The organism is Planococcus sp. CP5-4_YE, from assembly GCF_019042655.1.
Classification (GTDB): Bacteria; Bacillota; Bacilli; order Bacillales_A; family Planococcaceae; genus Planococcus.
Genome location: NZ_JAHPZO010000007.1, coordinates 57,672 through 115,342, shown reverse-complemented (window position 1 = coordinate 115,342; position 57,671 = coordinate 57,672). Strand labels below are relative to the sequence as shown.

At 47.2% G+C, this 57,671-nt stretch carries 47 protein-coding genes (1 of these 47 only partly in view); 33 read left to right on the top strand and 14 right to left on the bottom strand.

Annotation, left to right across the window (positions count from 1 at the left end; genetic code table 11):
* Positions 1–898, bottom strand: partial view of a calcium/sodium antiporter gene (locus tag KTG14_RS10495; RefSeq protein WP_216970899.1) — the 5' portion only. The gene continues 59 nt to the left of window position 1, outside the view; only the first 898 of its 957 coding nucleotides appear in the window; its start codon is at positions 896–898; the stop codon falls past the left edge of the window.
* A gap of 325 nt (positions 899–1,223) precedes the next feature.
* Here KTG14_RS10495 and KTG14_RS10490 point away from each other — a divergent pair, with 325 nt between their 5' ends.
* Positions 1,224–1,679 (top strand): hypothetical protein, encoded by a 456-nt coding sequence (locus KTG14_RS10490; protein ID WP_216970898.1) that lies wholly within the window; start codon positions 1,224–1,226, stop codon positions 1,677–1,679.
* A gap of 234 nt (positions 1,680–1,913) precedes the next feature.
* On the opposite strand, the gene KTG14_RS10485 is transcribed toward KTG14_RS10490, so the two are convergent.
* The 3 genes from KTG14_RS10485 to KTG14_RS10475 all read right to left on the bottom strand — a co-directional run bounded on the left by KTG14_RS10485 (position 1,914) and on the right by KTG14_RS10475 (position 4,087).
* Positions 1,914–2,507, bottom strand: a complete 594-nt coding sequence (locus tag KTG14_RS10485) for a hypothetical protein (protein WP_216970897.1) — start codon at positions 2,505–2,507, stop codon at positions 1,914–1,916.
* Between the two features lie 176 nt (positions 2,508–2,683).
* Positions 2,684–3,205, bottom strand: coding sequence for a hypothetical protein (locus KTG14_RS10480; protein ID WP_216970896.1), 522 nt, complete (start codon positions 3,203–3,205; stop codon positions 2,684–2,686).
* A 171-nt stretch (positions 3,206–3,376) separates the two neighbouring features.
* Positions 3,377–4,087 (bottom strand): hypothetical protein, encoded by a 711-nt coding sequence (locus KTG14_RS10475; RefSeq protein WP_216970895.1) that lies wholly within the window; start codon positions 4,085–4,087, stop codon positions 3,377–3,379.
* Positions 4,088–4,834: 747 nt separating this feature from the next.
* On the opposite strand from KTG14_RS10475, the gene KTG14_RS10470 reads away from it, so the two are divergent.
* From KTG14_RS10470 to KTG14_RS10460, 3 genes are all read left to right on the top strand, one after another.
* Entirely contained in the window at positions 4,835–6,874 is a 2,040-nt protein-coding gene (locus KTG14_RS10470) for a glycosyltransferase family 4 protein (RefSeq protein WP_216970894.1), read from the top strand.
* Positions 6,864–8,165: a glycosyltransferase gene (locus tag KTG14_RS10465; RefSeq protein WP_216970893.1), complete on the top strand. Its 1,302-nt coding sequence runs from the start codon at positions 6,864–6,866 to the stop codon at positions 8,163–8,165. The genes KTG14_RS10470 and KTG14_RS10465 overlap by 11 nt, the downstream gene beginning before the upstream one ends.
* Before the next feature lie 168 nt (positions 8,166–8,333).
* A complete protein-coding gene (locus KTG14_RS10460; protein ID WP_216970892.1) occupies positions 8,334–9,671 on the top strand; it encodes a uracil-xanthine permease family protein in 1,338 nt (445 codons plus the stop codon).
* A gap of 227 nt (positions 9,672–9,898) precedes the next feature.
* On the opposite strand, the gene KTG14_RS10455 is transcribed toward KTG14_RS10460, so the two are convergent.
* Entirely contained in the window at positions 9,899–10,168 is a 270-nt protein-coding gene (locus KTG14_RS10455; protein WP_216970891.1) for a LapA family protein, read from the bottom strand.
* 481 nt (positions 10,169–10,649) lie between these two features.
* Here KTG14_RS10455 and KTG14_RS10450 point away from each other — a divergent pair, with 481 nt between their 5' ends.
* The 6 genes from KTG14_RS10450 to KTG14_RS10425 all read left to right on the top strand — a co-directional run bounded on the left by KTG14_RS10450 (position 10,650) and on the right by KTG14_RS10425 (position 17,554).
* On the top strand, positions 10,650–11,903 hold the full coding sequence (locus KTG14_RS10450; protein ID WP_216970890.1) for a DUF1572 domain-containing protein: 1,254 nt from the start codon (positions 10,650–10,652) through the stop codon (positions 11,901–11,903).
* 533 nt (positions 11,904–12,436) lie between these two features.
* On the top strand, positions 12,437–12,685 hold the full coding sequence (locus KTG14_RS10445; RefSeq protein ID WP_216970889.1) for an acyl carrier protein: 249 nt from the start codon (positions 12,437–12,439) through the stop codon (positions 12,683–12,685).
* Positions 12,678–14,069: an AMP-binding protein gene (locus KTG14_RS10440; RefSeq protein ID WP_216970888.1), complete on the top strand. Its 1,392-nt coding sequence runs from the start codon at positions 12,678–12,680 to the stop codon at positions 14,067–14,069. The genes KTG14_RS10445 and KTG14_RS10440 overlap by 8 nt, the downstream gene beginning before the upstream one ends.
* A gap of 125 nt (positions 14,070–14,194) precedes the next feature.
* On the top strand, positions 14,195–15,646 hold the full coding sequence (locus KTG14_RS10435) for an MBOAT family O-acyltransferase (RefSeq protein WP_254178103.1): 1,452 nt from the start codon (positions 14,195–14,197) through the stop codon (positions 15,644–15,646).
* Positions 15,647–16,014: 368 nt separating this feature from the next.
* The gene (locus KTG14_RS10430) at positions 16,015–16,920 is read left to right on the top strand and encodes a hypothetical protein (protein ID WP_216970887.1); all 906 of its coding nucleotides are present in this window, start codon (positions 16,015–16,017) and stop codon (positions 16,918–16,920) included.
* 160 nt (positions 16,921–17,080) lie between these two features.
* A complete protein-coding gene (locus tag KTG14_RS10425) occupies positions 17,081–17,554 on the top strand; it encodes a DinB family protein (protein WP_216970886.1) in 474 nt (157 codons plus the stop codon).
* Between the two features lie 192 nt (positions 17,555–17,746).
* Here the strand turns inward: KTG14_RS10425 and KTG14_RS10420 are convergent, their stop codons facing one another.
* Entirely contained in the window at positions 17,747–19,204 is a 1,458-nt protein-coding gene (locus tag KTG14_RS10420; protein ID WP_216970885.1) for an amidase family protein, read from the bottom strand.
* Between the two features lie 307 nt (positions 19,205–19,511).
* Between KTG14_RS10420 and KTG14_RS10415 the strand changes: the two genes are divergently transcribed.
* The 3 genes from KTG14_RS10415 to KTG14_RS10405 all read left to right on the top strand — a co-directional run bounded on the left by KTG14_RS10415 (position 19,512) and on the right by KTG14_RS10405 (position 23,331).
* Positions 19,512–20,321, top strand: coding sequence for a hypothetical protein (locus KTG14_RS10415; protein ID WP_216970884.1), 810 nt, complete (start codon positions 19,512–19,514; stop codon positions 20,319–20,321).
* Positions 20,306–22,264 carry a M14 family metallopeptidase gene (locus tag KTG14_RS10410; protein WP_216970883.1) on the top strand — a complete coding sequence of 653 codons (1,959 nt, stop codon included), beginning with the start codon at positions 20,306–20,308 and terminating at the stop codon, positions 22,262–22,264. The genes KTG14_RS10415 and KTG14_RS10410 overlap by 16 nt, the downstream gene beginning before the upstream one ends.
* A gap of 224 nt (positions 22,265–22,488) precedes the next feature.
* Positions 22,489–23,331 carry an aldo/keto reductase gene (locus tag KTG14_RS10405; protein ID WP_216970882.1) on the top strand — a complete coding sequence of 281 codons (843 nt, stop codon included), beginning with the start codon at positions 22,489–22,491 and terminating at the stop codon, positions 23,329–23,331.
* Positions 23,332–23,463: 132 nt separating this feature from the next.
* Here the strand turns inward: KTG14_RS10405 and KTG14_RS10400 are convergent, their stop codons facing one another.
* Both KTG14_RS10400 and KTG14_RS10395 read right to left on the bottom strand, forming a co-directional pair.
* The gene (locus KTG14_RS10400; protein ID WP_216970881.1) at positions 23,464–24,651 is read right to left on the bottom strand and encodes an MFS transporter; all 1,188 of its coding nucleotides are present in this window, start codon (positions 24,649–24,651) and stop codon (positions 23,464–23,466) included.
* Positions 24,652–24,798: 147 nt separating this feature from the next.
* A complete protein-coding gene (locus KTG14_RS10395) occupies positions 24,799–25,317 on the bottom strand; it encodes a TetR/AcrR family transcriptional regulator (RefSeq protein WP_216970880.1) in 519 nt (172 codons plus the stop codon).
* Between the two features lie 266 nt (positions 25,318–25,583).
* Between KTG14_RS10395 and KTG14_RS10390 the strand changes: the two genes are divergently transcribed.
* Entirely contained in the window at positions 25,584–26,258 is a 675-nt protein-coding gene (locus KTG14_RS10390) for a metallophosphoesterase family protein (RefSeq protein ID WP_216970879.1), read from the top strand.
* 108 nt (positions 26,259–26,366) lie between these two features.
* Here KTG14_RS10390 and KTG14_RS10385 read toward each other — a convergent pair whose 3' ends face one another.
* Entirely contained in the window at positions 26,367–27,176 is an 810-nt protein-coding gene (locus KTG14_RS10385; RefSeq protein ID WP_216970878.1) for a CPBP family intramembrane glutamic endopeptidase, read from the bottom strand.
* A gap of 228 nt (positions 27,177–27,404) precedes the next feature.
* Here KTG14_RS10385 and KTG14_RS10380 point away from each other — a divergent pair, with 228 nt between their 5' ends.
* From KTG14_RS10380 to KTG14_RS10365, 4 genes are all read left to right on the top strand, one after another.
* Positions 27,405–28,883, top strand: a complete 1,479-nt coding sequence (locus KTG14_RS10380) for a flavin-containing monooxygenase (protein ID WP_216970877.1) — start codon at positions 27,405–27,407, stop codon at positions 28,881–28,883.
* A gap of 149 nt (positions 28,884–29,032) precedes the next feature.
* Positions 29,033–29,548, top strand: a complete 516-nt coding sequence (locus tag KTG14_RS10375; RefSeq protein WP_216970876.1) for a YfiT family bacillithiol transferase — start codon at positions 29,033–29,035, stop codon at positions 29,546–29,548.
* 287 nt (positions 29,549–29,835) lie between these two features.
* Positions 29,836–31,062 carry a DUF819 family protein gene (locus KTG14_RS10370; RefSeq protein ID WP_216970875.1) on the top strand — a complete coding sequence of 409 codons (1,227 nt, stop codon included), beginning with the start codon at positions 29,836–29,838 and terminating at the stop codon, positions 31,060–31,062.
* Between the two features lie 88 nt (positions 31,063–31,150).
* Positions 31,151–31,468 carry a toxin-antitoxin system YwqK family antitoxin gene (locus tag KTG14_RS10365; protein WP_367948937.1) on the top strand — a complete coding sequence of 106 codons (318 nt, stop codon included), beginning with the start codon at positions 31,151–31,153 and terminating at the stop codon, positions 31,466–31,468.
* A gap of 136 nt (positions 31,469–31,604) precedes the next feature.
* Here the strand turns inward: KTG14_RS10365 and KTG14_RS10360 are convergent, their stop codons facing one another.
* The gene (locus KTG14_RS10360; protein ID WP_216970916.1) at positions 31,605–32,654 is read right to left on the bottom strand and encodes an aromatic acid exporter family protein; all 1,050 of its coding nucleotides are present in this window, start codon (positions 32,652–32,654) and stop codon (positions 31,605–31,607) included.
* 238 nt (positions 32,655–32,892) lie between these two features.
* Here KTG14_RS10360 and KTG14_RS10355 point away from each other — a divergent pair, with 238 nt between their 5' ends.
* The 13 genes from KTG14_RS10355 (at position 32,893) to KTG14_RS10295 (ending at position 49,171) form a co-directional block, all read left to right on the top strand.
* Positions 32,893–33,693, top strand: coding sequence for an ABC transporter ATP-binding protein (locus tag KTG14_RS10355; protein ID WP_216970874.1), 801 nt, complete (start codon positions 32,893–32,895; stop codon positions 33,691–33,693).
* Entirely contained in the window at positions 33,686–35,326 is a 1,641-nt protein-coding gene (locus tag KTG14_RS10350; RefSeq protein ID WP_216970873.1) for a hypothetical protein, read from the top strand. The genes KTG14_RS10355 and KTG14_RS10350 overlap by 8 nt, the downstream gene beginning before the upstream one ends.
* A 256-nt stretch (positions 35,327–35,582) precedes the next feature.
* The gene (locus tag KTG14_RS10345; protein ID WP_216970872.1) at positions 35,583–37,853 is read left to right on the top strand and encodes an excinuclease ABC subunit UvrA; all 2,271 of its coding nucleotides are present in this window, start codon (positions 35,583–35,585) and stop codon (positions 37,851–37,853) included.
* Positions 37,854–38,063: 210 nt separating this feature from the next.
* Positions 38,064–38,876, top strand: coding sequence for a TspO/MBR family protein (locus KTG14_RS10340; RefSeq protein WP_216970871.1), 813 nt, complete (start codon positions 38,064–38,066; stop codon positions 38,874–38,876).
* 108 nt (positions 38,877–38,984) lie between these two features.
* Positions 38,985–39,653: a type 1 glutamine amidotransferase domain-containing protein gene (locus KTG14_RS10335; RefSeq protein ID WP_216970870.1), complete on the top strand. Its 669-nt coding sequence runs from the start codon at positions 38,985–38,987 to the stop codon at positions 39,651–39,653.
* Positions 39,654–40,048: 395 nt separating this feature from the next.
* Complete coding sequence (locus KTG14_RS10330; RefSeq protein ID WP_216970869.1) at positions 40,049–40,888, top strand: MIP/aquaporin family protein; 840 nt, start codon at positions 40,049–40,051, stop codon at positions 40,886–40,888.
* Between the two features lie 36 nt (positions 40,889–40,924).
* Positions 40,925–42,421, top strand: a complete 1,497-nt coding sequence (glpK, locus tag KTG14_RS10325; RefSeq protein ID WP_216970868.1) for a glycerol kinase GlpK — start codon at positions 40,925–40,927, stop codon at positions 42,419–42,421.
* A gap of 144 nt (positions 42,422–42,565) precedes the next feature.
* Positions 42,566–44,236: a glycerol-3-phosphate dehydrogenase/oxidase gene (locus KTG14_RS10320; protein ID WP_216970867.1), complete on the top strand. Its 1,671-nt coding sequence runs from the start codon at positions 42,566–42,568 to the stop codon at positions 44,234–44,236.
* Positions 44,237–44,587: 351 nt separating this feature from the next.
* Positions 44,588–45,871: a GntP family permease gene (locus KTG14_RS10315; protein ID WP_216970866.1), complete on the top strand. Its 1,284-nt coding sequence runs from the start codon at positions 44,588–44,590 to the stop codon at positions 45,869–45,871.
* 39 nt (positions 45,872–45,910) lie between these two features.
* Positions 45,911–46,687, top strand: a complete 777-nt coding sequence (locus KTG14_RS10310; protein WP_068460688.1) for a 3-hydroxybutyrate dehydrogenase — start codon at positions 45,911–45,913, stop codon at positions 46,685–46,687.
* A gap of 212 nt (positions 46,688–46,899) precedes the next feature.
* On the top strand, positions 46,900–47,886 hold the full coding sequence (locus tag KTG14_RS10305; RefSeq protein WP_216970865.1) for a macro domain-containing protein: 987 nt from the start codon (positions 46,900–46,902) through the stop codon (positions 47,884–47,886).
* 82 nt (positions 47,887–47,968) lie between these two features.
* Positions 47,969–48,625: a vWA domain-containing protein gene (locus KTG14_RS10300; RefSeq protein WP_216970864.1), complete on the top strand. Its 657-nt coding sequence runs from the start codon at positions 47,969–47,971 to the stop codon at positions 48,623–48,625.
* A gap of 36 nt (positions 48,626–48,661) precedes the next feature.
* A complete protein-coding gene (locus KTG14_RS10295) occupies positions 48,662–49,171 on the top strand; it encodes an Ltp family lipoprotein (protein WP_216970863.1) in 510 nt (169 codons plus the stop codon).
* Positions 49,172–49,220: 49 nt separating this feature from the next.
* Here KTG14_RS10295 and KTG14_RS10290 read toward each other — a convergent pair whose 3' ends face one another.
* Positions 49,221–50,657: a carbon starvation CstA family protein gene (locus KTG14_RS10290; protein ID WP_216970862.1), complete on the bottom strand. Its 1,437-nt coding sequence runs from the start codon at positions 50,655–50,657 to the stop codon at positions 49,221–49,223.
* 349 nt (positions 50,658–51,006) lie between these two features.
* On the opposite strand from KTG14_RS10290, the gene KTG14_RS10285 reads away from it, so the two are divergent.
* Positions 51,007–51,945 (top strand): Gfo/Idh/MocA family protein, encoded by a 939-nt coding sequence (locus KTG14_RS10285; RefSeq protein WP_216970861.1) that lies wholly within the window; start codon positions 51,007–51,009, stop codon positions 51,943–51,945.
* 204 nt (positions 51,946–52,149) lie between these two features.
* Here the strand turns inward: KTG14_RS10285 and KTG14_RS10280 are convergent, their stop codons facing one another.
* The 3 genes from KTG14_RS10280 to glcT all read right to left on the bottom strand — a co-directional run bounded on the left by KTG14_RS10280 (position 52,150) and on the right by glcT (position 56,130).
* On the bottom strand, positions 52,150–52,941 hold the full coding sequence (locus tag KTG14_RS10280; RefSeq protein WP_216970860.1) for an endonuclease/exonuclease/phosphatase family protein: 792 nt from the start codon (positions 52,939–52,941) through the stop codon (positions 52,150–52,152).
* A 99-nt stretch (positions 52,942–53,040) separates the two neighbouring features.
* Positions 53,041–55,101 (bottom strand): glucose-specific PTS transporter subunit IIBC, encoded by a 2,061-nt coding sequence (gene ptsG, locus KTG14_RS10275; protein ID WP_216970859.1) that lies wholly within the window; start codon positions 55,099–55,101, stop codon positions 53,041–53,043.
* Between the two features lie 186 nt (positions 55,102–55,287).
* Entirely contained in the window at positions 55,288–56,130 is an 843-nt protein-coding gene (gene glcT / locus KTG14_RS10270) for a glucose PTS transporter transcription antiterminator GlcT (RefSeq protein ID WP_216970858.1), read from the bottom strand.
* 521 nt (positions 56,131–56,651) lie between these two features.
* Here glcT and KTG14_RS10265 point away from each other — a divergent pair.
* Positions 56,652–57,389 carry a plasmid pRiA4b ORF-3 family protein gene (locus KTG14_RS10265; RefSeq protein ID WP_216970857.1) on the top strand — a complete coding sequence of 246 codons (738 nt, stop codon included), beginning with the start codon at positions 56,652–56,654 and terminating at the stop codon, positions 57,387–57,389.
* Positions 57,390–57,671: the final 282 nt, after the last annotated feature.

Here is a 57,671-nt window from a genome sequence, read left to right as displayed (position 1 = left end):
CTTCGATTCTCGAAACCGTGTACTTGGTTCTGGAGAGAACCATCAGCAAAATGGTCACGGCGATCATCAGAAAGATGTCCGTAAAGATTTTCGAGTCGACGGTTAACGGGTGAATCACGGCCGAAGTGCCCAATACAAAGAAGATGTTGAAGATATTGCTGCCGATGATATTCCCTAAAGCGATGTCGACTTGTTTTTTCAAAGCGGCCGTTATGGAAGTGACCAGCTCGGGAAGGGACGTGCCGACCGCTACGATCATCAAGCCTACCAAGGTTTCGCTCATCCCGAGTGAAAGGGCGATCTGGACACTATTTTCGACCACGAGGCTACCGCCGAAAATGATGCCGGCAAGCCCGCCAATCGTTAACAGCGAATTTTTCAGCCAGTTTTTGTTCGCGGTGTCAGCGTGCGTGTCTTCGCTATTCCGGCGGTCTTTACGTGCCACTTCGAAGATATAATAAAGAAAGATGGCAAAGAACAGCAACAGCACAATGCCTTCAGTTCTCGTGATGAGGTTGCTGTCCAAGGATTGGAGCTGCTGGTCGCTGATCAAGACGAGCAATGCCACGGCGCTGAGCAAGGCGAACGGGATCTCTTTACGAATCGTGTCGCTCTGGACCATCAACGGGAAAACGAGCGCAGTGACTCCTAAGATGAGCGTGATGTTGAAGATATTGCTGCCGACGACGTTCCCAATCGCGACTTCACTGCTTCCTTCAAAGGCCGCAATAAAGCTGACGGAAGCTTCCGGCGCGCTTGTGCCGAAAGCGACGACGGTCAAGCCGATCAATAACGGCGAGACTCTCAAACTTTGCGCTATTTTTGACGCTCCTTCTACAAAAAAGTCGGCGCCTTTGATTAACAGCGCGAAGCCGACCAATAATAAAACGTAAGTCATCAGGCATCACTTCCTTCCTGTTTTTCTGTTTCTATGACTTGATCCTTTCTATGACCATACCCTTTAAACGAGTTTAAAACCAATGAAAGTCGACACCTTTTAGCGGGATGATGTTGGAAATAAAGGATCCAATACGCTGTCTTTTATTAGTTTAAATGGATGGGAGGATTGAGCCGTTCCGGAGAAATAAAATTTAAACAAGGAGCAAGCAGAACTGCGTGATAGAATAACAGGTAGTGGAACAGCAAAATAAACGGAGTTGCCTTGTCTAATCGGAAGTGCAGCATTCATAAATGATAGATGAGTTGAAAGGATGGATAGCAAAATGAACAAAATGGTCGAACAGAAAATGAACGAAATGACAGAGGTCTTTAACAGCCTGCCGAATTGCCGGGTTGAAACGAGTGAGGACGGACGGATATTGATCTTGAGCGATAACCCGGTTCCTTGGAGTGACGTGATTGAGAAGAGGGACGCGCACTCGGAATATAAAATCGGATCCATCACGCCTCATAAAGCGGCGCTCGGCCTCTATATCGATTTCCCGCATAATCTATTGGATATCGACCGAGTGGAAGACATCGTCGATCCCGAGATCACTTTGACGTATTATGAGCCAGGCACCAAGACTTCAACTGCGAAAAGCTGGTGGCGGTTCCGATCGGACGAGAAATTCGACAGCCTCCATATGGTTTTGAGAAAGACCGAGCTGGAGTTATATGATTTCACGAGGGACGACTGGGTTGGCTTGATGGAGGAGATTACGGCTATTCATGAGTGATTGATAGCTTAGCTGAATGGCAAAAAAATTCGTAACAAAAGCGAAACTAGCATCCTGAGCAAAAAACAGTTTTAAACGATTTTCTTAATTGGAATCAATTGAACATATAAGAACACCAATCCCAAGTATGCAACGTTCTTGGAATCGGTGTTCTTTTTTATACAGAAGGCGGAAGTATCCCAAGTTTTGCCACTCCATGGGAACATGTTCATAACACGTTTATAAAGGAAACGCCTATACAAAGTCTCTTTCAATGGATTGTATAGATTTCCCTGTGTTCTTTGAGACAAACTTATGAATTTCCTTTAAGTTATCTTCCTTAATTAACTTTTTGTACGCATTAAGTTTTCGGTCATAGCCCTCAAAATAGTTGCTGATAGTAGTGGGGCTATTAAATAGAAGTAGATACTCTTGATAATCCATTATTTTTATTTTATCTTCGATTTGAAGCAATATCTTTTCCCAATCGTCTCTCCGTTTAGAATGGAGCGGTTTTTTGAGTACTAGTTCTTCTTTTTCTTCATTTTCAATTTGTGTAATGAAAGACTCGATTTCATTTTTATAGTTACTCAGTTGTAGTCTGTTTTGGTCGGATAACGTAGCTAGTATACTATTTTTAAATTCAGAATATCTTTTTTTCCTATAATGCTCTTTTTCAGCTGGATTATTCTTTCCATTATCGTAAGCTATCTTTATTTTTGCTGCGGCTGCGCCAACAAGAGGGGCAAATTTTATAATATTATCTTTGTTCTCTTTTACAAATTCAACTGCTTTAGGACCATGTTTTTTAGCGCCATTAACTATTAGCTTACCTGGTATTTTAGCCATTCCATACACCCGCTTCATTCTAGTTTTTTCTTGTAAACTGATGTTTCATTGTAAAACGAATTTCGAAAGATCCTGCCGAGATATTAGGAAGCATTCCGGAACTAACTTCAAAGTAATATTCTATAATAAATTCATGTAGTTATTAATATGATAAATGGAAAAAGGGAAACCATTTCTTATTCTGAAGAAACTGTAATATCCCCATATTTAAAGACTTCGTTTTCTTCCACATCTAATTTACTGGTCCATCTTAAACCTGATACTTCAGGAAGTAATGCCCTGTAATGACCCCAATTTAAGACATGTATATCTTGTATCTCTTTATCAGGAAAAGATGCAATGCTCTTGGAATTATACGCAGGCTTATGAGTGTAAATAAGCAGTCGCTCAGCTAAGTCGATATAAGTAGACCATATATCTTCAGTTAAAGGTTGAGTTCCATGGAGTCTTCCTATGTAAATTTTGTGATTATTTGAATCATTAGTATAAAGCCAATCTTCTTGTGATATTCTTTTGCCTAAAGTTTGATAATCTGCTTTACCTATATATAGCAGAACATCGTTTCCGTAAACAGGATGTCTTCCGTATACCTGATAGATCCCGTAATCTATATCTTCGTTCATAAGCTTAGAGAGCTCTGATAGTTTATATGAACCTTCCCACTGGATTTGTATTAATATCACTGGATTGATGGTCATTGAAAAGACTCCTTTGTGCGAAAGTTTATTTTTCTCGAAATTAATTTATTAGATCTATATATAGAAGTAACTAAATGAATTTGCGACTTTCTTCAATTTGCGTGCACTCCATTACTGAAGATGTGAAATAGTGGATTTGTTCGAGTATATTGATGGATATAGTTCGCTCTTTCAATTATTATTCAAAAATTCTTTAGTCTTTTGTTGTTCGCTTAAATAAATGTGCATTAAAGAATCAATAGCTACGAAGGTAACAAAAACTTCTTTAATAACATTCATCATTTGAGTAGGGAATAAAGTAAAGTTAACATTGGAAAAAGAAAGGAAATTATAGGAAATATAAATAAATATCATAAAAATATAAGTAAGTATCCTTGTGAAGTCTTTATTTGTATATTTGATTAGAGAGTTCTTAAATAATTTTGTCTCAAAAGTCAAAATGATGAACTTCATTATATTATTGCTTTTATATGCGAAGAAAAGAACCGATAATAAGCTTAGAATATAAACAATTCCTTGACTATACTGCATGAAAATAGGGTGAGCTTCTTTAAAACTGAGAAACAAGACAGAGGGTATAAGGTATATACCTAGAAACATTAGAATTGTTAATATAGGTGCACTAATATAATGAAAATAAATAAAACCAATAGCAGGGATAGATAAAATTTTTGTGTATATAAATGCAGCTACTTTGTTTCGTTCAAATATTTCATTAAGAAGAAAACCAGCTCCAATAAAGGTTAAAAAATAACCTATCCATATCTCTATAATAAAAATAAGTAGGATGTCATCAGCTATTATTGAATGATTAAAAAATAAATAACCCATAGCTATGAAAAAAAATCCGACAATCTTTCCAACTACTTTATTGAAAATCAACATATCACTTCCTAAAAAACTTAATGAAAAACATTATTCAACATACAAGACTAGCCGTTCCAAGCCAGCACCTTAAAATGTCTTGTTGTCGTTTTTTATAAATATCACTTCTACAGGAGCAGCTTTAAAAATTCATTTACTTTCCAGTTCATTTCTTTATCGCTTCAGTCAAAATATCTGGCTCTCATTCCGAACGGTATCTTTACATGTATTATATAAAATATACGGACAAAAAAGGTTTTGGTTTCAGCTATCGTAGCTCAAGATGGCAGTTCCAGAAACACTAATATATGGTTTTGAGAAAAACCGAGCTGGAGCTGTATGATTTCAAGAGAGACGACTGGGTCGGGTTAATGGAAGAGATCACGGCCGTTCATAATTGATGAGCAAGCCAGTCATATGACGGAACTGCAATAGCTTTTCTTCAAACACATAATAGATTTTCACACTTGCTGAATCAATCCGGCAGGTGTTTTTTTATAGTCCCGCACTCAACAAACGGCCTGAAAGAGTGAGGGAAAGTATGCTGTATCCTTTACGTCTAATGGGTTAGTTAACTAGGCAGTAAAAAGAAATTTTGTATAGGGAATGAAGTATATTTGCCCCTAATTGCTTCAATATTTTTGGCATTAATTGGCATCGATCGTTTTATTAAAAAGAATGAAGACGCGTCTGAGTATATAGTATCACCTCCTGTGGTATAGAATAGGAAGAAACTAATCTACTGAAAGCATCGGGGGATGAAAAATGAACAAGTTTATTGAGTTCAGAAATCGTGTTTATGACAATGAAAGTAATTATAATTATCCTCTCCAATTTTTAGATGAGTACTTAAATAACAGCAAAGCGATAAACTCCGATGAACAAAGAGTGGTCGAGCAAATTCGAACGATCAAGCAACTGGAGCTGAACAAGCAGCTAGGTGAAAAGGAAATAGATGCATTATTCTCGTTTTTGGGAGAGCATCTAACGACAGACCGCTTTATCGTAGATGTGGTTTTACATTTATTCAATGATGACAACAAGCAACTAGTGGAGAGAAAAATAAAAGACGTACTGGCAGACCAACAATCCGATAGCCAAAAGCTTTATCATGTTTTGGACCTTTGCATTGAATGTGATTTGGATATGTTAAGTGATAACGACATCTTAGTGATGCTCGAGAAATACGAAGTGGATTTAGAGATCGTTTCTATCGTACTGGACTATATCGATCGTTTTAACAAACAGGGATTTAAAGATGCTATCTACAAATTATTGGCCTCGGATTACCCGGAGAGCATAAAGATACAGGGAATCAATGTATTAATGAATTTGTATCCAACAGAAGCTGTTGATCAATCCTTTGTGAAGAACAGTATAAGAACTGAGAATAATAAAGTGTTTGTGGATAGCTATATGGATTTTCTCAAAACAGATTTTAATTTCGACAAGCAAGGCGTTTCCATTTTGCAGTCGATGTTTTATGGGGATTTTGAAGATAGCGGGAAAGGGAACAATGGAGGCTTAGCCGTCTTATTAAAATCTTTGGGTGAAGAGGTATCGAAAGATGATCGGATCTCTTATGTGTTTACGATTACAATCACTCAAGAATCAACTAAGCCCTTTATTAGCTTCCATGGCGATAAACACGTATTTATCCGGTTGCCGATCTATTTGGATCAATCTCGATCAGACAAGTTCATCAAAAGAGAGTTGTTTATCAAACGGCAGATAGCCAATTATTTAAAACGCTCAAACATACAGCCCGATGTCTTCCATATCCGTTTTTTGGACAACGCGTCTAAAGCGGTTGCCCATCTATCTAAAGAATTAAATAGCAAACTGGTCTTTACCCTAACGCCAGACCCGCACCGCAACATGTTTGAAGGATCGGGGCAGATAAAAGAACTTGAGTTTAACGAGCTTATTGAAAAACTGAACAAGATCAAAATAGGGGACGAATTAATCCACACAAGCGATGGAATCGTCGGCATCGGGAATGGAGACGTGAAAACGGAACTTGCGGTCTATTTCCCCCAATTTAAAGATGACGATGTAAACGGGAAAATCAAAATGATCGGCGAAGGCATCCAAACAGGCCAGCCAATTGATGTAGAAGACGTCGCTGCCCATTCAAATCGCCAAATTGAATGGAGTGAAGCAAATGAAGGTTTCTTTGAAAAACCTGTTATCTTAAACGTCGGGAGATTGGCCGTGTTAAAAGGGCAGATGGAACTGTTAAAAGCGTGGGCAAACTCCAAGCTTTCGGACACCCATAATCTGCTCATCATCGGTGGAGACTTAGAGCGGCCGAGTAAAGAAGAAGAAATGGTGATGGAGTTTTTCGAGGATTTCTTACAACAGCATCCCGAGTTCAAAGGCAGGTTCATCCATAAAGGGGCCATGTCAAATTTGGATATACGATCGCTTGAACGGAAGATCATTAAGAAAGACTTTGACTATCCCCATATCTATCTGTGCTCCAGTGTCAAAGAAGAGTTTGGCATCGCTATTTTAGAAGCGATGTCGATCGGATTCCTAACCCTGGGCCCGATCAAAGGCGGAGTGAAAAGTTATATGAAGAACGGCGAAAATGGATTTTTGATCGACACGAGCAACTGGGAAACGATTGCGAAAGAAACGGAAAGCCATCTGTATGATTCTGCGGTCGATCAAGAGGCAGTTCGAAAAATCCAAGCTGCAGGAAAAAAAACAGTAGAAGAAAACTTTTCGATTCAAAACATCTCCAATGAGTTTGCATCATTTTACGTGTCTGTAAAAGGAGAAAATGAAAATGAAGTATAAAAAAATCTTTGTGATCAGCCCACCTTTTTATTCGCATTTTAACCCGTTACTCGTGTTAGCCAAAAGTTTTCAAGATCATGGTGCAGAAGTGACAGTTGGCTGCAGTATCGAATTTAAGGACAAAATCTTGAAGGAGAATTTGAACTTTTACGAAATAGATATTAATTCAAATAAAAATACAGGGAAAGGTGAACACGCATTACAACCGGATACGGAGAGACTAAGATTGGAAGAATTTTTTGAATCGACCAAAAAAGGGGCAGCCGAAACACTGATCACACAGTCCCGCCACCGAAAGGCCGATATGCTTTATAATCCGCAAGAGCTGATCGACAAGATCAAGTTCATAGATGATTCCATGGATGTCGATCTCTATGTGGTCGATATATTGTCGTACTCGGTTACGCTTAGCTTGTATTCTTTAGGGTTGCCTTTTGTGACATTTTGTCCGCCTCATCCGAATACCATTCCAAGAGATGGACGGTATTTTAATGTGCCGAAAAGCTGGCCTGAGGCGATCACGGTCGAGGAAGAAGATTTGAGGATGTTAAAGCAAGTTTCCACCCAAACACAACGGGAATTTACGGAAGTCTTCAACAACATTATCAGTGAAAATAAGTCGGTTAAAAAAATCAGCAATGCGTTTAGCTTAGTTTCTGAAATCGCGGTGATCTACAACTATTTTGATTTCAACAACATTGAAGAAACTGACGAGAACCCAAAGGAATTATTCATAGGGAATTCATTCGAGGCGGTTGCCTTAGATGAAGAGTGGATGAAACGAATAGCAACCAACGAAAAGAAAATCATGATCAGTTTAGGGACTTTTTTATCGAACAGAAAAGACGTGCTGGAAAAACTCATCCTGTCGGCCAGAGAAAGTCATCCTGACGCGCTGTTGATCGTTTCGGCAGGCAGCCATGCGGAGGAACTTAAAAAATATAGCTCGCACAATACAATCATCGAAGGTTTTATTCCTCAAGTAGCGCTTATGCAATATGTAGACACCGTCCTCTTTCACGGTGGATGCAATACCTTGACAGAAGCGATGTACCACGGGAAAGAGATGGTCATCCTGCCATTCTCCAGCGATCAGTTTAATATTGCTTATGATATTGAAAAGCATAATTTAGGACGCGTGCTGGATCCGAATAATTTCAGCCAAGTAGAATTAGCAAAAGCATTGACTGAGCTAGAAGAGACCTCCAAAGACAATTTACGCTATTGGCGAAACGTCTCAAGAGAAAGAGGCGCAGATTATGCAGTGAAGAAAATATTGGAGATCGAATAACATACAAATATATAGGCTGACTAGTGAGTCGACATTCCGCAAAACAGCTGCGCTTTCCGCGGGTTCAGCGCTTCGTCCGCGGAAAGCGTTCGCATGGAGCGCAGAGTCCTATTTATCGAAGATGATAAGGTGGATTAATAACTGAATAAAATTGAAAAGAGGTGTTTTATGAAGGAAACAGTTGAAGCAGACACAAAGGTGAAGAATACGAGTAAATACGATGTGGATGGGGTCCCGCCATTAAAAGAAGCAATTCCTTTAGGGCTGCAGCATATCTTTGCGATGTTTTTAGGAAACGTGGCGGTCCCGATTATCATTGCGGGTGCGGTCGGCATCACCGGAGCGGATTTAACGATCTTAATTCAAAGTGCCATGGTGATGGCTGGGATTGCGACGATCATCCAATGTTACCCAATATGGATGGTCGGGGCACGGCTGCCGGTCGTGATGGGGACAAGTTTCGGATTTCTGCCGACCAATCTCGTCATCGCCAGTTCCTACGGCATAGGCGGATTATTGGGCGCCAGCTTGATCGGCGGTTTGTTTGGCGGCGCTTTAGGATTCTTCATCAAGAAAGTAAGGCGATTCTTTCCGAAAATCGTCACCGGTACAGTTGTTCTGACGATCGGTTTGTCTTTGTTGCCGACAGGTATTGTCTCGATGGCTGGAGGCAGTGGGTCCGAAAGTTTTGGCTCAGCTAAAAACTGGCTAGTGGCTTTACTGGTATTGGCCATTGTGCTGTTTCTCAATCGATATGCAACGGGAATGGCGAAAACTTCCTCTATTTTAATTGGCATTATTATTGGATATTTGGTGGCTTTGCCACTGGGGATGGTCGAATTTACGGCCATGAGAGAAGCGAGCTGGTTTTCCGTTCCGCAACCGTTTTATTTTCCAATAGAATTTTACTGGGGAGCCATCCTCCCTATGATGATTATGTTTATCGTGACATCTGTTGAGACTGTTGGAGATGTGACCGCCATGACGACTGGGGGAGCCGGGAGAGAACCGACAGAAAAGGAGCTTTCCGGTTCCGTTATAGCTAATGGTTTTACGTCTTCTCTGGGAGCGATTTTCAACTCGCTGCCCAACACGTCTTTTAGCCAAAATGTAGGGATGATCGCATTTACCAAAGTCATGAGCCGTTATGTCGTAGCTGTTGGCGCCGGGTTCTTAATCTTGGCTGGACTCATTCCTAAGGTTGGCGCATTGATTTCGACCATGCCGCCAGCCGTCATTGGCGGGGCCACGGTCATTATCTTTTCTCAAATTACCTTAACGGGTATCGCGATATTGACTTCCGAGCCTTTAAATGAAAGAGCCAAGATTATCATTGGCTTGTCTTTGGTCTTTGGGATCGGCTTAAGTCAAGTACCCGATGCGATGAATGGGTTTCCGGAAGTTATCAAGTTATTATTCGGTGGGTCCGGCATCACCATCGCCTGTTTTGTGGCGATCGCATTGAACTTGATCATTCCAGAGGAGTCAACGAAAGAAACCGCATAGACGAAATCACGCTCAGCAACAATAACGCAAAGAAAAGGCCGTATCCGGCAAGCTAAATGCTTAGCGGATACGGTTTTTGTCTGTTCAATTTGGTGTTATTGCTAAAAAAAACAGTCCTCCTTCAAAAAGGAGGGCTGTGCCTAGTGTGATCGGCCTGTTCCAAATGCCTATCTCTTTTGCCTCGGTTCAGAATTTTTTAAAGGATCCTATTGGCCAGCGATAAAAAATTAAGAAGCAGAGGCATTTTTCTTCGGTTTAACGGGCTTGCCTTTTTGTGCAGCTTTTTTGTCCTTCTGCAAAGAGTAGATTTTGGCAAGCGCTACCGACCCGCTTAACAGGAATCCCATCAAAGCAGAAACCAGGATGACCAGGATAAGTGGCCAATCCGCAGTGCCGAAAACGAAATTGACAGGCACGGTGTCCACATTGACCACTGCGAAAATGGTAATCAAGACGGCGAACACAAACGCGAGCAACACGAGCGACTGAAGTTTCATATGCGTACCCTCCTTTTAAAATTAATGTGGTGAAAAGGAACAGGATTTCGTAGGTTATGTAATGTTCCGCACTTCGTGGGTGGCGGAAAAGGTGTTCAGCGCATATGAAACTGGTTGGCTCGCTGTTATGAGGAGGTGCTGCGACAGGATTGTTCTACTAAAATATAGCTGTATTGTACACCTTTATTTCTATTAAATCATCAAAAAGGTACTATTTTTTAATGATATAAAAGGTGTTGCTTACTTGATGATTCCACAGGCTCTTTTTGAAATTCACCAAAAAGAATTCAGCAGAATCAGTCTGCAGAAACGAAATGGATGGATTCTGTCTTTTCACATGGAGTTAACTATTCATCATGTAAACAGCCATAACTTTATTTCAGCTGGTGAACAGTCTTAAGGAGACTCGAAAGCTTCTTTCTATCCTTTATGGCAATTTCTTTAGTAAAATATGAAATACCAAAGAAATGAGGCATAGTTAATGGAATATATTTATCTCTTGATTGCGGCAATCGTAGTGATATTAGTGGGCGTCTTTATTTATTTCAGGAAAAATAAAGAAGTACCTGTTCAAATAGAAGAAACACCTAGTGAAAGTGTGGAAGAAGAGATAGAAGTTGAGGAACCCGAGCCGGAAGACGACGACAGCCATTTGAACCCGGTCGTGACGGAAGTGGAAGACGCGGAACTCGTTAAGAGCGGCTACAGGCAGATCGAGATCCCTGCTAATATGATTCCTGTTATCGCGGAGGCCTTGAAAGACGGAGCGATGATTTTCCATCAAAGCCGGACGTTTCGCGTGCAGTTCAGCCCGGAAGTGGTGAAAGGCTTGAAGGATAAGAGCATGACGCTCATTGAGAGGGTCAACGGAAAGGGCTATATGCCGGCGGTGAAAAAAGATGGCGTGAAAGGGATATACGAGCAAGCGGTCTTGGTGAGACGAGTGAACCCTGGGCTCTTGGCCCATGCCAGCATGAGCCTGTTGACGACGGTGGTCGGCCAGCAGCAACTCATGGAAATCCAAAGTTCCTTAAAGAGCATGGAGAAAAAACTCGAGACGCTCATCCAACACCGCGAACACGATTTTGCAGGGAAGATTGACGCGCGCTTCGGCTATTTCAAGGAAGTCATCGAACGCTTCCGGAGAAACGGTGTCACACTCGGCGGCGTGGAAGACGCGGAAATCGAAGGCTTTTACACGGCGACGCTGCAGGATTTGAAAGTGCTGACGAAAGATTTGAAAGCAATCGTCGCGAGTGTCGAAGGTTTGAAAGAGCACGAAACGTTGCGGAAATGGGGAGAAGGCCCGGTGAAAAAGGAGTACGAGCAACTCATCAGGCGCTTTAACGCCAAGCAGGAATTACTGTTGTTGAATGTGCAGTTTATCCAGGAATGCTACGAGCCGTATCTGCGGACCATCCGGAATTACGGGGAAGCCGACGTGAAATCGCAAACTTTGGCCGAGATCGTAGCGGAGAATCATGCATTGATCCAAAGCATTGAAGAGAAAGTGAAAAGCATCGAAGAAAACTATAAAGTGAAGATTAACTTCGGCCTGAAATCCTTAAAGTACCGCAACTTGGAAAGCTTGAAAGAACTGGCGCCTGTGAAGATTAATGAGCAACAAGCTTCGGAGCAAGAGGTACCTTCTGAAGTGTTGGTTGAAGTGACAGAAGATGATAAGGCGTATGCGTATGTGCCGCGGTCCCTGTGCACCACACAATTCTGCGGATAAGAACCTTGCTGTAGAGGATTTTGTGTAACGTGATGCCCCTGTGCAAGACACAATTCAGGAGAAATGAATAGTACCGAAAACCACCCTCTACCGGAGTAACGGCAAATGCCGCTCGCTCGGTAGAGGATATTTTTTATACATCAAATCCAGTGAGATTCTAAATTTGGTGTGTTACGTTTTCGAGTGGCTTGCTTATAGGAATGCAGGAATTCGATTGTGTGTACTTCACGGAATGACTGCCCATGTGACCTCTAATTTTTCACATAATGAGGCCTCGATTTCGTGCGTAAAAAAGTGGGATTCCGACCCTCTCCGAATCTTTAACTCAGATTTTCCATTGACATTTCTCCTTGCATATTTATAATTGACTGTGATAATCATTTTCAATTAGAGGTTTGTAGTGTATTTTCAGGAAGAGCGAAAGACAGTAGCTGTATATGCAAGTCGCCATTGCGATGTCGAGGGTATACCTAAAAACAAACAAAAGCTTCCTGCATAGGCAAGTGATACTAACGAGTGAAAGGAAGTAAACAATGAAAAATATCGAAAAATATAGAAATGCATTTATAGAAGCGTTGGAATTGGACGAAAATGAGACCTTGGAAGAGTTAGCGTTGGGCGAGTCAAGCGAATGGGATTCACTTGGCCATATGATTCTGATTTCTACGTTGGAAGAGGCTTTTGATGTTTCAATAGATGCGGATGTGATGACTGAATTCGATTCTTATCAAACCGGAATCGATTTATTGACCCGCTTAGGAGTAGACTTCGCCAATGAATAGCTTCAAAAAAATCGAGCAGTTCGGGAACCGTTCAGCTATATATGCGGAACGGGAATATTCTTATGCCGAAATGGCGGAAATTGCTGATGCGATCTGCGCTCAAGTAGGGGAAAGAACGCTCGTTTTTTGTTTGTGTTCAAATAATAAAGAGTCTTTATTTGGCTACGTGGGCTTTATTCGAGGCGGTGTTGTGCCGGTCCTGTTGGATGCCTCTATCCAGGCCGAGCGGCTGCAAAGGCTGATTGCCCTTTATAAGCCTGCATACATATGGGCGGAGAGTGAAAACCAGCACCTCTCCAACGCAATGGATCATTCGTTTGTGTATGGGGATTATGCTTTATTCAAAAATCCGGAAAGTTTCCAACAGGAGCTTGATGAACATCTTGCGCTGCTTTTGACTACTTCCGGAAGTACCGGCAGCCCCAAATTTGTCCGTTTGAGTTATGGAAATATTTTCAACAACGCTGAATCGATAGCGGAGTATCTTGACATCGAGCCAGACGATAAACCGATCACCACGCTGCCGATGAATTATTCTTACGGCCTGTCGATCATCAATAGCCATTTCATCAGAGGGGCGACGGTCATTGCAACGGATGCCTCCATCTTGAAAAAAGAATTCTGGGATTTGTGCAAAGAGCAACTCGCCACCACTTTTGGGGGCGTTCCGTTCGTCTACGAGATGCTTGATCGGCTGAAGTTTGAAGCGTTTGATCTGCCAAGTTTAAAAACATTGACGCAAGCAGGCGGGAAATTAAACCCGGAGTTGGCGTCCAAGTTTGCGGAAGTATGCAATGAAAAAGGGATACGTTTTTTCACCATGTACGGCCAAACGGAAGCGACGGCACGGATGAGTTATGTACCTTATGAAAAAAACCAGGCCAAAGCCGGAAGCATCGGAATTGCCATCCCGGGTGGAGAACTGATGCTCCAAGATGAAGAGGGCAACAAGATTACAGCGCCCCATGTAAACGGCGAGTTGGTCTATAAAGGGGCGAATGTTTCGTTAGGGTATGCGGAGTCGCTAGCGGATCTTTCGAAAACAGATGACAATGGCGGCGTGCTGCACACAGGCGATCTGGCTTATGTGGACGAGGACGGGTATTTCTATATAACCGGGCGCATCAAACGGATCATTAAAGTTGCCGGAAACCGTATCAGCCTGGATGAAGTGGAAGCGCTTCTAAGCGAGCATGGCCATGACTGCATCTGCAGTGGGAAAGATGACCGAATGCATGTGTACACATTAAAGGAAGACCGTGTTCAAATTAAAAAAATAATAAAGGAAAAATTAAACTTAAAGGGCGTTGAGGTGACGAAGATTCAGGAAATCCCGCGTAACCAGTTTGGGAAAATACTTTATGCCGAGTTGCCTGAAGGATGATCACCTGACCCGTCACAGGAGAGGATGCATGGGACACCATTTTAAAGGCGGAAACAGGGTGTATTCAAGGCACTTGTGTCTCTCGTTTATGAAAAATCTTAAGTTTATTTTGATCAGGTGATTGGATGACGTTTATCTCAATTGAGTTTCTCTTATTTTTTGCCGTAATTGTTTTCACTTATTATTCCATCCCGCATCGTTGGCGGTGGATTCTTTTACTGGCAGCCAGTTACAGTTTTTACGCGAGTTTGAATAGCTATTTTGTCCTGCTGTTGCTTGCAAGCACGGCGTTCTCTTATGTGACGGGAATTATCATTGAAAAACAGGAGACCAAACAGCAGAAGAAACGGGTCATGCTGGCCGGCATTTGCGTATTATTGTTTATTCTCGGATGGTTTAAATATTTTAATTTCGTCAATGACTCGGTCCGGGCCATTGCCATCTACATGAATTGGAATTATGGCGTCCCTTATCAGGAAATCGTGATGCCAATAGCTATTTCTTTCTATACTTTCCAGGCCGTCAGTTACCTGGTGGACATCTATAAAGGAAAGCTCAAGGCGGAACGGCATTACGGTTATTTCTCCATCTATTTTGCCTTTTTCCCGCAATTGGTGGCAGGCCCGATTGAACGCGCCAAGAAATTGCTTCCCCAATTCAAAGTGGAACAGACATTGAAATATGAAAATCTAAGCTATGGAATGAAGCGGATCGCTTGGGGATTTTTTAAGAAAACCTTGATTGCGGATCGGCTGGCGCCGATTGTTGCCAGTGTTTACAACAGTCCTGATGCGACCGGTTCCGAAATTGTGCTGGCGACGATCCTGTTTTCGATCCAATTATACGCCGATTTTTCGGCACTCAGTGACATCGCTATCGGCTGTGCACGAATTTTGGGAATCAAATTGACGGAAAACTTTAAGCAGCCGCATTTTGCCGTTTCGATCGGGGATTTCTGGAATAGATGGCATATTACGCTTTCCACATGGCTTCGCGACTATATCTTTATCCCCCTAAGCAAAGGGAAAAAGAAGAGAAGTGAAATTTACCTGGTCATTGTGATTACTTTTTTAGTAAGCGGCATTTGGCACGGAGCCGCTTGGACTTTTGTATTGTGGGGCTTGATTCATGGATTCTACCGTGTTTTTGGAGATCATACAAAGCATGTTCGCGGGAAAATGGCGTCGTTTACGCGGCTGGATCAGAGTCCGTCCTTGCATAAATGGGTAAAAATCGCCATCACATTCTTGCTGGTTTGCTTTTCCCGGGTTTTCTTCCGCTCGAATAGCGTGGCCGAAGCATTTGAAAATGCACAGCTTTTCCTGACGCCATACTCGTGGAGGCCAGCTGGACTGATCGATGCGCTTCAACTGTTCTCGTTGCTGGATTTAATGATCTTCAGTTTCTTCTTTGTTATTGTTCAATTGTTCCACTATATCGAGAGAAAAAACACTTCGACCTGGGACTGGCTGTCGCAACGCCCGGCGTTCACCCGCTATGCCGTATATGTGTTGATCGTTGTCTCTGTCCTTATATTCGGTGCTACAGGCCAAGGGTTCGTGTACGGCGGATTCTGATCCAGCCACGCCACAAAGCACCAAGTGGCCAGCCCGTTTGGAGTCTGTATTCCCTTATTCATTTTAAAACGACTCTATCGATCGCATGTATATAGAAATTCGGCTTGCGAGCCAATCCATATTCACCCGCTATGCCGTATATGTGTTGATCGTTGTCTCTGTCCTTATATTCGGTGCTACAGGCCAAGGGTTCGTGTACGGCGGATTCTGATCCAGCCGCGCCACAAAGCACCAAGTGGCCAGCCCGTTTGGAGTCTGTATTCCCTTATTCATTTTAAAACGACTCTATCGATCGCATGTATATAGAAATTCGGCTTGCGAGCCAATCCATAAATTGAAAAAGAACTACTGTATCGAGAGGATTTGCCGTGAAACGTTTATTCATTAAATTAGCAATTATCATGACTGTGGCTTTGCTCGTGTTTATACCCGCCAATAATCTTGTGAAGCATTCCCGGAGTTACAATATCAATGAGGACATATTGGCGTTCAAGAAAGATCCGCATCCGGTTGACATCATCAATCTGGGTGCGTCTCATTCCATGTATGGGTATTATTTTAAGCCGACGGGGCTGACTCATCTGGACTTGGCACTGCCTTCCCAGACAATTCAATACGATTTCAAATTGCTGAAAGAGTATGGCAAGTACCTGAAACCGGATGGTGTCGTCCTTATATCGATTTCGCAAATCACGTTCGCAAATGCTGAAATTGAGAACGTAGAAAATTATTATGAAATTCTGGACCATTCCCAAATTGAGCCGTTTCGGTTAACGGATTATTACAGATACTTGTACTTTCCTGGGACACAAAGCGAAAGTTTTACTTCTGCGCTGTCGAGTGAAATGAAAGAACTCAAATGGGATTCCCATCAATCCTGGGCAAATGACGGAAAAAACTATGCGGCCAGAAAGTACGATTATGTGGAAGAGTTGTACAGAGCAGCAGAAGAAGAAAATTACTTCGAACAAAATTTGGAGCAATTAAAAGAACTGCTGGATTATTGTCAGGAGAACGGCTACCAAGCAGTAATGACGATGGAGCCGGTGCATCAGACGTACGAAACATATTTCGATAAAGCAAAGATGGACAAGTATGTTTTTCAGTACTTAGATACTTTGGAAACAGATGTCCCTTTTCTAAACCATATGAACGATCCACGATTCGCGGACAATAAAGACTATTTTATCGACTCCGACCATTTAAACAGTGAGGGAAGAAAAAAGTATTCCTGGATCATTTATGAGGAGCTCAAGGAATTAGGCTATTTTTAAAAGAAGACTTTCTCGCGTTCGAGTAAACCGTGAGAAGAGTCTTCTTTTTTCTATTCATTTGAAGCCATTGATGCTTTCAAAAACACAATGTTTTCATGAGGGCTGAGGCAGGTAAGGATAAGGAAAGACAGTTTTAGATACTTCGGCAAGGGGGAGTTTGTTGAACAGGCAATTTTTCCAGAACGGCTTGCATGGAAAAGACGCAAACGTCGATACGGCAATTGTTTTTAATGGTGTGGATTGGCAGCAGGCAGGAAAGAAACCGGCGGGGTTCCCCCATACGGTTTGGGAGTTATTGTTTCATATGAATTATTGGCAAGATTACATGCTGGATCGGTTAACTGGCAAAATATCCACAAGCCAGAATGCGGATGAAGAATCCTGGCCGGCTATACCGTCGCCTGAGAGTGAAGACGAATGGAATTCAGCTGTGGCGCATTTCCTGCAAGGGATCCAAAAAGCCGAACAGCAGGCGGGGAGAGACTTGTCGGAAAAAGTGGTGGAAGGAAAGGAAGAGACCCGGGCTGACTGCCTGCAGACAATCGTCTTGCATAACACATATCATGCGGGACAAGTGGTGTTTGCGCGGAAATTCCTCGGTGACTGGCCGCCTCCGACTGATGGCGGCAGCTGAATCGTTTCGTTAAAGATACCTCTAACGCGAGAAGAAATGATTTTATAAGAAAATATAGCTTTAATACCCATTATGAAGCACTGGCTGCGTTTGTAGATTCAAAGCTAATGCCAATGAAAACACCCTCTGCTGAGCGCCCGGCATTTGTATGCTGGCGTTTTAGTAGAGGGTGTTTTTTCGTGTCTATGAAGTTTAGTACGATTTCAAATCTGGTGCGATCCGTTTCTGCGTTGCTTGCTCGTAAGAATAAGCCAGTTCAATCAAACGCGCTTCGCTGAATGCCTGGGCGCTGAACGTTACGCCAACCGGGTGGCCGTCTTTCGTGTAACCAGCCGGTACCGTAATGGATGGATACCCCGCTCGTGCTGGTTTCGCTGCGCCGCGGTTGTTTTGGAATAACAATGCGTCGAGTTGATGTTCTTTCATGACAAGATCGATGCCTTCAGTCGTGGAAGAACGCCAGTCGATTTCGCGATGCTCCAAGTATGTTGCATCGTTTGGATCGTCGCTTAAGCTTTGCGCTTTCTCCAGTTCCGCCTGGCCGAATTTCATGCGGCGCTCAGGGTCTTGCTTGTTGAAGGCGATGACATCCGCGAGCGATTTGACCGGCACGTCTTCAGGTGTAGTCGCAAGGTAGTCGTTGACGCCGCGCTTGAATTCATACCACAATACGTCCGACTCGAACTCCTGCTGGGGAATCGCCAATTCGACGACGGTGGCACCGAGTTCTTTGATTTTCTCGATTGCTGCGTCCATGATGGCGCGTTCTTCCGGTGCTTCGTTGTTCAAAAACCATAGGTCGACCCCGATGCGTGCGCCTTTTAAGCCGTCTGTTTTGAGATGCGGCGTGTAATCGGTGAGTGAGCATGCGGCGCTCCCCAGTGTCGCCGGGTCCTGTTCGTCGACGCCGGTCATCGCGCCGAGCAAGATTGCGGCGTCCGCCACAGTGCGCGCCATCGGTCCAGCGGTATCTTGGCTTTCAGCGATCGGGATGATGCGCGAGCGGCTGATGAGCCCGACGGTCGGCTTGATGCCGACGATGGAGTTGGCGCTTGATGGGCTAAGGATCGACCCCGAGGTTTCAGTGCCGACACCGACCACCGCGAAATTCGATGCGATCGCAGCACCCGTTCCAGAACTCGAGCCGCCGACGTCTTCAGGTTCGAAGATATCGATGCCGTACGGATTTTTCACTTGGCCGGCAAGTGAGCTATAGCCGCTCGGGCCGTCTTGCGACATGAAATACGCCCATTCACTCAAATTTACTTTGCCGAGGATGATGGCGCCGGCATCGCGCAATTGCTTCGCCACGAAAGCATCGACTTTCGCGAAATTGTGTTCAAGTGCAATGGTACCGGCAGTGGTCGGCATCGGGTCTTTCGTTTCGATATTGTCTTTTAGTAACACGGGAATGCCGTAGAGCGGGCCTTGGCCGTCCTGGCCGCGTTGTTCGTCCAGCTCGGCTGCGATTGCCAACGCGTCTGGATTGATGGCGCGGACGGAATTGATTTTCGGCCCGTTTTGATCGAGTGCTTCGATCCGGTCAAGAAAGGATTGGACCAATTCGACGGACGTCAGTTTTTGTTCGCGGAATGCTTGTTGGATATCTTCAATGGTGGCTTCGATCAATTTGAATGTGCTTGTTTCCATATGTAGGCTCCTCACTAGTTTGATGTACTTTCTTTAATTGTACATGAATTCCTAATTTTGCATAAAGTTTTGATTCGTATCCCTGTGCACGACACAATTCTCCAGGTGAGAACCTTGTGGTGATAGGGTTTGTGTGTAGCGACGTCCCTGTGCATCACACAATTCGGCATCGCTAAAGCAATATTTCAATAACTGGAATAAAGTCCTATTTTTAAGAATTAATCCTTTTGCCTACTTCGGATTACGAAATATTCTGTTATATTAAGAGCTGATAATAAAAATTTCAAGGTGAAGGGATGTTATGTGGATGAAAAAAGTTTTTGCCGGATGGCTTTCGGTAGTGCTGGTGTTGTCAGCGTTTGTGCCGGCAATGGCCGCAAATGAAACGGGGGCTAGCGCGACCGAGCAAGCGACGGCGCTTGAAGTGAGCCGTTCGGTCTTTTCGTTGACTGAAGCGCGCACCGTCGAAGTAACGGCTGATTTAGGCGAAGGGGTCGATTTGGAAGATGTCGAATTCCAGTTTGGCGGAAAACCACTTTCTGAATGGCAGCAATGGACAGAAGGCCAGAGCTATAACGGCGACCCGTTCATCACAGTCGTGGAAGAGCCTTCTTTTGTGGAAGGCACGAACAAAATCACAGCCGTACTGGAATTCGGTTTATTGTACGGGACGGATGATTTGTCCAACCGGACGATCCGCACGCAGTACCAGCAATTTATTGGAGATTATGAACTGGCGCTAGTTGATTCGGCAAGCGGCGAAAAAGCGGCAGCGACCGTCGAATTGAATGTTTACGATCAGTTTAAGTTTTACGATGAATTAAAACCGGCGATCGATGACATTTTCGAAGCCGCTGAACAAGATACGGACAACGATCGCTACCTGGAGTATCAGACCGTCGGCAAAACGGTGGAAGGGCGCGACATTCATTTCGTCATTTTGGCACGAGATGAGGCAGCGGTCGATCAGTATTTGAACGAAACCTTGCCGACTGCACTCGAAGATCCGGAAAGCTTGATTGAAAAACTCGAGAACGATACGATGGGCGATTACCAAGTGCCGATCTGGTTCAAAATATCCACCCGGACGAAGTCGAAGGCGTGGATGTGCAAGTAGAACTATTGGAGAAATTCGCTTTGGAAGATGAAGTGAAATTCATGAATACAGACGGTGAAACGGAATTTGAAGAAAACTTGAACGTGGACGAAGTGCTGGACGATGCGATTTTCCTTTATATGTTCACGAGCAACCCAGACGGCAGAGTGGCCAACACGCGCGCGAACGCGGAGGGCTTTGACTTGAACCGCGACAATGCGTACCAGACGCAAGTGGAAACGCAGCAAGTGAATGAAGTGCTGTCGAAATGGACGCCGCTATCGTTTGTGGATTTCCACGGTTATGTGGATGGGTTCTTGATCGAACCGGCAACACCGCCGCATAACCCGAACTTTGAATACGATTTATTGATCGATAATATGATGGATCAAGCGAATGCGATGGGGCAGGCAGGCATCGCGAATTCCGAGCTGACGTCTTATTTCATTGCCAAAGACGGCTATGGTTCGGGCTGGGATGATATGACGCCAGCGTACACCGCGATTTATGCGATGCTCCACGGCGCGCTCGGCCATACGATCGAAGTGCCGAAGCTCGGCCAGGACGGCTATAATGCGCTCGTTGGCAGCGGGCTTGGCGCAGCGAATTATGTGCACGATAATAAAGACCAATTGTATAAAGAGCAATTGGAGATTTTCAAGCGCGGTGTGGACGGCGAAGAAAACCGTGCTGTAGATGAATATTATGTCAACGCGGCAGGTGAAGTGATCGGCCGGATTCGCGGGGACAATGAAAACTTTTTCCCAGATTATTACGTGATTCCGACAGATGACAAAAACCAGAAGAATGCGTTGGAAGCATATGAGATGGCAGATTATTTGATCCGCAACGGCGTGGAAGTGGAAAAGACCGTGAAACCGGTAAAAGCGGACGGTGTTAATTATCCAAAAGGTACATTCATCGTGCCGATGGACCAGGCGAAACGCGGTTTGGCGAACGCCATGCTTTATGAAGGCGATGACGTCTCCGATTGGGACGCGATGTATGACCCGATCGTCGTTAACTTCTCTGATTTGAGAGGCTTTGATTTGGAAGAAGTGCGCAGTGAAGGTTTGTTCGATGGCAAGACACAAGAACTAGAAGAAGCGGTCATTCCGACAAGCACCGTAAAAGGAAACCCGCCGAAACAGATTCTCGAGAACTCCACGAACGATGCAATCCGTGTCGTCAACGCGTTGCTCGCTGACGGCAAAACAGTGGAAGTGCTGACGGAAAGCAAAGGCAAAGCGGAGGCTGGAGATTTTGTCGTCGCAACGAACGATCTTCGTCCGTATGCTGATGATTATTATTTTGAAACACAAGTGTTCGGCAATGGCAAAAATGCCGAAACCGAAGTACTTGAACAGCCGAGCGTTGCGGCAACCGGATCTGCACAGTTGAACTTCTCGTTGCGCCAGCTGGGCTTTAAACTGACGGACGCTGCGGCAGCGGATGTTATCGTTAGCGATGGCGGTTCATTTAACGCTGCACAAGTCACCGGCAAAACCTTTGTCGGGATTGGTGCACCTGCACTGAACGCCGTGAGCAAGAGCGGCTTGCTTCCAGGATTTGCGTATACGAGCACAGCAAGCAGACACGAGGGACTCGTGAAAGCAGATGTCGCGGAGCATCCGCTGACTGCCGGATACGAGCAAGAAGAAAATCTCTACGTCACGACCGGTTCATGGATTTCAAGCGTACCTGAAGACGCCGAAGTGCTCGCAAGCTTCCAGAACAGCGACGATTTCTACCTCGCCGGCTGGTGGCCTGGCTATGAACAAGCACAAGGCCAAACGATGGCCATCACGGCGGAGCAGGGAGAGACGACGTTTAATTTGTTTGCTAACTCTCTCGCATTTCGTGCCCATACCGAATATAGCTACCGTTTCATTGCGAATTCGATTTATGATGCGGTGAGTGTAGAGGCTGAAGTGGTGGAGAAAGGGAAAGGGAAGAAGAAGTAGTAGGTGATGTCCCTGTGCACCACACAATTCTCCGGGTAAGAACCTTGAGATAGCGGCGTTTGTCTGACGCAACGCCCCTGTGCACCACACAATTTGGGATCCGCTCCACTCGACAATGGAGCGGATCTCTTTTTATTCGCCTGAGAAATTTCGAAAGCCGAATGATTTGAATTCGTGAAGATGTAAGAGTAATCTGAAAACAGACTTGAGAGGAGTGGAAGTAAATGGTGAAAGCAATTCCAGAAGTGACATTAAATGACGGCACGACTTTGCCGGTGACAGGGCTCGGTACATACGGACTGTGGGGAAATGCCGGAGCGAACGCCGTCAGCAGCGGCATCAATGCGGGATACCGTTTAATCGATACGGCGTATAACTACGAAAACGAAGGCGCGGTCGGCGAAGGCATTCGGCGCAGCGGCATTCCACGAGAGGAGCTGTGGGTGACGTCCAAACTGCCGGGGCGCTATCACACATACGAAAAAGCTTTGGTGGCGATTCAGGAATCGCTATTCCGTGCGCAATTGGATTATTTCGACCTGTATTTGATTCACTGGCCGTTGCCGAATCAAGATACGTACGTAGAAGCGTGGCAAGCCTTGATCGATGCACAGAAATGGGGACTCGTCCGCTCAATCGGCGTCAGCAATTTCCTGCCTGAGCATTTGGATCGCATCATCAAAGAAACTGGAGTGACGCCGAGTGTGAACCAAGTGGAATTGCATCCGTTTTTCAACCAGGCGCACCAGCGAAAAGTGCATGCGGACCTCAATATCCAAACGCAGTCGTGGAGCCCAATCGCCAGAGCGAAGGATATCCTGTCGAATGATACCATCAGCCAAATTGCCGAAGCCCATCACAAAACCATCGCGCAAGTCGTGCTGCGCTGGCAATACCAAATCGGCTCGGTGTCGATTCCGCGTTCCACATCGCCTGAGCGCCAGCGCGAAAACCTGGCCATTTTCGATTTTGAATTAAGCGACAGCGAAATGGCGGCGATTTCGGAGTTGTCCCGCCCGGATGGCCGGTTGTTTGATATGGACCCGGCTACGCATGAGGAGTTTTGATGTCCCTGTGCAAGACACAATTCGAGCGTCAAGTTAGCTGTGTTAAAAGGGATCCGGTGGAGAAGCGTCCCTGTGCAACACACAATTAAAGACACATCCGCTATCAAAGCTAGCGGATGTGTCTTTGTTGTTTTATTCGTCGGAACGAATTGTGTGGGAATTGTGTGCTGCACAGGGACGGGGGCTACTCGTCTGCGTAGAAACCGGCTGGGCATTTGTTTTAATGAAGATAAACAGCAAACCAATCGCCGCGAAAGACAGGAAGGCGATCGGATAAGACATGCCATCGATCAAGGCGCCCGCTCCGATCGACCCGAGCGATTGCCCGACGCCGAGCGAGAAGAACGACAAGCTGACGCCGACAGAAGGCGTATCCGGGAAGTGGCGTGTGCCCCAGACGATGAATAAGCCGGTCATGAAAATGAACGAGATGCCGAACAGAATCGCGGACAAGTAGATGGCGGCAGCGTGCGGAATCATCAGTGTGATGAGAGATGCGGTCGCGACCAACACGCCCAGGCGATAAGACCAGCCGAGCCCGATACGCTGAATGATGGTTCCCGCGATGCCGCCGATGATGCCCGCAGCGCCCATGATGGTCCAGAAGATGGTGCTTTCCGGTACCGAGAAATCGTGCACTTCGGTCAAATAGCTTCGCGAAAAGGTCCAGTAGATGGAGGAACTGAAGCCGATGCCGATTGCGGCGATAATCATGAAACGCACTTGGCCGAGCATGCTCAGTTTAAACTGGCTGCCAGTGGATTGTTCCGGTTCTTCTTCCGGACGGTCGATCGCGCGTGCATTCCACCACAGCGTCAAGAACGCCAAGATAGCAAACAGCACGTAGCCCCAGCGCCACTGTTCGGCGAATGCTAGTGCGACAGGACCGCTGGCAACGACTCCGACGCTCGTGCCGGTGTTGATCCACGTATTGCCTCTATCACGCTCGCGGCTCTCAAGCGATTGTGCGACGACTTGGCTGAAGGCGGGCGATACCCAGCCGCTGCCGAGCCCGGCGATAAACGCGCTGATGGCGAGCGTATAGAAGCCTTGTGATGCCGCCATTCCGAGCATACCGATAAAGGCGGTGGCCCCTGAATACAACACGACGTGACGGGCGCTCATTTTATGGATGAAGATAGCCGCTGTCACCAAGGCCAGTGTATAGGCGGCATACGCCACCGAACCGATCAATCCCGACTGGCTTTCAGATAAATTTAAGGCGCTGCTGATTTCCGGCAAGAACAAGCCGAAACTGTATCTGGCGAACGCATAGGTGACACCGATCATAGCGATGCCGGGCAAAACGATTTTCCACATGATAATTCACTCCTTTTATTAGATAGAACGGTCATTATACTTTCAAGGTAAAAAAATAAAACTGGTTTACTTGCCGTTCTTAATTCCTCATTATAGATAGAACGGTCACTATATTTTTGAGGTAAAAAAAGTAAGCAATCCGCTTACTTATAAATGTTGCACCAAAGCCATCAAGGCATCTTCGACTTCATCCAATGGAGAAAATTCCGCCAAGGATACGGCTCCTTCAAACAGCAAGGACAAGCGCGTCGCTTCGGTAGGCGTAAGCCCGTTCGACAGGAACAACTGCTTGGTGTCTTCTTTATGGTTCGTCACGAGCTGGACAATCGCGTGGTCAGGATCGCTGACGAATTCTTCTTTCGCCCGCAAAAACATGCAGCCATTGGAAGCGGTATCCTTTAGCCAATTCAAATGGCCGATCGCTAGCCGTTGTGCGACAGAGCCCGTCGCTTGTTGTTTTGCCTGTTCGAGATAGTCCATATAAACTTGCGACCTGCGGGTCAAGATTTCCAAGATCAGTTCGTCTTTGGAATTAAAATGATTGTACAGCGTCATCAGCGCCACGTCCGCTTCTTGGACAATCGCCTTCAAGCCAATGGCATGAAAGCCGTGTTGGTAAAACAGCTGTTCAGCAGCTACCAGTAAATCTTCTTTCTTGGTGCTCATGAGCCACTCCTCCATTGGTTTAGATATAACGGTCACTCTAAAGTTAACAGCTATGGAGAGCGGATGCAAGTGAAACCTGTTTAAGCGCAAAAAAGGGGAGTGGGTTTTGCTGCTCACGTGAAGGGTAAATAATTGGATGAAGATGGTAAACGTAAATGGGAGTTGTTTTGGCAGGAGTTTGAGTGCAAACAGGGAAATACGCATATAGCAGGAAGCCAGATGAATTCAGAGTTATTGTGGAAAACGGGAAGCAGGAGGTGCACACGATGAAACGGATCTTAGCCATCAGCGATGTTCACGGCGAGTTGGAACTGTTCAATAAACTATTAGAGAAAGTGAAATACGACGCAAGTAAAGACCAGCTGATTTTACTCGGGGACTATGTGGACCGCGGCCCGGATTCCAAAGGCGTGCTGGAGCGGGTCATCGAATTGAAGCAACAAGGCGCGATTGTGCTGCGCGGCAATCACGACCAAATGATGCTAGAAGCAGCAAGAGGAGAAACAGGTGCTGCGGGAAACTGGCTGCGCAACGGGGCGCTTTCCACTTTACAAAGTTACGATTCTTCGATAAAAGGCATGAAGCTTCCGGCGAGGGAGCTGTTTTGGGAGCATATCGAGTTTTTGAAAAAGACGGAGTTTTACTGCGAAACGGATGGCTACCTATTCGTGCATGCAGGTGTTCAGCCAGGAATCCCGGTTGAAGAGACAGATCCGTATTTATTAATGTGGATTCGCGACGAATTCCACCGGGGCTATGCAGGCGATAAGAAAGTCGTCTTCGGCCACACGCCGACGTTTAATCTGAGAGGGTCAAATGATACGAGCGTTTATTTTGGCAGCAATCGCATCATCGGCATCGACGGGGGCGCAGTTTACGGCGGGCAATTGAATTGTTTGGAATTGCCGGATGAACAGGTGTATTTCGTGAAGAAAGAATGAGGCGGGCGTTTATTTCGAATGATACGTGCCCTGTGCTTGGGTGAGCGAGGGTATTTTTTATTCACCAAAAACCTGCTTCGCGCTTGTTTTCGGAGAATCGGGGGCTGCTTACCGAATGGGCGATCTGCGCTGTTCCAAGCCCCGGGACATCCAGCCGATAATAAGCAGCAATAGCACTGTGCTAGCAATCAGCGCAATGAGATTGGGTGCGGATTTGGTGTATAGGTCGTTGACGCTCGTCACCGTCAGCCATTCCATAAACGAAGTGCCCGCGAAGGCCTGGTAAACGGCGAGTGTGTTGTTGGCGCTATGGAGCAAAACCGGCGCCAGCAAATTGCCGGATTTTACATACAAGATAGACGCGATGACCGCGAACAGGAACGCGCCGAGAAAATTGAGGTGGAAGACAGCAAAAATCAGGCTTGTGATGCCGATGCCTTTCCATAAACCGAATACGTCCATCAGCTGATTCAAAAGGACGCCGCGGAAGACGAATTCTTCGGCGATCGGCGCAACGACGGCGACGACGAAACCGGTCGCGGCCAAATACCAGAACACGTCGGGGAGCGGTTCTGGCGTGAGAAATAAAGTCACTAAAGCGGGCGCTGTCGACATGAGTGCCCTCAACAACAGCCAATAAATGCTCATGGAAAAGATCATAATCAATAATGTGAGTGCAAATATTGGCAACAGCCAGAGGGCGATGCCGTGGGAAAAGACGACTTGGCGCAGTTTCACGCCGCGCTTTTTGAAGTAATAGCTGCAAATCCACATGGGCAAGACAGTATAGAACAAGAGCAGTGCGAAGATGCTGTTGAGGAACGGGTTGCCGGCAACTTGCAGTAAAAAAGAAATCGAGACGATGGATGCGACTGTCATCAAACCGAGAACAAACCGTGGCTTCTTTTTCCTGGCCATCCTCATCGCCGCCTTTCAGTAAGGTGCAGAATGAATGATATTTTGATCTTATAGTATCACGATTTTGTGAAGAACAAGAAAATTAATCGACAGCAATTTCCAACTTTGGAGAGTTGTTTGTCACGGGTTAGGGTACTCCGTTACATAAAGGGACAGTTAAGTAATGTGCTAAGTGAATAGAGTCATTTACAACGCTGATAGTGATTGTTTGGAGATGGGGGAATGAAGATGGAACGTAAACACCGCGAAAAGAATATACGCAAAGCGAAAATTATAGTGATCGGCACTGGATTTTCCGGCATTGCAGCCGCCGCTAGGCTCTTGCAACAAGGCGAGCGCGATCTGCTGATTTTGGAGCGCAGCAGTGATGTTGGCGGGGTCTGGCGGGACAACCAGTATCCAGGCTGTGCTTGCGATGTGGAATCGCATCTCTACTCGCTGTCTTTCGCTCCAAATCCCGGCTGGAGCCGGAAATTTTCGCCCCAAGCCGAGATTCACACGTATTTGCAAAAATGTGCGGCTGATTTCGGGCTGATGCGTCATATTTGTTTTCATCATGAAGTCCAGCGCTTGGATTGGGACGAATCGCGCCATGAATGGCAGATCCAGACGAACATGGGAGGCTTTGCCGCCGATATCGTGGTGGGCGCTGTCGGTGCGCTCAGCGAGCCTTCCATACCCGAACTTGAAGGCATCGAACGGTTTCAAGGCGAGGTGTTTCATTCGGCGCAGTGGCCGTCGGATTTCAACGCGGCAGAAAAACGCATCGCAGTGGTCGGAACGGGGGCTTCAGCCATTCAGTTCATTCCGCAGATCCAGCCGCAAGCGGGGCTTCTTCACGTATTCCAGCGCACGCCGGCCTGGGTGATTCCTCAGCAAGATAAGGCCATCAAGGCCGAGCAGCAGCAAGCCTATCGCCGGTTTCCGGTTCTTCAGAAAATGGCGCGGCTGAACATTTACACAAAGCGCGAAGCGATGGTTTTCGGTTTTCGTCACCCAAACTGGCTAAAAGCGGTAGAGAAGCTAGCGGTCAAACATATGAACGAAGCCATCAAAGATCCGGCTTTGAGAGAGAAACTGACCCCCGATTACCGCATCGGCTGCAAGCGGATCCTATTGTCAAATAGCTATTATCCTGCACTGGCAGAACCGAATGTGGAAGTGCATACGGCAGGTATAACGAAAGTTGTGGAAGATGCCGTAATCGATGCGAATGGCGCGCGCATTCCGATAGACAGCATCATTTTCGGCACTGGATTCCAAGTCACTGACTTCCCGATTGCTCGGCACATATACGGCAGGGCAGGCCATTCGCTGAAAGAAGCATGGAACGGCAGCCCGAAGGCGTATCTCGGCACTACTATTGCGGGATTCCCGAATTTATTTCTGATTCAAGGGCCGAACACGGGGCTCGGGCATACATCAGTCATCCTCATGATCGAAGCGCAGGTGGACCATCTGCTGAATGCATTGAAGTATATGAAAAGCAGGCGGCTCGAAACGATTGAGCCGAAAGTTGGCGCTCAAGAGCGGTTTGTTGAAGAAACGGATCGCTTGATGAAAGGAACAGTTTGGACTTCCGGAGGCTGCCGCAGCTGGTACCTCGATCAAACCGGCAGGAACTCGACGCTGTGGCCCGGAACTACGCTGTCGTTCATGAAAAAAGCGGGACAGTTTAATCGAAAGGATTATATCGTCTCTAAGTGAAAGTGAAATTGCCCTGGCTGTATCGTCTGTAAGCCTGTAGTTCAGGTTTAGGGGAGAATGTGGTTATTTTTATAGTGAAAAAATGTTATGTTGGTAGGACTGTTGTAAATAGGACTTTCAACAAATACAGGTAAAAAGGGGTTAAGCAAATGGATGTGAAATTTCCGATTGGCCAAATGCAAGTTCCGGACCAGGTGACGACGGAAGAGGTCAACAACTGGCTGCGAGAAATCAATAGCTACACGACGCGGCTTCGCGAAGTGGTAGATTCCTTGTACGATGAGGACTTGAACAAAACCTATAGAGAAGGTAGCTGGACAGTCCGGCAGCTTGTGCATCATGTTGCGGATTCGCAATTGTCTCTCTACCACCGCCTGAAAATGGCATTGACGGAATACCAACCGAGCGTGTCTGAATTTGACCAAGACAAATGGGCGTATCTGCCGGACAACCGGCTGCCAGTGGAAAGTTCGATCCTCATGCTCGAAGGACTGAACGAACGGATTGTGGCGCTCGGGAATTATGTGACGGGTACGCAATTGGAGCGCGTCTTCATCCACGAAACGGACGGCGAAGTTCGCGTTGCAGAAACCCTCGCGAAACTGTCTTGGCATGAAGAGCATCATTTGGCACATATTCGGATCGCGTTGGGCTTGGAACTTTAGTTGTTCCTGTCCCTGTGCAAGACACAATTTGAGTGATGATATCGTTGTGGTGGCGGCATTTAGGTGTTGAAATGTCCCTGTGCGTCACACAATTCAAGGCCGTACCGGAAACTGAACCGTTTCCGGTACGGCCTTTTTGATGATTGTAAACAAGTGTATAAAATTGTGAGACTACTCGACATCATCTGACAATAATAGGATACTGGGAGATGAAGCGTTCAATTTAATGACAGCTCGCGCAAACGAATCTAGAAGGATGAAGTGCAGCGAGCGAAGGGAGAATACATATGGAGAATTCATTGATTCGGGCAGATGATTTGCTGACGTTATGGGGCATCATTGTTATCGTCGCGGCGATGAGCATCGTGCTCGAGCAGAAGTACAGCTGGGCCGGGAAGATTTCTGGCGCCATCATTGCGCTCGTTTCTGCCATCATTTTATCGAATACCGGCATTATCCCGACGGCGTCGCCTGCGTATGACGCGGTATGGGCATTTATCGTGCCGCTCGCCATTCCGCTATTGTTGTTCCACGTGAATTTCAAGAAGATCTGGAAAGAAAGCGGGCGCATGCTGCTGATTTTCCTGATCAGTTCGATCGGAACAGTTGCTGGGACGATCCTCAGTTTCTTCTTATTAAAGGATACGATTCCGTTTCTTGACCGCATCGGCGGCATGATGAGCGCTTCGTACGTTGGAGGTGGCGTCAACTTTGCGGCAATGACGGCGAAGTTTGAAGCGCCGGAAGATTTGGTGTCCGCCGCGGTCGTGGCGGATAATTTGATGATGGCGCTCGTGTTCATTACTTTGATGGCGATTCCGACATTTGGTTTCTTTCGGAAAACTTACCCGCATCCGCACGTTGCGCAAGTAGAACGGGAAGCAGGGACGAACGGCGGCAAGACCAACGCCGAAACCTTTTGGAAACGCCAGGATATTTCATTGAAGGATATCGCCATGTCACTCGGGACCGCCTTCTTCCTTGTGGTGGTTGCGACAAAGATCGCCGAGTTTTTTGCCGGCATCGTTCCGTCTGGTGAAGAAGTCGGGTTCGGCTGGAACTTGCTCAGCGGCTTGATCGGAGACCAGTATTTGGTGCTGACGACTTTGACGTTCCTTGCGCTCGCGTTGTTCCCCCGTTATTTCGACGGCATCAACGGCAGCCAGGAAATCGGGACGTTCTTGATTTATTTATTCTTCGTCGTCATCGGCATCCCGGCATCGATTCCACTGATCGTCCAGAACGCGCCATTGCTGCTGGTCTTTGTCGCGCTCATCGTTATCGTTAACTTGACGGTATCGCTGACGGCCGGGAAGTTATTGAAATACGACCTGGAAGAGATTTTATTGGTGGTTAACGCTAACGTCGGTGGCCCGACAACGGCCGCTGCGATGGCGATTGCCAAAGGCTGGCGCGAATTGATCGGGCCGATCTTGGTGGTCGGGACGATTGGCTATGTGATCGGCAACTATATCGGGACGACACTCGGTTTGTGGTTTGCGACGATGATGTAGGGAGGACGGTTGTGTCCCTGTGCGCCACACAATTTCAAGAGTGAAATGACTGTAGTAGCGGAGTTTCAAGGCTGGAATGTCCCTGTGCGTGACACAATTCAATCATCCGGAAGGAGTGAGAGCCATCATGGACGAGGAAAAATGCGATGTAGTGAAACCAAACGGTGTGAAGGAAAAGAAGCTCGAAGTGATTGATGGTTATACGATCAAATACCATGCCAACGGGAAAACGATGTGGTCCAAAGGCAAGATCATTGATGGGGAGCCAGAGGGCTACTGGGAGTGGTATCGAACCGATGGAACCTTAAAACGCTCAGGCCATTTTGAAAAGGGCGAACCTGTGGGCGAGTGGATCACTTATGACAGCAAGGGTGTAACGTATAAGGTTACGAATCGGGATAAATGATGTCCCTGTGCATCACACAATTTCAGCAGCAAGATCCTTATTGCAGCGGGATTTCCATCTCGGAACGTCCCTGTACAAGACACAATTCAACAGAAAAAGGCCATGGCGGAATTCCGCCACGGCCTTTTTTCATTTCTTATGATTGTTTTGCTTCCTGTACGGCTTTGACACTATTCGGGTCAAAAAACTTATCGACCAAATCGTAGATGGTGAGGAGTTCGTAAAGAATTGTGAATTCCGGCGGGAACAGTGTTGGATGGAGTGCGTCATTTGCTGGCACACGTTTACTGTTTTCCCAAAACAGATCGGTAATGCTTTTCAATTGTTCTTGGTGTTTTTCATGATCGAAATTGACGGAATGACGCAAGTCGTCTGCAAGCGCTCTAACGGCATCCATGATGATTTCACGTTGGGCTTGTGTCCATTGGATTTCTTGGATGGGAACGCGAAGCAAGGCATTTAAATGGTATTCGAAGTTATCGAGGAACAACAATTGCCGTTCCGCCATCTGCAGCTCGGCTTCACGGTTGCGAACCCATGGATACAGGCTCGCTTCATCGCGCTGGTAATGAACCAATTTCTCGGTCTTGCGGATTTCTGTCGTCAGTTGCTTGACGATTTTCTTGTCTTCCTGGAGGGTCGCATCGCCGTCGAAGAGGATGGTATGGAACGTGTGTTCGAGCATGCTTCCCGCCCGCCCGCTGATACTGTGGATGCTTTTCAGGATAGCGGTGCTGTAGTTCGGCGGGAACACGAGCATATTGACTGCGGTCGAAACGACCAAGCCGATCGTCGTCGTCCCCAAACGGATGAAGAACGAGAACAAGAAGTTGTCATGGATGACTTCCACCATCGCGACAGAGGTTAATGTTGCAACCAGCAAGCCGGCATGCAGATTGAGCCGGAAACACACCAGGATCGTGGCGACCGCAGCAAGTGTATAGGTAATCGGGGAATTCCCGAACAATGTGATAAAGAACACGGCAAAGGCCGAGCCGATAGCCGAAGCAGGGAAGCGGATCAGCCCTTTTTTGATTGAATCGCTCACTGTGGGCTCGATTGTCACAATCGCTGTGATGACCGCAAAGACAGGCGGCCAGTTAAACCATAGGCAAATCGTGGCAGTCAAAAAGATGGCCAACCCGGTTTTTATTATTCGACTGCCAGCGAATTGAAAAGATCGCATCATATCCAGCCACTGTCTCCTTTGCGTAGAATTTCTGTATTTTTAGTATATCATCCGTATGTGTCCCTGTGCATGACACAATTTGATGGTAGAAAACCTTGCAGTAGCGTATTTTTTGGAGTAGGTCGTCCCTGTGCGCCATACAATTTAACTTGATTCCCATTAAATCGGTAAAAACTCCCAATCTCAACCAGTTGAATGTTAGAATTAACACATAATTAGCGTGAGGGGTTTTTAGATGACTAGAGAAAACGATAAGGTGCTATCGATTCAGAATCTGACAATGAATTATGGCGGCAAGAAAGTGTTGAACGGCATCAATCTTGAAGTGGCAAGTGGCGAAATCATCGGTTACATCGGGCCGAACGGGGCGGGCAAGAGTACGACAGTAAAAATCATGCTTGGGCTGATTGATGATTACCAAGGAAAAGTGGTGATTTTCGGGCAAGATATTGCGTCAGGCGACCCGTCTTACAAAAAGAGAATCGGCTATGTACCGGAAAATGCAGAAGCCTATGACAATTTGACGGCGATGGAGTATTTGGTATTTACGGGAGAACTGTATGGCATGGGCCGTGACGCGGCGCAGGCAAAAGCGGAGCGGCTGCTGGGGCAATTTGATTTGCAGGATGTCGGCCATTCCCGGTTGTCTTCATTTTCAAAAGGCATGAAGCAAAAAGTGCTGATCATCGCGAGCCTGCTTCATGATCCGGATCTATTGTTTTGGGACGAGCCGCTCAGTGGGCTCGACGCCAATAGCATGATGGTCATCCAAGAAATCCTGGCGCAATTGGCGGCGCAAGGAAAAACGATTTTTTATTCATCGCATATTATGGATCTCGTGGAAAAAATCAGCAATCGCATCGTGCTGCTGGTGAAGGGTGAAGTGGTGGCGGATGCGACGTTTGAAGAACTGCAGGGAATGAGCGAGGAAGGGTCGCTTTCCGGGATTTTCAATCAATTGACCGGATTCACGGAGCACCGCAATAAAGCCAAGGACTTCGTGTCGATCGTACAGGGAGACGAGGAGTATGCGTGAGTTTCAATCGCTGAAGTTTCTTTCCGTATTCAAAGGCATTTTCACTAGGTTTGGCGTCGATTATGCGGTGATGGAAAAAATACTGGAGATCAAATTGACGATGGACGAACGCCGCGTGCCGACGATTTTTGGCGAAAACGGCAAAAAGAAAAAGGAAGGCAACCAATTTCTGAAATCGTTGTGGATTTACGGGCTTTACAGTTTGATTTTGATTCCGTTTTTGCTGCTCGGGGAAAATTATATGTATCAATTGAGCCTTGTTTTTGGTATGATTCTGTTCATTTTGATGACCTCAATGATTTCCGACTTTTCCGTGGTGCTGCTGGATATTCGGGATAAGAATATTATCCAGACCAAGCCGGTCAATAAACAGACCATCGCGGCGGCGAAAATCGTCCACATCATGATTTACATGACGTTTGTGGCGGGGGCTTTCACGACGATTCCATTCCTGGTCGGCTTGTTTCGGCACGGCATTGTCTTTTCATTGATTTTCCTCATTGAACTCGTGTTGACAATCTTATTGGTCGTTGTCCTGACGTCGTTGCTGTATTTATTCATCCTGCGCTTTTTCGACGGCGAAAAGCTGAAAGACATCATCAATTACGTCCAGATTTTGCTGTCGGTCGGAGTGGTCGTGGGCTATCAAGTGTTGATTCGATCGTTTGAATTTGTTGATTTGAACATGACGTACGCGTTCAGCTGGTGGCATTTCCTCATTCCACCGCTGTGGTACGGGGCGCCATTTGAAGTGTTGTTGAACGGCAATACGTCGAGCCATTTTATCGCGTTTACAGTGCTCGCATTTATGGTGCCGGTCATCGCCATTTACGGCTATGCCAAACTGATGCCGTCGTTTGAACGCAATCTGGAAAAGTTGTTGAGCGACACGAAAACCCGCAAGAAACCCAGGAATGGGCTGGATGAAATGGGCGCTAAATTATTATGCCGTTCGAATGAAGAACGGGTCTTTTACCGCTTCGCGGCATCGATGATGAAAAAAGAACGCGAATTCAAACTGAAGGTGTTCCCCGTGCTCGGGATGTCGCTGTTCTTCCCGTTTCTCTTTATTTTCACCTATTCAGTCGACGGCGGCTTGGAAGAGATTTCAGGCGGCAATATGTTCATGTTCATCTATTTCTGCAATGTCATCATTCCGAGCGTCGTGTTTATGCTGAAATTTTCGGAAGGCTATAAAGGCAGCTGGTTGTTCCGGGCGGCGCCGATTGAACAGGCATCGAGTGCCTATAGCGGCACCTTAAAAGCCTTCTTTGTGAAAATGTATCTACCGGTTTTCCTGTTCTTGTCCATCATCTTCATTTGGATTTTTTCGGCGAGAATTCTGCCAGATTTAGCAGCGGTGTTGCTTGGAGGCCTTCTGCAAATTTTAATCACCTATAAAATAGTGAACGAAGGCGAATTTCCGTTTTCTACTTCCTTCGAATTTGCCCAAGAATCAGGAGGCGCGAAGATGTTTTTACTGACGCTGATCACCGGCGCTTTTGTCGGCGCTCATTTCCTTGCGAATGCATTTGATTACGGCATTTATGTGTATCTCGTCGTGTTGTTGGCGGCTATAGGAATCGGCTGGCGCATGGTGTTTCCGAAAACGAAGGCAGTGGCTGCATTTTAGTGTGTCCCTGTGCATGACACAATTCAGAGGGGCAGATCCTTGGTGTAGCAACATTTCGGTAGAAGTACGTCCCTGTGCACCACACAATTTGACGCATCCGCGCTGGCGGATGCGTCTTTTTTCTATGCCCTGATGAATTGTGTGGGAATTGTGTGGTGCACAGGGACAAGCCGGTTGTGTGAACCACCTCGAAAAAGGGAACACTTTTATGTAGTAGTGTAATCTGCTGATCGGATTGGAAAAGGAGAATGTTGACATGCCAGAAAAACGAGATGAAATCATATTGCGAGGGCTTCGTGAAAATAATTTGAAAAATATCGATTTGAATATCCCGAAAGAGAAAATTAACGTGTTTACCGGCTTGTCGGGTTCTGGGAAAAGTTCGGTCGTGTTCGATACCTTGGCGACAGAAAGCAGAAGGCAGATGACCTTGAACTATCCGCTGTACATCCGCCACCAGATGCCGAGGTACGAGCGGCCGCATGCCGACTTGATGCAGCATTTGAGCCCGGTGGTCGTCGTAGAACAAAAGCCAGTGAGAGGCAATTCGCGCTCGACGGTCGGCACGTATATGGATATCGATCCGCTGATCCGGTTGTTATTCTCGAGAATCGGCAGCCCACCAATCGGTTCGGCGACAGAATTTTCGAGTGAAAGTTCGTTCGGCAATTGTCCGGAGTGCAACGGCTTCGGCGAAGTCGTTACGCCGGATATCCATAAATTGATCGACCATACGAAATCAATCCGGGAATCTGCGGTGCGCTTCAAGCCGCTTGCGCCTCCTGGCTGGCAAGGCAGATGGATGAGAGATGGCGGATTGTTCGACCCGGATCTTCCCATCAAAGATTACACGAAAGAAAAATACAATCTGCTCGTATACGGGCCGCCGGAAGGAGAACGTGCATTTAGCACTTATTATTATAAAGAAGGCGATCGCGAAATCGAGTGGGACGGCCTGCTTCCGAGGTTTATTCGTCTCTATATCAACCGGGACTTGACGAAACTGAAAATCGTCTCCCAGGAAGATGTCTTAGCGCTGACGACGCGTACCCCGTGCCCAGTTTGCGAAGGTTCGGGATTGAATCCGAGAGTGCTGGAGTGCAAAATCAACGGCTTGAACATCGCCAATTATGCCCGCTTGGAATTAACAGAACTGCTCGGTGAACTGGAGAAAATCGACGACCCAATCGGTAAATCAATTGCCCAGCAGGCGCATCCGAGCGTCAAACAGCTGGTCGGTTTGGGGCTCGGCTATTTGAGTTTGTCGCGTAAGATGGGCACTTTGTCCGGCGGTGAAGCGCAGCGCGTGAAAATCGCGCGCCACCTAGGCAGTAGCTTGAACAACATCACGTATATTTTCGATGAGCCGAGTGCCGGGTTGCATCCGGAGGAAATCAATATGTTGACGCATATGCTGGAAAGTATACGGGACAACTACAATACCGTCGTCGTTATCGAACACAATTTGGCGGTCATTAAGACGGCAGATGAAATCATCGAGATGGGCCCGGGCGCTGGCAGAAGCGGCGGTGAAGTGGTGTATCAAGGCGGGCAGGAAGGCTTGAAGAAAACTTCCGCTATCACGGATTTGGATCACACCGTGACGGTGAATGAACAGCCGAGAACAGCGGAAAATACATTTTCGATCAAACATGCTTCTGATAATAACTTGAAAAATGTCAGCGTGGAAATTCCACAAAATGCCCTCGTCTCGGTGTGCGGTGTTTCCGGTTCCGGAAAAAGCTCATTGATGTTCGGTGCATTCACCGGCAATTATCCCGAAACGATTGCGGTCGGGCAAGGCAGCATCGGGACGTCCAGCCGTTCGACGCTCGCGACCTATATGGGCATCATGAGCGACATCCGGTCGATCCTGGCAAAACAAACCGGACAGCCGGCGGGCTTGTTCAGTTTTAATTCATTGGGCGCCTGCCCGGTCTGTGAAGGCAAAGGTATCACCACGCCGAATGTCGCATTTGCGGATCCCGTGACGGTGACTTGTGAAGCTTGCGGCGGCACAAGGTATTCAGATGAAGCCTTGTCTTATCGCTACAAGGGAAAAAACATTGTGGAGATTCTGGAGCTGACGATTGATGAAACGAATGAATATTTAGAGATGCCGAAAATCGTCAAAAAAGTGGATACGTTGAAAGATGTCGGTTTAGGCTACCTGACACTTGGGCAGACGACCGGGTCACTGAGCGGCGGCGAAGTGCAGCGCTTGAAGCTCGCAAGCCACTTGAAAAAAGAAGGGCAGATTTATTTATTGGATGAACCGTCACTCGGTTTGCATACACGCGACAATGCCCATCTATTGGACGTCTTCCAAAGGCTCGTCGACAAAGGCAATTCGGTCATCCTCATCGAGCACAATCTGAACTTGATCGCAGCGAGCGATTGGGTCATCGAAATGGGCCCGAGCGGCGGTAAAAAAGGCGGGGAAGTGCTGTTTGAAGGCACGCCGCAAGAGATGCTCGAAGCGGATACGCTGACGGCGAAATGGCTGAGAGCTGGTGTGAAGGGGTAGAGCGGCAGCGCTCTGTCCCTGTGCAAGACACAATTCCACCACAGGAAACCTTGATGCAGCAGTATTCTCCAGTCGAAACGCCCCTGTGCACGACACAATTCACCCGGTTCATTCCAAGAAACCGTTTCGCCGACTGGTGAAAACGGGAAGATAGAAAGAAAGTAGCACATATTGCCAGTGATTATTATCTTTCGGGAGGATGAAACCATTATGGAAGAAAGCACAATGAAGAAAACCCAGTTGTTCGCGATACTGAACTTAGTCGCTTATTTTGCGACGCTTGGCGTCAATTATCTGGGATCGTCGGGGTTCATTAACGGCAATACGCAAAAAGATATTTCGGACAAGTACATGACACTCATCTCGCCGGCGCCGTTTACGTTTTCGATTTGGGGCGTCATCTACACGCTGGTGCTGGTCACGCTCGTGTACTTGTTCATCAAACGAAAAGATGCGGAAGTCAGCCGCTTGACGCTGTTGATCTCGCCTTTATTCATCGCGAGTTCGTTGCTCAATATGGGATGGATTGTCGTGTTTTCTTATGAATGGCTGGGCGTTTCGACACTATTGATTGCAGGCTTGCTGTTTTCCTTGCTGTTCATTGTGGAAAGAATCTACAAACACCGCTCTGAGTTTCCGTCGCTGCTGGCGGGGCTTGCCTTCACGTTGTACAGTGCTTGGGTATTTATCGCGACCATTGTCAATATTTCGCTGTCTTTGGTGCAATGGGAGTGGGACGGCTTCGGCATTTCTGATTCTGTCTGGACGCTCATCGTCTTAGGCGTTGCGGTCGTATTTGTCCTGTTTTACTTGTCACGCTTCAAAAACTCGGCGTTTCCGATCCCGATTGCCTGGGCGTTCTTCGGTATCTATAGTGCCTATATGAGCGGGACACTCGACCCTGAGATGTCAGCGGTTATTCAAGTAGCCCTGTTGGCAGGAATCGTTATTTTCTTGATTGCCGTAGTGTGGACATTCTTTAAAAACGGCAAATCTCTTTTTCCGAAACATAAGACCGTTTAGGAAAGGGCGCTCGTGTAATAAAAAATTGCGAGAATTGCAAGTTTGTTTAAATCCGAAAACATTCGGGAACAACTAGTGGCAGAATGATTTTCAGAGGAGGAACTATTAATGGCTAAAGTATTAGCAGTGCTATCAAGTGGACATAAAGATACAGAAAACAATTACGAAACCGGCTGGTGGGCGGAAGAATTGTTCGCACCGATGGAAATTTTAAAAGATGCAGGCCATGACGTGGAGCTTGCTTCACCTAAAGGCGGCAAACCGACGCTTGACGAGGTCAGCATCAGCGAAGATTACGACCCGGAAGGCAAGTACAAGAAAATGTACGAGTCCGGCCTTGCGGATAACACAAAAAAATTGTCTGACGTGGATGCGAAAGCATACGACGCAGTGTTTATCGTCGGCGGCCACGGAGCGATGTACGACCTTGCGAAAGACGAAACGCTTCACGGGATCATCAACGCTGTATATGACAACGGCAATATCGTGTCGGCAGTGTGCCACGGCCCGGCACCACTAATATGGACGAAACGCCCAGACGGCCAAAGCATCATCGCCGGATTGAACGTTACCGGTTATCCGGAAGCGGTTGAACCGGAAGGGCTTCCAGAAATCCTGCCGTTCAGCTTAGAGGGCAAGATGAGCGAAGTTGCCGATTACACCGCCGACGAAAAAGTCGTATGGGGCAATGAGCAAGTGTTGACGGGCCGCGACCCGTTTGCTTCTGAAGCATTGGCTGAAGAATTGGTCAAAGCATTGGATAAGAAAAATAACTAAATGATGGTTGGCGACAGCGCCATCTCAAACAGCAGGGCTTTGCAGCGTTCTCGTGCAGAGCCCTGCTTTTTTTATTCATTATGAGGGAACTCGTGCGCCAGCTTTTCATAGAGTCCATTCTCAACGCAAGATGAGCGGCAGCGAAGTTATTTGAAGCAACCAGATGAAGATGTTTTATAGATCGAGGTGGAATATTTAAACAAAAATTCAGAAAATATATTGACAGCGCTTTCTTTTAAGTATACCTTATATATAACAAGTTAAGAGTTGTGTTGGAGACCTGGAGATTCGCACATTAATGAGTACTTCTATCAAGGAGAACTTCCATTAATTGCGGATTTTTTTAATGCGGATTTATACAGCTCTTGCTTTAAAAGGAAGGGAAGTGTTAAGCGATGTCAGAGTTTTTAGCAGAAGTGATCGGGACCATGATCCTGATTATTTTCGGCGGTGGTGTAGTGGCAGGAGTGGTCTTGAAAGATTCCAAGGCGGAGGGCAGCGGCTGGGTTGTCATTACCATTGGCTGGGGATTGGCTGTAGCGATGGGCGTGTACGCAGTGGGTAGTTTCTCAGGAGCACATATCAACCCGGCAGTAACTTTGGGTTTGGCTTCGGTTGGAGAGTTTCCGTGGGCGAAAGTTCCGCTGTACATCCTTGCCCAAATGATCGGCGCGATCCTCGGAGCAGTAATCGTCTTTTTGAACTATTTGCCCCATTGGAAGATTACAGAAGACCAAGGAGCGAAATTGGCTGTGTTCTCCACTGGCCCAGCTGTCCGGAGTCCGTTTTCGAATCTAGTCAGTGAGATTCTCGGCACTGCTGTTTTGGTGATGGGCTTGCTATTCATCGGTGCCAATGATTTTACAGATGGGCTGAATCCATTGATTGTCGGCGCATTGATTATTGCCATCGGTATGTCACTCGGCGGCGCTACGGGCTATGCCATCAATCCGGCGCGTGACCTGGGCCCGCGGATTGCCCATGCGCTGCTTCCTATTCCTGGAAAAGGCAGTTCGGATTGGAGCTATGCTTGGGTGCCAGTCGTTGGGCCGGCTTTCGGCGGTATTTACGGAGCAGTTTTCTATAAAGCGTTTTTCACGAGTGATTACAGCCTGCTGTTCTGGGGGCTTAGTGTGATCATGCTGGTAATCTTGATCGGGGCAGCAAACGCCGAACTGAAAAAAGGCCGTACTGTAGCGAATGAAATCGAAGACACGTTAGTGGATGATAAATAACGATTGATCACAAGACCATTTGAGGAGGAATAATTGATGACTAAAGATTATATTATGGCGATTGACCAAGGAACAACGAGTTCACGGGCGGTATTGTTCAACCATAAAGGGGAAATCGTAGGCACCGGCCAACAGGAGTTTGAGCAATTTTTCCCGAAACCGGGCTGGGTAGAGCATGACGCGAATGAAATTTGGACGTCCGTGTTGGCGTGTATGGCAGGGGCATTGCGCAAAGCGGATGTTGAAGCGAACCAAATTGCAGGCATCGGTATTACCAACCAGCGCGAAACGGCTGTCGTTTGGGACCGCAACACCGGAAAGCCAATCTACAAAGCGATTGTCTGGCAATCGAGACAAACTGCGGATATTTGCGGCGAATTGAAAGCGCAGGGGCACGAAGAGCTGTTCCGGAAGAAAACGGGCTTATTGATTGACGCTTATTTTTCAGGAACGAAAGTCAAATGGATTTTGGATAATGTCGAAGGCGCGCGGGAAAAAGCCGATAACGGCGATTTGATGTTCGGGACAATCGATACGTGGCTCGTCTACAAACTTTCTGGCGGTGCTGCACACATCACCGATTACAGCAACGCTTCCCGTACGCTGATGTACAATATTTATGATTTGGAATGGGACCAGGAATTGCTGGATATTCTGACGGTGCCAAAAAGCATGTTGCCGGAAGTACGCCAATCGTCTGAAGTCTATGCCAATACCATCAACTATCATTTCTTTGGCAATGAAGTGCCGATCGCAGGCATTGCAGGTGACCAGCAGGCTGCCTTATTCGGCCAAGCCTGCTTTGAAAAAGGGATGGCTAAAAACACATATGGAACAGGTTGTTTCATGTTGATGAACACTGGGGAAGAAGGAGTCGTTTCCGAACATGGCCTGTTGACTACCTTGGCATGGGGCATTGACGGCAAAGTGGAATATGCGCTCGAAGGCAGTATTTTCGTCGCTGGTTCTGCGATTCAATGGCTGCGTGACGGCTTGAAAATCTTGGATACTTCACCGGAAAGCGAGCAATACGCTAGATCCGTCGAATCGACAGACGGCGTTTACATGGTGCCGGCATTTGTCGGACTCGGCACGCCTTATTGGGATACGGACGCTCGCGGCGCCATCTTCGGCTTGACGCGCGGTACGACACGGGCGCATCTCATCCGGGCGACGTTGGAATCGCTCGCTTACCAGACGAAAGATGTAGTGAACGTCATGATCGAAGACGCGGGCATCGAATTGAAAACTTTGCGTGTCGATGGCGGCGCAGTAGCGAACGATTTCCTTGTGCAATTCCAGAGCGACATTTTGGATGTGCCGGTTGAACGTCCGGTTATCCAGGAAACGACAGCGTTAGGCGCAGCTTATCTCGCCGGGTTGGCGGTTGGTTTCTGGGAAAGCAAGGAAGAAATCGCCCAACAATGGAAAGTGGATAAAACTTTCACTAGCGATATGCCTGCCGAAAAAAGTGAAGAACTTTACAATGGCTGGAAAAAAGCGGTGGAAGCTACGAGAGTATTTAAAAACTAAGCGATAAACAGCATCGTGTTAGTGCGATAGCCGCAGCAATCAAGGGGCCGGGACCATCTGCAGAGTATATTCTGAGATGTCTTCAGGTCTCTGTTTTTTTACCCATTGCCATTAGTTTTTTTTGAGTAAAGGAGTGGAATGGAAATGAAGTTTTCCAGCTTTGATCGACAGGATCATTATCGTCATTTGGAAAATCAACAGTGGGACTTGCTGGTGATCGGCGGCGGAATTACTGGAGCCGGCATTGCTTTGGATGCTTCGGCAAGAGGCTTGAAAACAGCGGTTCTTGAAATGCAGGATTTCGCTGCGGGCACCAGCAGTCGGTCGACCAAACTCGTTCACGGCGGATTGCGTTATTTGAAGCAATTCGAAGTGAAAATGGTCGCTGAAGTCGGCAAGGAACGGGAAATCGTCTATGAAAACGGCCCGCATGTCACGACGCCGGAATGGATGTTGTTGCCTTTTTATAAAGGCGGAACATTCGGCCCGTTGAGCACCAATCTAGGCTTGCGGGTTTACGATTTTCTAGCCGGCGTGAAGAAACAAGAAAGACGAAAGATGCTGAGCCGTGAAGAAACCTTGCAACGCGAGCCTTTATTGAAGAAAGAAGGTTTGAAAGGCGGCGGCTATTATGTAGAATACAAGACGGATGATGCGCGACTGACGATAGAAGTCATGAAGAAAGCCGTCGAAAAGGGTGCGCTTGCCCTAAACTATACGAAAGTGACCGAATTTATTTACGCGAAACAAAAAGTGGTCGGCGTCAAAGTGGAGGATTTGATTACCCACGGTGTTCGCAATGTGTATGCCAAGAAAATCATTAACGCCGCCGGTCCTTGGGTCGATATATTAAGGGAAAAAGATCAATCGAAACAAGGCAAAACATTGCATTTGACCAAAGGAATCCATTTGGTATTCGATGGCAAACGGTTTCCTTTAAAACAAGCCATTTATTTTGATATGCCGGACGGGCGTATGGCGTTTGCCATTCCGCGTGAAGGCAAAGTATACGTCGGCACGACCGATACGGTATATAAAGCGGATATCGCACATCCGACGATGACTCGTGTTGACCGGGATTACGTTTTACGGGCCATCCAGTTTATGTTTCCGGAAGTGGGCATCGGGGTTCTAGATATCGAATCGAGTTGGGCGGGACTGCGTCCACTCATTCACGAAGAAGGAAAGGATCCTTCGGAAATTTCGAGGAAAGATGAAATTTTCATCTCCGATTCCGGGTTGATGTCAATTGCAGGCGGTAAGCTCACTGGTTACCGAAAAATGGGCGAAAACATCGTCGATAAAGTAGCAGAACAATTGGAGAAAGAACAAGGCATCCCGTTGCCGAAAGGCTCGACAAAGCAATTGCCGATTTCCGGAGGGGAAGTCGGGGGTTCCAAGCAGTTCGAGAACTTCCGGGTCGACCGGGAACAACAGGCGATGAAACTTGGCTTGAATGGCCCCACAGCCCGTATGCTGACACATCGTTACGGTGCCAATGTCGATCAAGTGTTAGCTATTTTTTCAACAGGCCGAGAACATGCGGAACATGCCGCTCTCGACCCGCTTGTCTACGCGATGCTACGCTATGCGATGGAATATGAAGCGGCGTATAAGCCAGTCGATTTTTTCGTACGCCGGACAGGTGCCTTGTATTTCAATATTCAATGGGTCCACGTATACAAAGAGGCAGTTATTTCGTATATGGCGAAAGGATTTAATTGGAGTGGGCAACAGGCAGCTGCTTATACGGAAGAATTGGACAAGGCGTTATACGAAGCGGTAACTCCTGTGGAAGAGGAACATCTAGGCTAATGACGATGCTTATAAACCTAATTCAACAGGACATTAGATATAAAAAATAATTTAAGCCCTAACGACATTCACACCCGCAGGAGCAAGCTGCCGGGTGTTTTTTTGTTTGTAAATTGTGCGGGAATTGTTTGTTGCACAGGGACTAAGTTATTTTAATAAAACTATTCCATTTTTGAATACATGCTATTAATAATAATTATACGTTATAAATACAGTGTTAAATCAAAATATCAAAATTATTTATCATTTACATTTTTGGGTAATATCTATTTCAATATATCTTTATTCGTGTATAATGGGCATTGCTTCACTGCGGTGAAGGGCTAAAGATATAGAAAGAAGTGAGAACAGATGTTAAGTATATTGATCGGATTGATCTTATTGATTGCGCTTGCCTATTTGGGCTGGTCGATCATTTGGGTGGCCCCATTAGCGGCCGGCGTCGTAGCTTTGCTCAGCGGGCTCGATGTTTATAGCACGTATACAGAAACTTATATGAGTGGTTTGGTAAGTTTCGTCCAGAAATGGTTCCCGATCTTCCTCTTAGGGGCCGTATTCGGGAAATTGATGGAAGAGACCGGAGCCGCGCGGGCAGTTGCACAGAAGGTTACGCAGCTGATTGGCGGAAAGCGCGCTATTCTAGGCGTCTTGATCGCCGCCGCGTTATTGACTTACGGAGGCGTCAGTTTGTTTGTGGTCGTCTTTGCAGTCTACCCGATTGCACTTGAATTGTTCCGTGAGGCCAATGTAACGCGCAGATTGCTGGTGCCAACTTTCGCACTCGGAGCATTCACGTTTACGATGACGTCAATGCCAGGTACTCCACAGATTCAAAACTTGATCCCGATGGATACCTATAACACCACACCAATGGCAGGACCGGTCATCGGTATCGTCACGACGTTGATCATGGCGGTTGGCGGCTATGCTTGGTTGGCATATCGCGAGAAGAAATTGTCGGCTAAAGGCGAGGGCTTTGAAATTCGCAAACAAGCTGGTGCATCGAAAGAGGAAGAGGTGGCGACGCCGAACTGGATGTTGTCGCTCGTCCCGCTTATTGTGGTCGTTGTGTTCTTGAATATCGTCAACCTTCAGCCGATTTACGCGTTGATGTTGGGGATCGTCACGATCATGTTGATTAACGTGAAGCATTATAAGAGATTCGTCTTCTCGATTAACGAAGGTGCTAAAGGATCTGTCATGGCCATCCTAAATACCAGTGCGGCTGTCGGATTCGGTGCCGTCATTGCGATCGTTCCGGCATTCGACAACATCACTTCCTGGTTGCTCAATGTGTCGGATAACCCGCTAGTTGCCCAGTCATTGGCGATTCAAGTCATGGCGATGATCACGGGATCCGCTTCAGGTGGTATGGGCATTGCGCTCAGCACCTTGGGGGATACGTTCTACAACTTGTCTCAAACGACGGGCATCAACCCGGAAGTTTTCCACCGGATGGCTTCTGTGGCATCGGGCGCTTCGATCCTGCCGAATAACGGCGCATTGCTGACTTTGTTGGCTGTGACAGGATTGTCGCATCGCGAAACCTACAAAGATGTGTTCGTGGTGGCATTGGTCATCCCGACGATCGCCGTCATCGTCGGCATCATCTTGGGCGGTATCGGTTTAGTTTAAAATTTTCCACACTAATAAACAATAATGGAGGAATTCAGTATGGTAGAGCAAAAAGTAGTAGTGATCACAGGGTCCGCGCGCGGCATCGGATTTGAAATCGGCAAGCATTTCGCAGAAAGCGGAGCGAAAGTCGTCTTGTCGGATATCAACAATGAAGTGCTGCAGGAATCTGCACAATCTTTGAGAAACGAAGGCTTTGAAGCCATTGGCGTGAAAGCCGATGTCACAAGCGAAGAAGATCTTCAAAACTTGGTAGCGGAAACGAAAAACACTTACGGCCGCGTCGACATCGTCATCAACAACGCTGGTTTGCAACACGTTTCGCCAATCGAGGAATTCCCGACAGCGAAATACGAATTGATGATCAAAATCATGCTAACAGCACCGTTCATGTTGACGAAAGCAGTCTTCCCAATCATGAAAGAACAAGGATTTGGCCGCATCATCAACATCTCGTCGATCAACGGATTGATCGGCTTCTCCGGTAAAGCGGCTTATAACAGCGCGAAGCACGGCGTTATCGGTTTGACGAAAGTAGCAGCGCTAGAAGGTGCTGAGCACGGCATCACAGTAAACGCTGTCGCACCAGGCTATGTCGACACGCCGCTCGTCCGCGGGCAAATGGCCGACTTGGCTAAGACGCGCAATGTGCCACTCGAAAAAGTACTAGAAGAAGTACTTTTGCCGCTCGTCCCGCAAAAACGCTTGCTTGACGTCGCTGAAATCGCTGATTGCGCCTTGTACTTGGCAAGCGACAAAGCGAAAAGCATCACGGGCCAAACCATCGTCATCGATGGCGGTTACACAGCTCAATAAAGGTTCCTATAGAGAATGTGAACACCCCGCAGCTTTTAGCTGACGGGGTGTTTTTGCGTCGTCAAATTGTGTGGTGCACAGGGACAAAAAACCGTTCGCCAAGCAAAAACCCCGCACTGCATCTCGCTTCGGGGTGCATGAAATTGTGTGGCGCACAGGGACACAACGGGTGGTAAAATGAAAAGAAACAAGAAACAGAAAGGGATGAGCCCATGCCACTGCAAATCGTGCGCAACGACATCACCAAAATGAACACCGAGGCAATCGTTAATGCCGCAAACTCCAGCCTGAAAATAGGCGGCGGCGTGTGCGGAGCGATTTTCCGCGCAGCAGGTCCGAAGCAGCTGCAGGAAGCGTGCGACCGGATCGGTTATTGTGCGGTCGGCGAAGCAGTGCATACCGACGGCTTCGCGCTTGATGCGAAGTACATCATCCATACGGTCGGCCCGGTGTGGGAAGGCGGCGGGCGCAACGAGGAAATGTTGCTGCGCAATTGCTACCGCAACTCACTGGTACTTGCCGCAGAGCTTGGCTATGAGTCGATTGCGTTTCCGCTTATCTCGACCGGCATCTTCGGCTATCCGAAAGAACCGGCACTGCGCGTGGCGACAGAAGAGATCGATGCCTTTCTGGACGAGTACGATATGGACATCTATCTGGTCGTCTTGGACAAGCAGTCGTTTGGCATTAGCGAGAAGCTTTACGAATCGATTGAAACGTTCATCGATGAACAGGAAGCGGCGGTTTTGGAAGAACGAGCTGGCCGTTACCAAGACCGGCGGGAAATGGAAATACCGATGTCTGCACCAATCGAGATAGTGGAGCAGCAATTGAGCCTAGAAGAGTTCTTGGAAGAGGTGGATGAATCCTTCTCACAGCGGCTGTTCAGGTTCATTGACGACCGGGGCATGACCGATGCCGAGACCTATAAAAAAGCGAACCTCGACAAAAAGCTGTTTTCCAAAATCAGAAACTCCCCAGGCTACACGCCGAAGAAAAAGACCATCCTGGCGTTTGCGATTGCGCTCGAACTGGAACTTGATGAGACGGAGGAACTGCTTGGGACAGCCGGCTACCGCTTGTCGAACAGCCACAAGTTTGACTTGATTGTCCGCTATTTCATCGAGCGGGAACAATACAATATTTTTGAAATCAACGAAGCCTTGTTTGCATTTGACGAAGCGCTTCTCGGTTCGTAAAAAGGTCGCTTTCGAAGCGACCTTTTTTCTATGGGAAAATCGTATCCTTGGGGTAGCAAGTAACCTGAAGGAGGAAACGATGATGAAAAATGAAATGACGGAATTGGTGTTTATTCTCGACAAGAGCGGTTCGATGGCAGGTCTCGAACAAGATACGATCGGCGGCTTTAATGCCCTGATCGACAAGCAGCGAAAGCTGCCGGGTGAGGTCCGCGTGACAACGGTGCTGTTCAATCATGAATACGAGTTGCTTCACGACCGGATTTCGCTCGAAGGCATTTCGCCGATGACCGATAGCGATTATGGAGTAGGAGGCATGACGGCTTTGCTTGATGCGGTCGGCTCGACAATCCAGAAAATCAGCAATGCGCAAAAAGGGACATTGAAAAAGCACCAGGCCGACCGGGTGATGTTCGTCATCACGACAGACGGCCTGGAAAATTCCAGCTGTGAGTACACGTATAAGAAAATCCATGAAATGATCGCCTCAAAAAAGACGGCCGGCTGGGAATTCGTGTTCCTCGGTGCAAACATCGACGCGGTCGCGACCGCCAAGAAATTTGGTGTAGACGAAGATTTTGCGGTGGATTACCATGCGGATGCGGAAGGGACGGAGTTGAATTACCAAGTGTTGAGCGAAGCGGTCAGTTCATTCCGGACCGGGAAAAAGATTGACCGGGAGTGGAAGAAGGAAATTGAACGGGATTATGAAGCTCGTGGAAATAAAGGAAATCAATAATAAGTGAAATTTATTCGAAAATAAGGGGGATTTATCATGAAAAAAGTATTTAAGATAGGCTGTTTCGGCTTTATTGGCCTAATTGTATTGATGGCTATACTGGTTGCTTTGGCCGGTGGAGGAGAAGATTCCACGGAAACCGAGGGTACGACAGAAACAGCACCCGCAACAGAAGAAACTTCTACGGAAGAAGATGCTGAAACGGAAGAGCCGGTCGAAGAAGAGCCAGCTGAGCCGGAAGTATCGACTGAGTTTGAATCTGCATTGAATCAAGCACAAACCTACTCAGATACCATGCATATGTCAAAAGCCGGCCTGTTCGAGCAATTGACTTCTGAATACGGCGGACAATTCCCAGAAGACGCTGCACAATACGCGATCGATAATGTGGATGCTGATTGGAAAGCGAACGCTTTGGAATCGGCCAAGACTTATCAGGACAGCATGAGCTTGTCCAAAGAAGCTATTCGCGATCAATTGACTTCCGATTATGGCGGCCAGTTTACGCAAGAAGAAGCTGACTACGCTATCGAAAACCTGGAATAACCCAAAAAGATGAGCTCCGGCAAAACTGCCAGAGCTCATCTTTTTTCGTTTAAACTGCTTCGCATTCTGAATCTGTCTGCTTCGCAGCGCGGTACTTCATAATCTGCGCAATATACCAGAGAGCAACAACCAAGGTGATAACCGAGCCGATCATCGCGGCGATGTGGTATTCCATATTCAAGCCTTCAGGTGCGTAGAAGATGTACATGGAGACGACGCCTGTCATGAACATGGCCGGCACGCCGCTGATCCAGTGCATTTTGTAGTTCTTGAGCAAATACATCGTCGCTGTCCACAGCATGAAGGTCGCGACAACTTGGTTGGTCCAGCCGACGTATCTCCACAAGAACGTGTAGTCGATCGTCGCCATGTAGAACGTTGGGATGGCGAGCGGGATGGTGATCAATAGGATGCGCAAGGTGCCGTCAGTTTTCGTGAACTTCGACAATAAATCAGCCAAGATCATGCGCGACGAACGCAGCGCAGTATCACCCGTTGTGATCGGCAAGATGATGACGCCGAAGATCGCGAGGATGCCACCGAGCGTGCCAAGAAGCGAAATCGAGATGTCGTTGACGACGCCAGACGGTCCGCCTGCTGCAAGTGCTGCGCCGAGTCCTTCTGTTCCGTTGAAGAAAGTCATGCCGGCTGCCGCCCAGATCAAAGCGATAACGCCTTCAATGACCATGGCGCCGTAGAAAATTTTGCGGCCGTCGGTTTCTTTTTTCATGGTGCGGGCAATGATCGGGCTTTGCGTACTATGGAAGCCGGAAATTGCGCCGCACGAAACGGTAACCATGAGTAGCGGCCAAATCGGCAATTCGCCTGGGTGCAAATTGCTGAAGGTCAAGTTCGGCATCGGTTTGCCTGAGAACACGAGTGCCACGGCGACTGCGATGGCCATGAACAACAGGATACCGCCGAGCACCGGATAGATGCGGCCGATGATGCGGTTGATCGGCAAGATCGTTGCGAGAACGAAATAAGCGAAAATCAAGCCAAGCGCCGCGATAAAAGAAATCGGCGTAATTTGTGCGATTAATTGAGCGGGTCCCGCTGTAAAGGCCGCCGCCACGAGCAGCATCAACACGAGCGACAAGCCATTGATGAAGAATTTTGCGTTCTTTCCGAGGTAACGTCCAACGAGTGTAGGGAACTGAGCTCCGCCGTGGCGCATCGACATCATACCGGAAAAGTAATCGTGGACGCCGCCTGCAAAGATGCAGCCAACGACGATCCAGATGAATGCGACGGGTCCGTACAATGCGCCAGCTACAGCGCCGTAGATCGGGCCAAGGCCTGCGATGTTCAATAGTTGAATCAAATTGCCTTTCCACCAGCTCATCGGCACATAGTCGATGTTATCGGCCTGCGCGTAAGCGGGTGTTGGAGTTTTATCGTCGACGCCGAATACCTTTTCGATGAATTTTGAATAAAAAACGTATCCCAATATTAAGAGTGCAAGTGCTGCGAAAAATGTAATCATATGCGTCGTCCTCCTGGTGTCAGTGATATATCGTATACACATGATAGCATCTTTTGCCGAAAATTAAAGTTAATATTTCGAAAAAACTAATATTTCTATTTATTTATGGCAAAGCAATAGATGGTTGATAGGAACATTGAAATTGAAAGCGTATCCAGTGGGTTTTGAGGACTAAAGGTTTTTGAGCGCTTTCATGCCAGTGTAAGAAATCTCGAATTTCATTATCCTAAGATACAAGTAAATAAAGCCGGAAGGGCAGAAACTTCCACGGAAATGAATTGTTTGTGACACAGGGACACGATTGCACTATGCTTGAAAGTAAGTCCATAAAGAGAAGAGGAAACTAATCATGAAATTCGGCATCATTGGAACGAATTGGATCACCGATCGATTTATCAAAGCAGCGAAACAACACCCAAGTTTCAGCATCGGCGCCGTGTATTCAAGGACGGAAGAGACCGGCCGCGCGTTTGCGGAGAAATACGGGGTGGACGCGGTTTATACGGACATGAAGAAAATGTTCGAAGAAGGCGATATTGATGGGGTCTATATCGCTTCGCCGAATGCGTTTCACGCTGAACAAAGCCTGCTCGCGATGCAACACGGCGTGCATGTGCTCTGTGAAAAGCCGGCCGTTGTCAGTCTGGACGAGATGGATCGGATCATTGCGGCTTCAAAAGAAACCGGCATGACTTATATGGAAGCGATGAAATCGACCGTGACGCCGACTTTCCTGCGGCTGAAAGAAGAGCTGCATAAAATCGGCCCGGTCCGCCGCTATGTATTCCATTACAACCAGTATTCGTCTCGCTACGATAAATACAAAGAAGGCATCATCGAAAACGCGTTTAAGCCGGAACTCGGTAACGGTGCGAAAACGGATCTCGGCGTTTACGGCTTGGCGCCGCTCGTCCATTTGGCGGGGGAGCCGGATGCCGTATTGCGCAACCGCTATCTGTTGTCGACGGGTGCGGAAGGGCAAGGCAGCATGATTCTCGATTACGGCGAATGCGAAGCGGTCGTCATGTACTCGAAAATTTCGGATTCGTATTTGCCGAGTGAAATTCAAGGGGAAAACGGCGTCGTTGAAATCGACAGAATTAGTGACCCGAAACACGTGCTGATCAAATACCGCGACGGCACGACTGAAGATATTTCCATCCCGCACGAGTTCGATACCATGTATTATGAACTCGACGAATTTATCCGCTGCGTGCACAAAGGCCAAATAGAGTCCCCAATCAATACGCACGAGATCTCCCGGCAAGTGACGAAGCTTTTGCTTTAATGAAAAACAGTCAACGAAAAAACCGCTTTTTCCGTCCAGCATACGTGGGGGAAAGCGGTTTTATTTGTCTAGTTATTTGAGTTCGAGCATCACATAAAACCATTGCTCCCACATTTACTGCGTAAATGCGTCGCACATAAAAGTATTGCTCCCACATTTACTGTGCAAATGCGTCGTAAATGAATTAGCTCAGCTGACTCTTCGCTAATTCATTACCAACTGAACTTCCACACCGAAATGGTCCGACACCAGCGGCTTGTGTTCGCCGTTGAAGATGACTTTGGACGATTTGACGGTGACGGGTTCGGTGGAGAGGATCAAGTCGATGCGCAGGTCCTGTTTATTTTCGCTCCAGCCGGCGATTTTGCCTTTGACGGTGATGCCGGCGTCTTTTTCCTCGGCTAATGTGTAGGTGTCGTGCAGCCCGTTTTCCAATAAGTAAGCATAGCCTTGTTGTTCGAGCGAGGCGTCGTTATTGAAGTCGCCCATCAGGAAGGCAGGGGCTTCTATGTTCATCTGCTCAAGCAGCTGGTCTGCCTGGTATTTGAATGGCTCTACGCTGTCATGCCACCAACCCGTATGGCAGGAATAGAATGTGAAGGGCTGGTCGGCGTAATGGATGGTTGCGCCGACAATCTTCCGCGTTTTCGGGGAATGCTTGTCAGTGCTTTGGCTGACGAAGAAGCTGTGCTCATCGATGACGGCATGGCGCGTCAAGATCACCAGCCCTTCTTCGTAGCGCCCGTAGACGAGGTGGGAGAAATCCCACACCATCGAATAGCCTGTCATGCCGAGTTGCTCCATTTCCTTAAGCAGAACCCAGGCGTAATTATCGTGCTTGATAACATGTTCTGGTTGCTCGTCAATCGACTGATTGACTTCCTGCAAGGCGATGACGTCGTATTGTTTTTCGGCGATGGCCGATGCCAAATGGCGGATTTTGTCCAGTTGATTTTCTTCGTGCCAGGCATGGCAATTCAAGGTCAGTAGTTTCATTGATTGATTCCTCCAAAGTATGGCGATTTTAAAGAAAACCCGGACCTGAGCGAAGAGATTCGCATCGGTCCGGGTTTGAAGCTGGTAAGGAAGGAGCTTTTACACTTCTTCATTCCCGCTAGTAATTTCAATCAAGTCTTTCGTATTCGCGGCTACTCGGCCGGATGTTTTGATGTTCACTTGCTGTCCTTCTTGGAGGCTCGTGAAGACAACCGGCGTGATGATAGACGGGGCGTGTTCGCCGATATAGGCGAGGTCCATTTCCATCAATAATTGTCCTTGTTCGACAAGGTCGCCTTGTTCGACGTGAGCCGTGAAGCCTTCGCCTTTCAAGTGAACAGTGTCGATGCCGATGTGAATGAGCAATTCAGTGCCGTCGTCCGCTTTCAAGCCAATAGCGTGTTTCGTCGGGAACAAAGTCACGACTTCACCGTTCACTGGCGAGAACACTTTGCCTTCAGAAGGTTTGATTGCAAAGCCGTCGCCGACCATTCTTCCGGAAAAGACTTGGTCCGGTACATCCGTGATCGGCAGGATGTCGCCCGTGATCGGGATGCCGAAATCAACGGTACCGAGGCGTACCGGTGCATCTCCCGCGTCTTTCGCCTGGTCGATTATCTGGGATACATCTTGTTTCGTGCGTGGCGTTTTGCCGTTGATGATGTCTTGCATTTGCCCGCGCAGGTTGTCTGAAACCGGCCCGAAGATTGCTTGGATGTTATTGCCGACTTCCATGACACCGGAAGCCCCGAGCTTTTTCAATTTATTTTTATCGACTGCGCTCTTGTCTTCTACACTGACGCGCAGGCGGGTGATGCAGGCATCGAGATGGGTGATGTTTTGCTGTCCGCCCATCGCTTGCAGGATTTCGTATGGCAGTTCACCGGCAACGGCTGAATCGCCATCTTCGTCTTCTTCTTCGTCTTCACGTCCTGGCGTCATCAAATTGAATTTCGTGATGGCGAAACGGAAGCCGAAATAGTAAATGACGGCGAAGAACAGACCGACGACGATAACCCAGAACCATTCCGTTCTGCCCGGCATGACGCCGAACAGCAGGAAGTCGATGAGGCCGCCGGAGAAAGTCATGCCGATTTTAACATCAAGAATATGCATGATCATAAAGGACAGTCCAGCGAATACTGCGTGGATCCCGAACAATACAGGTGCTACGAAAAGGAATGCGAATTCAAGCGGTTCAGTGATCCCTGTCAAAAATGAAGTAAGGGCAGCTGAACCCATGATGCCGCCGACGACTTTCTTGCGTTCAGGGCGTGCGCAGTGATAAATCGCAAGCGCCGCTGCTGGAAGGCCGAACATCATGAACGGATATTTGCCTGTCATGAACGTGCCGGCTGTGAAGTCGACACCGTCGCGCAGTTGTTCAATAAAGATGCGCTGGTCGCCGCGGATGATTTCGCCAGCGGCATTCGTATACGTGCCGAACTCAAACCAGAACGGCGAATAGAAAATATGGTGAAGGCCGAATGGGATCAATGAGCGTTCCACAAGGCCGAAGACGAACGCCGCAAGTGTGCGGTTTGTGTCTAGGATGAAATAAGAAAGCGTGTTCAGGCCGTTCTGTGCAAAAGGCCACACAAGGTACATCGCGACACCGAGAAACAATGCCGAGAATGCGGTAATGATCGGAACGAAGCGCTTGCCGGCGAAGAATCCGAGAAATTGCGGCAAGTTGATATTGTAGAATTTATTGTACATTGCAGCGGCCAAAATCCCGACGATAATCCCGCCGAAGACGCCGGTCTGCAAGGTTGGAATCCCAAGGACCATGGCGTACGCAGGATCTGAAGTGGCCAATTCTTCTGTGATGCCGCCGACTGCTTTCATCGTGACGTTCATAATCAAATAGCCAATGATCGCGGCAAGGCCTGCGACTCCGTCACCGCCGGCTAAGCCGATTGCGACGCCGACTGCAAAGAGCAATGGCAAGTTATCAAAGATTACACCACCGGCTTCCGCCATGATAAAGAGCAATGACTGGACCCATGGGGTGCCGAAGAATGGTACCGCTTCCACAAATGTGTCTTGTGAAAAGCTTGTGCCGAATGCCAGCAAAATTCCTGCTGCGGGCAAGAGTGCGACAGGCAGCATCAATGCCTTCCCGACTTTTTGCAATGTACCGAATACATTAGTAGACATAAAATTTCCTCCTTTATTGGTAAAACTTACTGCGGATCAAACGGGATGGAACGTGTTTGGCAGAAGCTAAAGCATACAAAAAAGGCATGAGCGGAAAAGGCATCGGTAAAAAAGGGGAGAAGTCCCCTGGATTAACCGTTGTACCTTTTCATACTCATGCCTGATCGAATCAGTAACACGTATGAATCAGTTTGTATGGGTCAAGCGCTGCAGATGAATTGTCAGATAAAGCACTTCCGCTTCGTCGACAGGCTTTTTTAATTGGTTTTGCATTACTTTGATGAGCTTCCAAGCCAGATTATAGCACACGGGGTATTCGGCTTTCAATAGTGCTTCGAGTTTATTTTCATCACCCAGCGATTCGCCGTGATGAATGCGGTCGATCGCCCGGTGCAGATGCTGGATCAGGCGATGGTAATTGACATTGTCCTTGCTGAGATCAATTTTCAGACCCTCTTCGATCAATTCTGTCAGGCGTGAGATGAGTGCGTGGTCGCGGTTCATATCGCGCAAGGATTTGTCGGTCACCGCACTGTGGATGTGGAGCGCGATAAAACCGATCTCGCCTTCCGGAAACACGATGCCCAGCTGGCGTTCGAACTCTTTTACCATGCCTTTTGCTACCTGGTATTCTTTCGGATACAAAGATTCGATTTCAAACAGGAACGAGTTCGAGAACTGCATGTTCTGCTGGATACGTTTGATGGCAAAAGACAAATGATCCGTCAACGCCACGTGAATGTGTTCATTCAACTCGGTGCCCATCTGTTCTTCGATATATAATAGTTGATCATTGATAAATGCGATTAAGTCTTCATCGATATAAGGAATCAAGTTAACGTATTGTTCCTTTTCCGCCTCATCTTTTAACAGGAAGGTCTTATCGGCATGATCAAACGAAATGACATCGCCTTTTTTCCGGTTGAAGCCAAGGCCGTTTCCGATCAAGACAACTTCCTTATAGGCATCATGGCGGGCGATCACGACGTTGTTATTCAATACTTTCTCAATGGTTAATAGCTGTTCCATGATTTCCTCCATTCAAAAAAACGCCTTGACGCGCTAAGCATAATTCAAGTTATACAGGAAAAGGGCATGCGAAAACAAGTTTGGTGCGTGAGTGTCCCTGTGCACGGCACAATTCGGGCGAGGAGGAGTGGGTGGAAATGGTGGCGGGAATGGATTTACAGAGGGCGGGTGGTTGCTTGCGTCCCTGTGCGTGACACAATTCACACGGGAAACGGACCGGTTTTTGTTTGGTTTCGCGGCTTGTCCCTGTGCATCACACAATTTAAGCGGCGGGTAGCGGGTAAGAACGTTGTTGTGGCTGGATTTGTCGATTGCGTGCAGTCAGTTGCGTCCCTGTGCATGACACAATTCCAGTGGGGAATGGTATGTTTTTCATCTAAAAGAGTATGGTTGGTAAAGGTAAATGAAATCTACCATTGCTTCAGCCCTTGTTAATAAATTCGAGCGACGATAGGATGAACAAAGAGGATATTCTAAAACACAGTTAAAAATATCTTAAAGAGAAAGTTAGGGGATAAAACATGAAATCTTATATTATCCGAATCGAATTAGAAGGTTCCGAGCCGCTTGTTTGGCGAAAGGTAGTCATGCCGGCTGGCGCCACATTCAATATGCTGCATGACATTATCCAGCAGGTCAGCAATTTCCAAAGCGGCTACCCTTATGAGCCATATCATTTATTTGAATTCGATTTGCCGGAAGAGGGCATTCGAGTGACGAACGATGAACAGGCTTATGAAGAGCATCAGTATTATAAAAAGAATAAAAAGCTGTTTGCCGAGAGGCTGAAAAATGCCTATCCGAAACACAAGCGTTTTGAGGAGAACTACCAGAAGCGATTAGCAACAGTCGTGCGCCAGCCGGCACGCATTAAAATCGATGAATACATCGAGAAGCTTGGACAGCTGATTTACCGCTACGATTTTGGTGGCGACTGGAGATTCCGCATTATTCTTGAAGAGATTGTCTATGACTATCATTTTGGCTTTCCGACGCTGCTTGCCGGAGAAGAGGCAGCGCCCCCTGAAGATGTAGGCGGCCTTCCAGGATTTTATGAATTCCTAAAAATCTATCGAGATGAACAGCATCCGGAACACGAAGATATGAAAACGTGGGCAGCCGACATGCGTTTCAGGGAATATGACCCGAAGTGGATTAACAGTTTTCTAAAAAGCAGAATGTATAAAAAGACGGAATGGAATAAGATTCATCACGAAAATTACCAGGTGATTGAAGATAAATATCGAAAGACTGAGTAGAGCTGTCCCTGTGCATCACACGATTTAAGCAGTGGAAAATGCATAGGTAGTGGATTTGGGTGTGAAACAGCCCCTGTGCAAGGCATAATTTAGTTCGATAAAGCGGAGCTGAAAACGGGCAGTTGATTCGAGAAGAAAGCACCTCAGAAGATACGAGGGAAGAGAGAATAGCACAAGAATAAGCGGTAGCAAGTAAAGCGGCAGTTGCAGACACAGCGGCACCAGCCACAGTCGAAATGAATGGCTCGAATGACTATCCGTGGAAGGCAGTTGATCTGGATG

Bases quoted from the DNA above. Each gene is read 5' to 3' on its own strand.
- KTG14_RS10490 (WP_216970898.1), top strand. From the start codon at position 1,224: ATGAACAAAATGGTCGAACAGAAAATGAACGAAATGACAGAGGTCTTT.
- KTG14_RS10485 (WP_216970897.1), bottom strand. From the start codon at position 2,507: ATGGCTAAAATACCAGGTAAGCTAATAGTTAATGGCGCTAAAAAACAT.
- KTG14_RS10480 (WP_216970896.1), bottom strand. From the start codon at position 3,205: ATGACCATCAATCCAGTGATATTAATACAAATCCAGTGGGAAGGTTCA.
- KTG14_RS10470 (WP_216970894.1), top strand. From the start codon at position 4,835: ATGAACAAGTTTATTGAGTTCAGAAATCGTGTTTATGACAATGAAAGT.
- KTG14_RS10465 (WP_216970893.1), top strand. From the start codon at position 6,864: ATGAAGTATAAAAAAATCTTTGTGATCAGCCCACCTTTTTATTCGCAT.
- KTG14_RS10460 (WP_216970892.1), top strand. From the start codon at position 8,334: ATGAAGGAAACAGTTGAAGCAGACACAAAGGTGAAGAATACGAGTAAA.
- KTG14_RS10455 (WP_216970891.1), bottom strand. From the start codon at position 10,168: ATGAAACTTCAGTCGCTCGTGTTGCTCGCGTTTGTGTTCGCCGTCTTG.
- KTG14_RS10450 (WP_216970890.1), top strand. From the start codon at position 10,650: ATGGAATATATTTATCTCTTGATTGCGGCAATCGTAGTGATATTAGTG.
- KTG14_RS10445 (WP_216970889.1), top strand. From the start codon at position 12,437: ATGAAAAATATCGAAAAATATAGAAATGCATTTATAGAAGCGTTGGAA.
- KTG14_RS10440 (WP_216970888.1), top strand. From the start codon at position 12,678: ATGAATAGCTTCAAAAAAATCGAGCAGTTCGGGAACCGTTCAGCTATA.
- KTG14_RS10435 (WP_254178103.1), top strand. From the start codon at position 14,195: ATGACGTTTATCTCAATTGAGTTTCTCTTATTTTTTGCCGTAATTGTT.
- KTG14_RS10420 (WP_216970885.1), bottom strand. From the start codon at position 19,204: ATGGAAACAAGCACATTCAAATTGATCGAAGCCACCATTGAAGATATC.
- KTG14_RS10415 (WP_216970884.1), top strand. From the start codon at position 19,512: ATGAAAAAAGTTTTTGCCGGATGGCTTTCGGTAGTGCTGGTGTTGTCA.
- KTG14_RS10405 (WP_216970882.1), top strand. From the start codon at position 22,489: ATGGTGAAAGCAATTCCAGAAGTGACATTAAATGACGGCACGACTTTG.
- KTG14_RS10400 (WP_216970881.1), bottom strand. From the start codon at position 24,651: ATGTGGAAAATCGTTTTGCCCGGCATCGCTATGATCGGTGTCACCTAT.
- KTG14_RS10395 (WP_216970880.1), bottom strand. From the start codon at position 25,317: ATGAGCACCAAGAAAGAAGATTTACTGGTAGCTGCTGAACAGCTGTTT.
- KTG14_RS10390 (WP_216970879.1), top strand. From the start codon at position 25,584: ATGAAACGGATCTTAGCCATCAGCGATGTTCACGGCGAGTTGGAACTG.
- KTG14_RS10385 (WP_216970878.1), bottom strand. From the start codon at position 27,176: ATGGCCAGGAAAAAGAAGCCACGGTTTGTTCTCGGTTTGATGACAGTC.
- KTG14_RS10380 (WP_216970877.1), top strand. From the start codon at position 27,405: ATGGAACGTAAACACCGCGAAAAGAATATACGCAAAGCGAAAATTATA.
- KTG14_RS10375 (WP_216970876.1), top strand. From the start codon at position 29,033: ATGGATGTGAAATTTCCGATTGGCCAAATGCAAGTTCCGGACCAGGTG.
- KTG14_RS10370 (WP_216970875.1), top strand. From the start codon at position 29,836: ATGGAGAATTCATTGATTCGGGCAGATGATTTGCTGACGTTATGGGGC.
- KTG14_RS10360 (WP_216970916.1), bottom strand. From the start codon at position 32,654: ATGCGATCTTTTCAATTCGCTGGCAGTCGAATAATAAAAACCGGGTTG.
- KTG14_RS10355 (WP_216970874.1), top strand. From the start codon at position 32,893: ATGACTAGAGAAAACGATAAGGTGCTATCGATTCAGAATCTGACAATG.
- KTG14_RS10350 (WP_216970873.1), top strand. From the start codon at position 33,686: ATGCGTGAGTTTCAATCGCTGAAGTTTCTTTCCGTATTCAAAGGCATT.
- KTG14_RS10345 (WP_216970872.1), top strand. From the start codon at position 35,583: ATGCCAGAAAAACGAGATGAAATCATATTGCGAGGGCTTCGTGAAAAT.
- KTG14_RS10340 (WP_216970871.1), top strand. From the start codon at position 38,064: ATGGAAGAAAGCACAATGAAGAAAACCCAGTTGTTCGCGATACTGAAC.
- KTG14_RS10335 (WP_216970870.1), top strand. From the start codon at position 38,985: ATGGCTAAAGTATTAGCAGTGCTATCAAGTGGACATAAAGATACAGAA.
- KTG14_RS10330 (WP_216970869.1), top strand. From the start codon at position 40,049: ATGTCAGAGTTTTTAGCAGAAGTGATCGGGACCATGATCCTGATTATT.
- glpK (WP_216970868.1), top strand. From the start codon at position 40,925: ATGACTAAAGATTATATTATGGCGATTGACCAAGGAACAACGAGTTCA.
- KTG14_RS10320 (WP_216970867.1), top strand. From the start codon at position 42,566: ATGAAGTTTTCCAGCTTTGATCGACAGGATCATTATCGTCATTTGGAA.
- KTG14_RS10315 (WP_216970866.1), top strand. From the start codon at position 44,588: ATGTTAAGTATATTGATCGGATTGATCTTATTGATTGCGCTTGCCTAT.
- KTG14_RS10310 (WP_068460688.1), top strand. From the start codon at position 45,911: ATGGTAGAGCAAAAAGTAGTAGTGATCACAGGGTCCGCGCGCGGCATC.
- KTG14_RS10305 (WP_216970865.1), top strand. From the start codon at position 46,900: ATGCCACTGCAAATCGTGCGCAACGACATCACCAAAATGAACACCGAG.
- KTG14_RS10300 (WP_216970864.1), top strand. From the start codon at position 47,969: ATGAAAAATGAAATGACGGAATTGGTGTTTATTCTCGACAAGAGCGGT.
- KTG14_RS10295 (WP_216970863.1), top strand. From the start codon at position 48,662: ATGAAAAAAGTATTTAAGATAGGCTGTTTCGGCTTTATTGGCCTAATT.
- KTG14_RS10290 (WP_216970862.1), bottom strand. From the start codon at position 50,657: ATGATTACATTTTTCGCAGCACTTGCACTCTTAATATTGGGATACGTT.
- KTG14_RS10285 (WP_216970861.1), top strand. From the start codon at position 51,007: ATGAAATTCGGCATCATTGGAACGAATTGGATCACCGATCGATTTATC.
- KTG14_RS10280 (WP_216970860.1), bottom strand. From the start codon at position 52,941: ATGAAACTACTGACCTTGAATTGCCATGCCTGGCACGAAGAAAATCAA.
- ptsG (WP_216970859.1), bottom strand. From the start codon at position 55,101: ATGTCTACTAATGTATTCGGTACATTGCAAAAAGTCGGGAAGGCATTG.
- glcT (WP_216970858.1), bottom strand. From the start codon at position 56,130: ATGGAACAGCTATTAACCATTGAGAAAGTATTGAATAACAACGTCGTG.
- KTG14_RS10265 (WP_216970857.1), top strand. From the start codon at position 56,652: ATGAAATCTTATATTATCCGAATCGAATTAGAAGGTTCCGAGCCGCTT.